The sequence below is a fragment of the Sulfitobacter sp. W027 genome (assembly GCF_025143985.1).
In the GTDB taxonomy this organism is placed as follows: Bacteria; Pseudomonadota; Alphaproteobacteria; order Rhodobacterales; family Rhodobacteraceae; genus Sulfitobacter.
The window spans coordinates 2023123-2080793 of the sequence record NZ_CP083564.1 but is presented as its reverse complement, the minus strand read 5'-3'; the positions used below and the strand labels follow the sequence as shown (position 1 = coordinate 2080793).

General features: G+C 56.1%; 53 protein-coding genes, 1 tRNA gene and 2 pseudogenes (2 of these 56 only partly in view). 37 read left to right on the top strand and 19 right to left on the bottom strand.

Going from position 1 to position 57671, the window contains the following annotated elements; genetic code table 11:
• The 4 genes in view from K3759_RS10180 to K3759_RS10165 are tightly spaced (at most 52 nt apart) and all read right to left on the bottom strand, a layout consistent with a single transcriptional unit that may run on beyond the window.
• Positions 1–501: the 5' portion of a DNA polymerase III subunit delta' gene (locus tag K3759_RS10180; protein WP_259981574.1), read on the bottom strand. The gene continues 612 nt to the left of window position 1, outside the view; 501 of the gene's 1113 nt are visible here — the first part of the coding sequence; the start codon lies at positions 499–501; its stop codon lies off the left edge, out of view.
• A 52-nt stretch (positions 502–553) separates the two neighbouring features.
• On the bottom strand, positions 554–1198 hold the full coding sequence (gene tmk / locus K3759_RS10175) for a dTMP kinase (protein WP_259981572.1): 645 nt from the start codon (positions 1196–1198) through the stop codon (positions 554–556).
• Positions 1195–2385: a D-alanyl-D-alanine carboxypeptidase family protein gene (locus K3759_RS10170; protein ID WP_259981571.1), complete on the bottom strand. Its 1191-nt coding sequence runs from the start codon at positions 2383–2385 to the stop codon at positions 1195–1197. Before K3759_RS10170 ends, tmk begins: the two co-directional genes overlap by 4 nt.
• Before the next feature lie 22 nt (positions 2386–2407).
• Positions 2408–3385: an SPOR domain-containing protein gene (locus K3759_RS10165; RefSeq protein ID WP_259981569.1), complete on the bottom strand. Its 978-nt coding sequence runs from the start codon at positions 3383–3385 to the stop codon at positions 2408–2410.
• A gap of 168 nt (positions 3386–3553) precedes the next feature.
• Between K3759_RS10165 and K3759_RS10160 the strand changes: the two genes are divergently transcribed.
• The 20 genes and pseudogenes from K3759_RS10160 to K3759_RS10065 all read left to right on the top strand — a co-directional run.
• Positions 3554–3643, top strand: a tRNA-Ser gene (locus K3759_RS10160).
• 151 nt (positions 3644–3794) lie between these two features.
• Positions 3795–4979: a site-specific integrase gene (locus K3759_RS10155; RefSeq protein WP_259981567.1), complete on the top strand. Its 1185-nt coding sequence runs from the start codon at positions 3795–3797 to the stop codon at positions 4977–4979.
• Between the two features lie 2 nt (positions 4980–4981).
• The gene (locus tag K3759_RS10150; protein ID WP_259981565.1) at positions 4982–5680 is read left to right on the top strand and encodes a hypothetical protein; all 699 of its coding nucleotides are present in this window, start codon (positions 4982–4984) and stop codon (positions 5678–5680) included.
• Between the two features lie 39 nt (positions 5681–5719).
• On the top strand, positions 5720–5929 hold the full coding sequence (locus K3759_RS10145; RefSeq protein WP_259981564.1) for a helix-turn-helix domain-containing protein: 210 nt from the start codon (positions 5720–5722) through the stop codon (positions 5927–5929).
• 9 nt (positions 5930–5938) lie between these two features.
• On the top strand, positions 5939–6349 hold the full coding sequence (locus tag K3759_RS10140; protein WP_259981563.1) for an AlpA family transcriptional regulator: 411 nt from the start codon (positions 5939–5941) through the stop codon (positions 6347–6349).
• Positions 6346–7959, top strand: coding sequence for a tyrosine-type recombinase/integrase (locus tag K3759_RS10135; protein WP_259981562.1), 1614 nt, complete (start codon positions 6346–6348; stop codon positions 7957–7959). The genes K3759_RS10140 and K3759_RS10135 overlap by 4 nt, the downstream gene beginning before the upstream one ends.
• Positions 7960–8366: 407 nt before the next feature.
• Positions 8367–9752, top strand: coding sequence for an IS1182 family transposase (locus K3759_RS10130; RefSeq protein ID WP_259981560.1), 1386 nt, complete (start codon positions 8367–8369; stop codon positions 9750–9752).
• A 257-nt stretch (positions 9753–10009) separates the two neighbouring features.
• Positions 10010–10357, top strand: a complete 348-nt coding sequence (locus K3759_RS10125; RefSeq protein ID WP_259981559.1) for a hypothetical protein — start codon at positions 10010–10012, stop codon at positions 10355–10357.
• 98 nt (positions 10358–10455) lie between these two features.
• Entirely contained in the window at positions 10456–11403 is a 948-nt protein-coding gene (locus tag K3759_RS10120) for an exo-alpha-sialidase (RefSeq protein ID WP_259981557.1), read from the top strand.
• Positions 11400–11894, top strand: a complete 495-nt coding sequence (locus tag K3759_RS10115; RefSeq protein ID WP_259981554.1) for a DUF411 domain-containing protein — start codon at positions 11400–11402, stop codon at positions 11892–11894. Before K3759_RS10120 ends, K3759_RS10115 begins: the two co-directional genes overlap by 4 nt.
• A gap of 7 nt (positions 11895–11901) precedes the next feature.
• On the top strand, positions 11902–12048 hold the full coding sequence (locus tag K3759_RS10110) for a hypothetical protein (RefSeq protein ID WP_259981553.1): 147 nt from the start codon (positions 11902–11904) through the stop codon (positions 12046–12048).
• Positions 12045–12521, top strand: a complete 477-nt coding sequence (locus K3759_RS10105) for a cytochrome c (protein ID WP_259981551.1) — start codon at positions 12045–12047, stop codon at positions 12519–12521. The genes K3759_RS10110 and K3759_RS10105 overlap by 4 nt, the downstream gene beginning before the upstream one ends.
• The gene (locus tag K3759_RS10100) at positions 12518–13096 is read left to right on the top strand and encodes a DsbE family thiol:disulfide interchange protein (RefSeq protein ID WP_259981549.1); all 579 of its coding nucleotides are present in this window, start codon (positions 12518–12520) and stop codon (positions 13094–13096) included. Before K3759_RS10105 ends, K3759_RS10100 begins: the two co-directional genes overlap by 4 nt.
• Positions 13093–13608, top strand: a complete 516-nt coding sequence (locus tag K3759_RS10095) for a TlpA disulfide reductase family protein (protein WP_259981548.1) — start codon at positions 13093–13095, stop codon at positions 13606–13608. Before K3759_RS10100 ends, K3759_RS10095 begins: the two co-directional genes overlap by 4 nt.
• Before the next feature lie 53 nt (positions 13609–13661).
• Positions 13662–13880 (top strand): hypothetical protein, encoded by a 219-nt coding sequence (locus K3759_RS10090; protein WP_259981547.1) that lies wholly within the window; start codon positions 13662–13664, stop codon positions 13878–13880.
• A gap of 22 nt (positions 13881–13902) precedes the next feature.
• A complete protein-coding gene (locus K3759_RS10085; RefSeq protein ID WP_259981545.1) occupies positions 13903–14193 on the top strand; it encodes a hypothetical protein in 291 nt (96 codons plus the stop codon).
• 56 nt (positions 14194–14249) lie between these two features.
• Complete coding sequence (locus K3759_RS10080) at positions 14250–14897, top strand: SCO family protein (protein ID WP_259981544.1); 648 nt, start codon at positions 14250–14252, stop codon at positions 14895–14897.
• Positions 14894–15541, top strand: a complete 648-nt coding sequence (locus tag K3759_RS10075) for a hypothetical protein (protein ID WP_259981541.1) — start codon at positions 14894–14896, stop codon at positions 15539–15541. Before K3759_RS10080 ends, K3759_RS10075 begins: the two co-directional genes overlap by 4 nt.
• On the top strand, positions 15538–16050 hold the full coding sequence (locus tag K3759_RS10070) for a hypothetical protein (protein WP_259981538.1): 513 nt from the start codon (positions 15538–15540) through the stop codon (positions 16048–16050). The genes K3759_RS10075 and K3759_RS10070 overlap by 4 nt, the downstream gene beginning before the upstream one ends.
• Positions 15996–16319: pseudogene (locus K3759_RS10065) on the top strand (cytochrome c biogenesis CcdA family protein); the annotation flags it as partial. The gene K3759_RS10070 and the pseudogene K3759_RS10065, both read left to right, overlap by 55 nt.
• A 749-nt stretch (positions 16320–17068) precedes the next feature.
• Here the strand turns inward: K3759_RS10065 and K3759_RS10060 are convergent.
• Positions 17069–17620 carry a hypothetical protein gene (locus tag K3759_RS10060; protein ID WP_259981536.1) on the bottom strand — a complete coding sequence of 184 codons (552 nt, stop codon included), beginning with the start codon at positions 17618–17620 and terminating at the stop codon, positions 17069–17071.
• 138 nt (positions 17621–17758) lie between these two features.
• Here K3759_RS10060 and K3759_RS10055 point away from each other — a divergent pair, with 138 nt between their 5' ends.
• Together K3759_RS10055 and K3759_RS10050 are read left to right on the top strand one after the other, a co-directional pair.
• The gene (locus K3759_RS10055) at positions 17759–18103 is read left to right on the top strand and encodes a hypothetical protein (protein ID WP_259981534.1); all 345 of its coding nucleotides are present in this window, start codon (positions 17759–17761) and stop codon (positions 18101–18103) included.
• Between the two features lie 421 nt (positions 18104–18524).
• Positions 18525–19673: a hypothetical protein gene (locus K3759_RS10050; protein ID WP_259981532.1), complete on the top strand. Its 1149-nt coding sequence runs from the start codon at positions 18525–18527 to the stop codon at positions 19671–19673.
• Between the two features lie 266 nt (positions 19674–19939).
• Here the strand turns inward: K3759_RS10050 and K3759_RS10045 are convergent, their stop codons facing one another.
• A complete protein-coding gene (locus tag K3759_RS10045) occupies positions 19940–20482 on the bottom strand; it encodes a recombinase family protein (RefSeq protein ID WP_259981530.1) in 543 nt (180 codons plus the stop codon).
• Between the two features lie 371 nt (positions 20483–20853).
• Here K3759_RS10045 and K3759_RS10040 point away from each other — a divergent pair, with 371 nt between their 5' ends.
• The 9 genes from K3759_RS10040 (at position 20854) to K3759_RS10000 (ending at position 37062) form a co-directional block, all read left to right on the top strand.
• Entirely contained in the window at positions 20854–22398 is a 1545-nt protein-coding gene (locus K3759_RS10040; RefSeq protein WP_259981528.1) for a class I SAM-dependent DNA methyltransferase, read from the top strand.
• Entirely contained in the window at positions 22395–22799 is a 405-nt protein-coding gene (locus K3759_RS10035) for a nucleotidyltransferase substrate binding protein (protein WP_259981526.1), read from the top strand. The genes K3759_RS10040 and K3759_RS10035 overlap by 4 nt, the downstream gene beginning before the upstream one ends.
• Positions 22796–24409 carry a restriction endonuclease subunit S gene (locus K3759_RS10030; RefSeq protein WP_259981523.1) on the top strand — a complete coding sequence of 538 codons (1614 nt, stop codon included), beginning with the start codon at positions 22796–22798 and terminating at the stop codon, positions 24407–24409. Before K3759_RS10035 ends, K3759_RS10030 begins: the two co-directional genes overlap by 4 nt.
• The gene (locus K3759_RS10025; RefSeq protein ID WP_259981521.1) at positions 24406–25329 is read left to right on the top strand and encodes a DUF6615 family protein; all 924 of its coding nucleotides are present in this window, start codon (positions 24406–24408) and stop codon (positions 25327–25329) included. The genes K3759_RS10030 and K3759_RS10025 overlap by 4 nt, the downstream gene beginning before the upstream one ends.
• Positions 25322–26608, top strand: a complete 1287-nt coding sequence (locus K3759_RS10020) for an FRG domain-containing protein (protein ID WP_259981519.1) — start codon at positions 25322–25324, stop codon at positions 26606–26608. Before K3759_RS10025 ends, K3759_RS10020 begins: the two co-directional genes overlap by 8 nt.
• Positions 26608–29745 (top strand): type I restriction endonuclease subunit R, encoded by a 3138-nt coding sequence (locus tag K3759_RS10015; RefSeq protein ID WP_259981517.1) that lies wholly within the window; start codon positions 26608–26610, stop codon positions 29743–29745. Before K3759_RS10020 ends, K3759_RS10015 begins: the two co-directional genes overlap by 1 nt.
• Positions 29746–31461: 1716 nt before the next feature.
• Positions 31462–34395, top strand: a complete 2934-nt coding sequence (locus K3759_RS10010; RefSeq protein ID WP_259981516.1) for an ABC transporter transmembrane domain-containing protein — start codon at positions 31462–31464, stop codon at positions 34393–34395.
• Positions 34396–34654: 259 nt separating this feature from the next.
• Positions 34655–35155, top strand: a complete 501-nt coding sequence (locus K3759_RS10005; protein ID WP_259981514.1) for a GNAT family N-acetyltransferase — start codon at positions 34655–34657, stop codon at positions 35153–35155.
• A 209-nt stretch (positions 35156–35364) separates the two neighbouring features.
• On the top strand, positions 35365–37062 hold the full coding sequence (locus K3759_RS10000; protein ID WP_259981512.1) for an adenylate/guanylate cyclase domain-containing protein: 1698 nt from the start codon (positions 35365–35367) through the stop codon (positions 37060–37062).
• Positions 37063–37093: 31 nt separating this feature from the next.
• On the opposite strand, the gene K3759_RS09995 is transcribed toward K3759_RS10000, so the two are convergent.
• From K3759_RS09995 to K3759_RS09980, 4 genes are all read right to left on the bottom strand, one after another.
• Positions 37094–37582 carry a hypothetical protein gene (locus K3759_RS09995; RefSeq protein WP_259981511.1) on the bottom strand — a complete coding sequence of 163 codons (489 nt, stop codon included), beginning with the start codon at positions 37580–37582 and terminating at the stop codon, positions 37094–37096.
• Positions 37583–37657: 75 nt separating this feature from the next.
• Positions 37658–38914 carry a hypothetical protein gene (locus K3759_RS09990; RefSeq protein WP_259981508.1) on the bottom strand — a complete coding sequence of 419 codons (1257 nt, stop codon included), beginning with the start codon at positions 38912–38914 and terminating at the stop codon, positions 37658–37660.
• Positions 38915–38982: 68 nt separating this feature from the next.
• Positions 38983–39759 carry a TfuA-like protein gene (locus K3759_RS09985; RefSeq protein WP_259981505.1) on the bottom strand — a complete coding sequence of 259 codons (777 nt, stop codon included), beginning with the start codon at positions 39757–39759 and terminating at the stop codon, positions 38983–38985.
• The gene (locus tag K3759_RS09980) at positions 39756–41006 is read right to left on the bottom strand and encodes a YcaO-like family protein (protein WP_259981504.1); all 1251 of its coding nucleotides are present in this window, start codon (positions 41004–41006) and stop codon (positions 39756–39758) included. Before K3759_RS09980 ends, K3759_RS09985 begins: the two co-directional genes overlap by 4 nt.
• 153 nt (positions 41007–41159) lie before the next feature.
• On the opposite strand from K3759_RS09980, the pseudogene K3759_RS09975 reads away from it, so the two are divergent.
• A pseudogene (locus K3759_RS09975) lies at positions 41160–41867 on the top strand (IS6 family transposase).
• Positions 41868–42110: 243 nt separating this feature from the next.
• On the opposite strand, the gene K3759_RS09970 reads toward K3759_RS09975, so the two are convergent.
• From K3759_RS09970 to K3759_RS09940, 7 genes are all read right to left on the bottom strand, one after another.
• Positions 42111–43139 (bottom strand): NAD-dependent epimerase/dehydratase family protein, encoded by a 1029-nt coding sequence (locus K3759_RS09970; protein WP_259981501.1) that lies wholly within the window; start codon positions 43137–43139, stop codon positions 42111–42113.
• 26 nt (positions 43140–43165) lie between these two features.
• Positions 43166–44521: an O-antigen ligase gene (locus tag K3759_RS09965; protein ID WP_259981498.1), complete on the bottom strand. Its 1356-nt coding sequence runs from the start codon at positions 44519–44521 to the stop codon at positions 43166–43168.
• Between the two features lie 70 nt (positions 44522–44591).
• Positions 44592–45599 carry a glycosyltransferase family 2 protein gene (locus K3759_RS09960; protein WP_259981496.1) on the bottom strand — a complete coding sequence of 336 codons (1008 nt, stop codon included), beginning with the start codon at positions 45597–45599 and terminating at the stop codon, positions 44592–44594.
• The gene (locus K3759_RS09955) at positions 45596–46702 is read right to left on the bottom strand and encodes a glycosyltransferase family 1 protein (RefSeq protein ID WP_259981494.1); all 1107 of its coding nucleotides are present in this window, start codon (positions 46700–46702) and stop codon (positions 45596–45598) included. Before K3759_RS09955 ends, K3759_RS09960 begins: the two co-directional genes overlap by 4 nt.
• On the bottom strand, positions 46699–47958 hold the full coding sequence (locus K3759_RS09950; protein WP_259981492.1) for a glycosyltransferase: 1260 nt from the start codon (positions 47956–47958) through the stop codon (positions 46699–46701). Before K3759_RS09950 ends, K3759_RS09955 begins: the two co-directional genes overlap by 4 nt.
• Complete coding sequence (locus K3759_RS09945) at positions 47955–49097, bottom strand: glycosyltransferase family 4 protein (RefSeq protein ID WP_259981490.1); 1143 nt, start codon at positions 49095–49097, stop codon at positions 47955–47957. Before K3759_RS09945 ends, K3759_RS09950 begins: the two co-directional genes overlap by 4 nt.
• Positions 49098–49099: 2 nt before the next feature.
• A complete protein-coding gene (locus tag K3759_RS09940; protein ID WP_259981488.1) occupies positions 49100–49924 on the bottom strand; it encodes a PIG-L deacetylase family protein in 825 nt (274 codons plus the stop codon).
• 222 nt (positions 49925–50146) lie between these two features.
• Between K3759_RS09940 and K3759_RS09935 the strand changes: the two genes are divergently transcribed.
• Together K3759_RS09935 and K3759_RS09930 are read left to right on the top strand one after the other, a co-directional pair.
• Complete coding sequence (locus K3759_RS09935; protein ID WP_259981486.1) at positions 50147–50830, top strand: sugar transferase; 684 nt, start codon at positions 50147–50149, stop codon at positions 50828–50830.
• Positions 50831–50884: 54 nt separating this feature from the next.
• Complete coding sequence (locus K3759_RS09930) at positions 50885–51895, top strand: GNAT family N-acetyltransferase (RefSeq protein ID WP_259981484.1); 1011 nt, start codon at positions 50885–50887, stop codon at positions 51893–51895.
• Positions 51896–51908: 13 nt separating this feature from the next.
• On the opposite strand, the gene K3759_RS09925 is transcribed toward K3759_RS09930, so the two are convergent.
• Positions 51909–53093, bottom strand: coding sequence for a GNAT family N-acetyltransferase (locus tag K3759_RS09925; RefSeq protein ID WP_259985617.1), 1185 nt, complete (start codon positions 53091–53093; stop codon positions 51909–51911).
• 257 nt (positions 53094–53350) lie between these two features.
• Here K3759_RS09925 and K3759_RS09920 point away from each other — a divergent pair, with 257 nt between their 5' ends.
• Genes K3759_RS09920 through K3759_RS09910 form a run of 3 tightly spaced genes read left to right on the top strand, consistent with a single transcriptional unit; the run spans position 53351 to position 57353 of the window.
• On the top strand, positions 53351–55198 hold the full coding sequence (locus tag K3759_RS09920; RefSeq protein ID WP_259981482.1) for an asparagine synthetase B family protein: 1848 nt from the start codon (positions 53351–53353) through the stop codon (positions 55196–55198).
• Positions 55195–56511, top strand: a complete 1317-nt coding sequence (locus K3759_RS09915) for a lipopolysaccharide biosynthesis protein (protein ID WP_259981480.1) — start codon at positions 55195–55197, stop codon at positions 56509–56511. The genes K3759_RS09920 and K3759_RS09915 overlap by 4 nt, the downstream gene beginning before the upstream one ends.
• A complete protein-coding gene (locus K3759_RS09910; RefSeq protein ID WP_259981478.1) occupies positions 56508–57353 on the top strand; it encodes a hypothetical protein in 846 nt (281 codons plus the stop codon). Before K3759_RS09915 ends, K3759_RS09910 begins: the two co-directional genes overlap by 4 nt.
• Positions 57354–57360: 7 nt before the next feature.
• Here the strand turns inward: K3759_RS09910 and K3759_RS09905 are convergent, their stop codons facing one another.
• Positions 57361–57671, bottom strand: the 3' portion of a protein-coding gene (locus K3759_RS09905; protein WP_259981476.1) for a cellulase family glycosylhydrolase. The gene runs 655 nt beyond the window's last position; only the last 311 of its 966 coding nucleotides appear in the window; its start codon lies off the right edge, out of view; it ends in the stop codon at positions 57361–57363.

Below are 57671 nucleotides of genomic sequence, written 5' to 3'. Positions count from 1 at the left end.
CATTTTGAGAAGCGCGTTGGCCGCGTTGGGGTTCATCTCATCCGCGTCGTCAATGATGACCACGCGGCGGCCCCCATCGGCGGCGGACATCTGGAAGAAGCCGTTTAGCGCGCGGATGTCGTCCACCACGATCTGCTTGCGCATCCGCTTGGTGTCGGGGTTGATCGTACGGGTGACGGACTTCAGCCCCGCTTCGGCTCCGGCAGCCACACGCCGCGCGACGGGGTGTTCGGGGTCGATATTAAGGGTGTCAGCTGGGGGAAGATCAAACATCCCGCCATCCGCGTCAGGCGTGGCCAAAAGAAACCGTGCGATACGCCATGCCAGCGTCGCCTTGCCCACACCGCGCGGACCGGTCAGCATCCACGCGTGGTGCAATTTACCGCTGTTGAAGGCGTCTAGAAAAGCCGCCTCGGCGGCCTGTTGGCCGATCAGTTTCGGCGTGTCGCGCGGGTGGCGGGCACCTTCCACGCGGTCTGGCTGGGGGACGTCATCTGTCATGGCATCGGTCTAGCATGTTTCGCCGCAGAGGGAAGCGGGCAGGGCGCGTGGATCAGCCCAATCGCGCCGTAACTCTTGCGGTCACATCGCGTGCCACGCTGTCAATATCGCGGCCACCGTCTATTACATGGAAACGGTCGCTGAATTCCTCGGCAAGGCTGAGAAAACCCGCCCGCATCTTCGCCTGAAGCTCGACGCCGAAATCCTCGAAACGTTCTTCTGCTGTCTGGCGCGACAAGGCGCGTTCGAGACCGTTTGCCGGGTCCATGTCGATCAGGATGGTTAGATCAGGCTCCACACCGATCATCAGCGCATGCAGATCATCTACCATCTGCCGCAAATCACCCCGCGAGAGGCCCTGATACATCCTTGTGCTGTCGGCAAAGCGGTCGCAAATCACGGTCTTGCCTGCCTCCAGCGCGGGGCGAATGGTCCGCTCCAGATGGTCGCGCCGCGCGGCGGTGAACAGCAGAATTTCGGTTTGCGCCGACCAGCGATCGGGATCGCCCTGCAAGACAAGCGCACGGATTTCTTCGGCCCCCGGGCTGCCGCCCGGTTCGCGGGTCAGCACCACATCATGCCCCTGCGCGGACAGATGGTTTGCCAAAAGTCGCGCTTGGGTGGATTTGCCGGATCCGTCGATGCCTTCAAAGGTGACAAACAGACCCGGCGTGCGGGCCTTTTCTATAGTCGTCACGAAGCTTCCGCTTCCACTTCGGGGGCGGCCTGCGGCCCGGCGTTGAGGCGGTTCATTAAATGCATTGCGGCGGCGGTCATCTTGACCATGAAGCCGCCCGGCGCGATGGAGGCGGAAGCCACCAGCGGCACGCGCATGGCTGGCAATTCGCCCCGATCGATTACCAGTTCGCCCAATTCGTCGCCCTTGCTGATTGGCGCTTGGAAAGGGCCCGTATAGATCACCTCTGCCGCGATCTCATCGCCGCCGGTGACCGGCACCAGCATCGACAGATTGTCCTTTAGCTCAAGCCCCACCGATTGGGTCGTGCCAAGGGCCACCGGGGCATCGGCAATGCGGGTGCCCGCTTCGCCCAGATCGCGCTGCGTGAACTGGCGGAAGGCCCAGTTGACCACCGATTCAGCCTCCTGCGCGCGGGCAGCGGCGCTGTCGAGGCCCGAGAGCACAAAGATCACCCGGCGGTCCCCCTGTTTGGCAGAGCCAACAAGGCCATAGCCCGCTTCATTGGTGTGCCCGGTCTTCAGCCCATCAGCGCCGATGCCGAGGCCCAGCAGAGGGTTGCGGTTGCTCTTGTTCTGTGGCGCGCGGCCATCAAAGGCGAACTCGCGCTCGGCAAAGAGCGGGTAGAACTGCGGGTAGTCCGAGATGATCCGGTTCGCCAGCAGACCGAGGTCACGCACCGACATCAGATGCCCCGCCTGTGGCCAGCCGTTGGAATTGGCGAAGGTCGAGTTGGTCATCCCCATCTGCTGCGCGCGCTGTGTCATCAACCGGGCAAAGCCGTATTCCGTGCCATCGGGGCTCAGGGCCTCGGCGATCACGGCGGAGGCGTCGTTGCCTGAGAGCACGATGATGCCCCGGATCAGGTCTTCGACCGAGACGCGGTCGGTGGTGTCGAGGAACATGGTCGAGCCGCCGTAGGACATGGCGTGCTCTGACACGGGCAGTTTCTCGACCAGATCAAGCCCACCGTTCTGCTTGCCACGTTCCACAGCTTCGAACGCCATATAAAGCGTCATCAGCTTGGACATCGAGGCTGGCGGCAGCGGTTCATCTGCGTTCTTGGCCAGCAGCACAGTGCCGGTGGTCTGGTCCAGCACATAGGCGGCGGTGGCGCGGGTGTCGAAGGCGGCGGCGGGCTGGAGCGTCAGCACCAGTGCCACGGTGGCGGCAAAAAGGCGGATCATAGGAAGCATTTCCTCCGGTTTGTCAGTTCGACACGGCGTAGGCGTCGGTAAAGCCCTCAGCTTTGACCTTCTTAAGAAGGGCGTCGAGTTCGGATTGGCTTGTGGCGGGGCCGATCACCACGCGCCAGAAGGGTTTGTTGTTGATCGCGCTTTCCTTGACGGTGGGCACCATGCCAGCGCCGCGCATCTGCTTGGCGGTGCGGGTGGCATTGGCCTCAACGCTGAAGATGCCCAGTTGCACGAAGGGTTTGGACAGTTTGGCACCGCTCGCCGGACGCACTGGTTTCGGAGCCGCAGGGGCGGGCGGTGTCGCCGCCGGGGTGGCACTGGCGGTGACGCTGGCAGCGGTGCTGGCCGAAGCCGTTGCAGCTGGCTCCAGTGCCGTGGCCGTCACCGGGGCGGCAAGGGTGCCTGCGGCATCGCCGGTATTTTCTGTCTCAAAGCTTTCCTCAGAGGCGGCGCCTTCCTCGCGGCGTAGGGCGGTCACATTCAACGGGGCCGGGGCGCCCGCCAGAATGCCAAGTGCCGCGGCGGCGTCTGAAGAGATCTGCAATTTCGGGCCGGGCAGTTCCCGCTCGCGCCGGAACAGCGCGCCGATCACGAATTTGCCATTGGCTTCATTGCGCACGATCACGCGTTCCGGTTCGGTCACGTCCGGATGCGCCACCCAGACCCCGCCAAGCGAGGGGCGACCGTCCCAGAGCCCTTCATCTGTGGCCGAGAATACTTCGGGTGCTTCGACATCGCGCTCAACCAGTTTGGTCGAGGTGCTGCGCGGCGCGCTGGCACCGTCCTTTGCGCCGAAGGGCAGGCTGAAATCGCCGCCCTCACAGCCTGCCAGCAATCCGATTGCCAGAATGCTCACACCCAAGCCCGCTGCGCGGCGTTTCTTGGTGCGCAACGGTTGATTGTCCCTGCTCATGCCTTTGATGTCCTTGCCTGCTGTCGTCGCGCGCCGCGACCCATGTCCCGCGAGAATGTCGCGCCGTTGGATCGGCACGCCCGACCCCCCTCTGAAAGGGGCTTTGGCGCACAGTAGCCCGGCCAGACGGCTGTGAAAAGACCGCGAGAGGCAGATCGGCGAATTTCCCCAAGGCTGGGGGGGGCGTTACGGGCGAAATTGTGCATTTGCCGAATCGATCAGGGCGCTCTAGGAGGAGCGTGCTGCGGAGGAGTGGCAGAGTGGTCGAATGCACCGGTCTTGAAAACCGGCGTGCGTGAGAGCGTACCGTGGGTTCGAATCCCACCTCCTCCGCCAAAATAGCTTTTTGTTTAATCTCGATGGGCTGCTTTCAGCGAATTTTTTCTTTCGCCTGTAACGCTTTAGCAGTTATCTGTGGTTGCCTTGAGTTTCTTTCGGTTGTGCCTATATTCGTTCCTTGAGTGGTATAGAATGTGGTATTTTTGAGATGGCGCTGTCTGGCAAACTGACAAAGAAGTTGGTCGAAAATCTTGGCCCAGGGCGTCATGGCGATGGCAACGGCCTTTATCTAGTGGTCGATCCGTCGGGCGCACGACGCTGGATCGTACGGGTGGTCGTGAAGGGCCAGAAGAATAAGAAGGGCGCTCCGCTGCGCACCGATTTTGGTCTTGGAGGCGCGGATATTGTCACGTTGAACCAAGCGCGCGAACGGGCACTAGAATATCGTCGGATGGCCAAGCAGGGGCTGAACCCGCGCTTCAATGCACGCCAAGAGGTGCCAACGTTCGAACAGGTGGCGCAGCAGGTCCATATTGATAGGATGCCCACATGGAAAAATGCCAAACATGGTCAGCAATGGATAAATACACTGCGCGACTATGCCTTCCCCAAAATCGGGCGCATGCCGATCGATAGCGTTGACCAGCCTGAGGTAATGATTTGCCTTGCGCCCATCTGGACCGAGAAGCACGAAACTGCAAAGCGGTTGGCGCAGAGGATTAAGACAGTACTGGACGTAGCGCGTTCAAAAGGTTTCCGCACAGGGGAGAACCCCGTAACAGCGATTAAGGATGCCGGCTCACTGCCTAAGGTGAAAGCCAAAGTGAAGCATCACAACGCGATGGGTTGGAAGGACGTGCCAAGTTTCTATGCCAAGTTGAAAACCCGGAATGCGATGGCGGCAAAGGCCTTGATGTTTACCTGTTTGACTGGATCAAGAACAGGAGAAGTGTTGGGACTGCGCTGGGAAGAACTTGATTTTGAGCAGCAGCTTTGGACATGTCCTGCAGAGCGAATGAAAACTGGCGTGGCACACCGCGTTCCGCTCACAGATGAAGCGCTCTCGATCATCGAACCTCTACGAGAACTGAAGTCTGATTTTGTGTTTGAAGGTCAAAAGCGCCATAGGCCGTTGTCCAATATGTCGATGCTCATGCTGCTGCGGCGAATGGATGTGGAGGGTGTCACCGTGCACGGCTTTCGATCTACATTCCGGGACTGGGCGTCCGAGGTTGGAAATGTACCGCGTGAGGTTGCCGAGAAAAGTTTGGCGCACTCGGTCGGGTCGGATGTTGAGCGAGCCTACGCACGCTCTGACCTACTTGATAAGCGCCGTGCGCTTATGCGCGATTGGTCCAAATATGTGGCGTCAGATGAACCGAAGGAACTTTAATAGTGCTGACATTCTCGATTAACGAGGTGGAAGGCTTCTATTTGGAGTTGTTCCGAATAGCGTTGAGCGCCGAGACCCACGAAGCCAAGGTTAAAGCTCTGCATTACGTTAAGCATGTAGTGATAGCTGATAGATTGAAAGCCCTCTCGGAAAGCGAAGGCCCCGCTTGGACCGATGAACCTGACAACAAGTCGCTTGTGACTTGGACAGCTCAAACCGCCGCTGTTCGAGAAGATGCCATTTATGAGTTTTCTCGCGTTTCCAGGACCTACGAAGATAGGAACGAGCGCCGGCTCAACATCGCGGAGCATGCAGGGAAATTAGTCTACCTTTCGGTTCTGGAAGGCAAACGACAGGGCGTTCAGACGAAAGACGGCATTCTATACCAACTCACATTAGCTGGAAGGGATCACGGGATTAGAGGTGCGAAGGACAAGGATGTGGTTCGTAAGAGCTGGGGCACCTACCGCGGTATAGTCCATCTCGGGATGGCGATGGATTTCTGCGAAGATCGAAAAGTTTCGGCTGGAGAGGTGCTCTTCGTCGCGGAAGAGATTCGCCGCCTACTTTCAGGTTCATGTCCGAACGGTACCTCCGAACCGTATGTCCCGCGACAGGAGCAAATTTCTTTTACTTACAAATCAGGTATTTGGGGTCCCAGATTTAGAAATCGGGGACTCGGATTCTGCGTCGGAGATTGAGCACCTTCCGCTGACATTCAACGCAGCAGAAGGCATCCAATGTTAACTTATCTCTTCGAAAACGATCGCAACTATCTGCTTGGCGATCCCGAGCTCGAGATCATCGGCGATCGTGATAAACTTGCGCAGTGGCGTCACAAGATGAAAGGCCCGGCGTTCTATCGGCTGGGCCGCAAGATCATCTATCGCGGTTCCGACCTAAACGCATGGGTCGCTGCAAACCGCGTCGATCCGTCTCAGAACGCGTGAGGTGAAAGGATGTCTAAAAAAACACGCGAACCGCACGAAGGCCTCGACCTTTTTTCCGTTGCCGGGCTATCAGAATACACGTCTCGTCGGGGCGACAAGCTGAAGTCTCCCCCTCCGGTGGCCAAACCAAATCGCATGAAGCAGAAGAAGGCCACTTTTGCTGCTTCAGTAGAGGAAGCGCCAAATGAGCGTTACTTGCCGGACACAGCAGTGGCTCACCGTTACGGCATTTGTCGCCAGACCGTGTGGCGCTGGGCGGCGCAGGGGACTTTGCCGGAGGCGGTGAAGCTCTCGGTCGGAGTTACGCGTTGGCGTCTTTCAGACCTGCTTGTGCACGAAGCCTCATTGCCACAGGGAGGCAAGGGGCAGGTAGTTCGCCCGAGCTGCGTGAAGACCGCCAAGCCAGGGGGGAGCTCGTGAGCCGATCTTACCGCAACATCCGGCCGAGCGACACGAAGGTCTATTCGGTCGCGGAGGTGCAGACGCTTTTCAGAGTGTCTCGGAATACCGTTTCGAATTGGGTGGGTGCAGGCTTGGTGCCCTCGGATAAGGCATTGCCGCAACTGTTCCGGGGTGCAGAACTCAAGCGCTTCCATACGGAACGGACGGAACGCACCCGTCACCACCTGCGACCGGGCGAGTTTAAGTGTATCGCGTGCGGTAGCGCTGTTTTCCCAGAACTCGGCACTCTCTCGCTCCAGTGCCGGGATAATCAGGTCACACTCGCTCGTGCGACGTGCTGCGACTGCGGCGCAGCTCTACACAAGCTACTAGGTGCGATGGAGTGCGACAAAGTACAAGAATGTCTCGATACAAACATGCCGCTGGCGCGCATAGACGAAGGCAAAGCGACGCCTCCGGCTGGTATTGGGAAGGATAAGGGGGTTCGGGGTGTGGAATGGTTCACCACCAACGACCGGATCGTCTACGAGTGGCAAGCATTCGCGGGCAAGTACAGCCCGAAAACGGTACAGGCGCATCTGGTTAGCATCCGCGATTTCGAAACGTTTCTGAACGGTGTGCACTTCAACAAAATCAAGCCCAAGCACGCCGGGAAATATCGTGACTACCTGGTTTGCTTGCTGACCCGGTCAAAAGAACAGGGCGGCCTCAGCAGTTCCACGGTTCGCCATCGGGCGTCCCACCTTAAGGCATTCTTCGAATGGCTTCGCGGGCAGGAGGGTTACCGCCGCTTAAGCTCTAGTATCCCGGACTACTTCGCCCTCCCTCGCAGCGCTTCGACGGCGCAATCAAAGGAGCGGCTTAAGGTATACCCTACGCTGGATGAAGCGTGGCGCATGATCGAGTTGATGCCGGAAAAGAGTGTTATCCAGCGCCGTGATCGCGCGATGGTTGCTCTTGCCTTTATCTCAGGCTTTAGGGCAGCTGCTCTTTCCGCGCTTCGCATTAAGCACATTGATTTTGACAGCTGCTCGGTCGTGCAGGACGCAAGGGATGTTCCGGCCAAAAACGGCAAGACTTATCGTGCAAAGTGGTTCCCGCGGACCGAGGCGTTTCAGGAAGTCTTCTTGTCTTGGGTCAAGGAGCTGCAAGACTTTGGATTTGAGCCCCAGGACGCCTTGTTCCCAGACGGCAAGAAGCTTGCGGCCCAGACGCCAAGAGCTACTCCGGTTGAGCCTCTGGCTTCGAGCAAGCCCTTGCAGGACGCCTTTGCCAAGGCGTCAGGGCGGTCTGGCAAAATTTACACGCCGCATTCGGCACGACACACTCTCAAAGCTCTGGGCGCGCAGATGTGCCGTTCACATGAGCAGCGCAAAGCCTGGTCTATGAATCTCGGTCATTCGGATGAACAAATCACCGAGAAGCACTATGCAAAAATGTCCCAATCTCGCAGCGCCGAGCTCATGGAGACCTTGTGCTCCGATTTGGTTTTCACCGAAGAGGAAAATGAAATGATCATCGACTACTACCAGCACCGATTCCTCCGCGGCACACCGGAATATTATGCCGCAAAAAGCCTTGCGGAAAAGCGCGACAAGGCGCAAGGGGACAGCGATGTACTCGATTAGTTTGGAAGCCCCTTAGCCTCGCGAGGGATGGCGGGCGAACAGATTGTGCCTCCCGCACAGCAAGCAGACGACTATTATTGATCTAGCTCGTTTGCAGCGAAGTAAGAAAAAGGATTACCTAAGCCTTCCAGAGGCCGAAGCCCTACTAACTGCGATGCCATCCAGTTCTCTGGTCGACCTGCGTGCTCGCGCAATTTTGGGCTAAGCTGTCGTGGCGAGGGCTGATACTCTGATACCCCTCAGCGTCAGACATCTTTCTAGAGCCAACAAAAGCGCGAGAAAGGCTCAATAGCCGATCTGGCCCGTTCGTGTTGGTGGATACCAACGGCGTATTTTGTTGAAAAACTCTTACTTGATCGCGGCCTGAACTGCTGATTCAATCCCTTTATTCGGGGGGAGTATTGGCGATGATGGGACCACGACAGGAGGCGCAACCGGCGCTGTTCTACGAGTTCTCGCTGGAGGATCATGTTCCCCAAGATCACCTGCTTCGATCCATTGATCGGTTCGTCGACCTGAGCAGCATCCGCGCCCACCTTGCGGATTTCTACAGCCATACCGGCCGCCCGTCGGTCGATCCCGAGCTGCTGATCCGGATGTTGCTGGTCGGCTATTGCTTCGGCATTCGCTCTGAGCGACGGCTCTGCGAAGAGGTGCATCTGAACCTCGCGTATCGCTGGTTCTGCCGCCTCGATCTGAGCGACCGGGTCCCGGATCACTCGACGTTTTCCAAGAACCGGCATGGGCGTTTTCGCGGCAGCGAACTGCTGCGCCACCTATTTGAGACGACTGTCGCGCGCTGCATCGCCGAAGGTCTGGTCAGCGGCCAGCGAATGGCGATTGACGCCAGCCTGATCGAAGCCGATGCGAACAAGCAGAACTCCACGCCGAAGGAAGACTGGGACGCAACGCACATTGATCCGGCTGATGCGCCCCGCGCCGTGCGCGAGTATCTCGACACGCTGGATAAGGCTGCATTTGGCGCGGCCAGCGAGGTGCAGCCCAAGTTCACCTCGCATTCTGATCCCGCCAGCCAATGGACGGCGGCGCGTAAGGGTCCAGCATTCTTCAGCTATTCCGATAACTACCTGATAGACACGGATCACGGTGTCATATTGGACGTTGAAGGCACCCGTTCGATCCGACAAGCCGAGGTTGGATCGACCCAGACCATGCTTACACGGGTGAAAGCCAAGTTCGGCCTGGTCCCCGACTGGATGATCGCCGACACAGCCTATGGTTCAGGCCCCATGCTCGGCTGGCTCGTGGAACGCAAGATCGATCCTTACATCCCTGTGATCGACAAGGCCGGACGCCCCGATGGGACCTGGACACGCACAGATTTTGACTGGGATGCGCAGAACGACCAATACATCTGCCCCGAGGGCCACGCGCTCAAACAGTTCCGCCGGAATTACTGTGATCCAAGCCGGGGGCCGACGGGCAAGGGCACCGCGCGCTATCGCGCCTTGAAAGAAGTCTGCCAGGTCTGCCCGTCCAAGCAAAAATGCTGCCCCAACGCTGAGGCGCGCAAGATCACCCGCGAGGAGCACGAAGACGCGCGTCAGGTTGCCAGAGATTTGGCCAAAACTGAAGAATATCAGATTGCGATGAAGCTCAGGAAAAAGGTCGAAATGCTCTTTGCCCACCTCAAACGCATTCTCGGGCTGGGACGACTGCGATTACGCGGCCCATGCGGTGCAAATGACGAATTCCTCCTCGCCGCCACCGCCCAAAACCTCCGCAAACTGGCTAAGATTTTTCCTGCACCGCAGCAAACGCGCAAAGCCTGATAGGAAAGGCGCTCGCGCGCTCTTCAAAGCGCAGCTTCTGCGAAAGCAACACGCTGTTTTTCCACAGAATCGGCGGAAGGCCGACATTCGCTGCGGGCGCAAGACAAACTCCCGCGACCTCGAAAGCGGACGCTATTTTCAGTCCGCGACGTCCATTTGGGCGCGTGTCTTACCGATCTGGGAACGTGCGACGTTTCGCTCACCCCATTTTTTGACGGGGGATCGACAGCGACGCATCGGGTTCCTATATCTCTGCCATGCGCATCCTGCTTCGCCTTGCCACATTCTGCCTCTCGCTCGCTCTTTTGACGGGCATCTTGGCGCATGACTTGGCGACGGCGAACATGTCTATGCAGATGTCTGGTTTGACCTCATCCGCGACGATGGAAGAGGGCGGAGATTGCACTGCTTGTTTGCAAGAAGATCAGGGCGAGGTGGTGTGTGACATTGATTGCACGGCACCCGTTTTCGTGATGTCGCAGATGCTTCAGTCCCAACCCGAAAGCGTGCAGCGCTTCTCTTTGCCTGTGCCGGGCGATCTTGACCTCACCGGGGTCGATCCCGGGTCTGACCCTTTCCCGCCGCGAACCACCTCCCTAAGTTGACCGGCCGCACCGAAGGGTGACGGCCCGGTCTCGCGATGCTTGCTGCCAGTGCGCAGCAACGCGCTCGACCTTATCCGTCACTTTCGGGAACGACCTTTATGTCTACTCATCCTCCGCACGAGAAGTCGCGCAGGCATGTGCTGTCCGGCGGGCTTGCCGCAGTCGTTGCTACGCTGATCCTACCTCATCCCTCCCTTGCAATCACCAAGGGCACGTCGATCCGCGCCCTTGGTTATGACGGCGATGCACTTGCCGCGGCCTCGAGGGGCGCGCTGTGGCGCGTGTCATCTTCGAACGACATCCAGCATTTGCCGCTGGAGCGATCAATCACCAAAATCGCCAGCCATCCCGAGACGCCGGGCACTTTGTTCGCGGCGGTTGATCCCGTGGGCCTCATACGCAGCCGGGACGGGGGGCGCACTTGGGCTGACGCCAGCGCGGGCCTGCCTGCAACCCGCGTCACCGCGCTCACCCAAGCCGCGCTTGAGCCAGATATGCTTTATGCCGCCCTTGCGGATGACGGGCTATGGCGCAGCCAAGACGCGGGCGAAAGCTGGGAATTCGTCATGGACCGGCCTTATCTTAACGGGGCCGAACGCGAGGTGTTGACGCTCGTCTCAGTGGGCAATCCGACTGGCATGGGCGGCATCTGGCTCTATGCCGGGACCGACGCCGGGCTGACCCGCGTGCCGGATTGCTTTTGCCGCTGGCAAGATGTGACCGCGGGCGACGCAATGGATGCGCTGGCTGCGGGCAAAACGCCGCCGCCTGCCAAACCCTTGCCTGAGGGACAGCCTGTCCGCCATCTCGCGCTGTCGCCCAAAGCGTCTGAACGGCTCTATGCCGGGCTGGAAAGCGGCCTTTGGACGTCGACAGATGCTGGCGTGAATTGGACGCGCGCAGCGGCGGGAAAGATCGACGCGCTGGCTGTCGATCCTGTCGACCCTCAGCACCTTGCTGCCGTCCGCAACAGCATTCTTTGCGTCAGCCGCGATGGCGGCATGACCTTTGAACCTCTTAACATCCTTCAAGGAGATCAGACATGAACAGGAAATACACCTTCGGCGCGGCCGCAGCCGTAGCCGCTGCCGGTATCATCGGCTTTGCCACCTTCGGCATGGCTGAAAGCGACAAAACGCCTCTCGCGGAAACCACAGCAATCACCGTCCCGGCAGATCGCCAAATGACCATCTGGCGCGATCCGTCCTGTGGCTGCTGCGACGCCTATGCCGACTATGCCGAAGAGAACGGCTATCACGTGACCCGCATCGACGACCGGGATTTCGACAAACGCTCGGTCGAGGTCGGCGTGCCGGAACAGGGGCTGGGGTGCCACCTTGCCGAGGTCGATGGCTACTACGTCAGCGGTCTGGTGCCCGTTGAGATCATTCAGCGTCTAACATCCGAGCGCCCCGAGATCACCGGCATCACCCTGCCGGGTATGCCCCAGAACGCGCCCGGCATGGCAGGCAAGAGCGGCACGCTCAAGACCTATGCTTTCGGCAAGGACGGCGTGGCCGTGTATTCAAATGAATGAGGATAGAATGATGGGCATGATGAACGGAACTATGATGAACGGGCCGATGTCCGTCGCAATGATGATTGGCTGTGGCTTGTTGTTCCTCTTGGTGCTGGCGGTGCTGGTGCTGGGTGTGCTGGCCTTAATCAAATACCTGCGGCGGCCCGCATGAACCGGATGGTTATGAGCGCCGCTATCGGCATTGCAGGGGCGGCGACAGTCGCTGTCTGGGCTGGGGGAAAGGAAGAAAGTCCCCCGGCGCTGGCCGTGCTTGGCATGCCTGTGGATGCGGAGATGATAGACCAGGGCGCTGAACTCTATGCGGAGAACTGCGCCTCCTGCCACGGCACAGACCTCGAGGGCCAACCGGACTGGCGCAGGCGGCTCGACAATGGCCGCATGCCCGCACCGCCGCATGATGAAACGGGTCATACATGGCACCACGCGGATCAGCAGCTTTTCGACATTACCAAGAACGGGCTGGCCTCGGTTGTGCCCGGTTATGAAAGCGACATGCCGGTGTTTGATGGCATTTTGAGCGATGGCGAAATTACGTCGATCCTCGGCTATATCAAGAGCACTTGGCCCGAGCGGGAACGCGACTATCAAGCCGAGATCACCTCCAGAAGCGAGGAGGGATCATGAGTGGCATAGAGCGAAATCTCCACAAGCCGCGATGGTCGGTGCTAATCGCCGCACTTCCTGCGACAGTCTTCGCGGCAATTGCAATGGCCTTCCTGTGGGGGCTGTTCAACAATGAAGGCAGCCTTCCCAGCACAATGATTGGCCGGGACATCCCGGAGTTTGATCTGCCACCCATCGACGGACGCGAGAACGGTTTGTCTGCGGCAGATCTGCGCGGCGAAGTTTCACTGGTGAATGTCTGGGCTTCCTGGTGTGTGCCGTGCCGGGTCGAAATGCCGCTGTTGGTGGAGCTGGCTCAAACGAAAAGCGTGCCGATCCACGGTATCAACCTCAAGGACAAGCCCGCTGCCGCCCGAAGATTCCTCGCTGAGCTTGGCGACCCCTATCACCGGATCGGCGCCGATAGCTCTGGGCGGACCTCGATCGACTGGGGCGTCTATGGCGTGCCTGAAACCTTTGTTGTCGATGCCGAAGGGCGCATCGCTTACAAACATGTCGGTCCATTTGACCGGCAGTCTTTGGAGAACGACATTCTTCCGGTGGTGCGTCGTCTGCAACAGGAGCAGGGGGCGTGAGGCGGCGCGGTTTTCTGGGCGGCGCACTGGCGTTTGGGGCCACGCCTGCCTCGGCGCGGACCTTGATGGCGGAGCATCAAGAGCCTTTACCTATGCTGTCGCCGCCCATCACGGATGGGGCTGGCCGGAGCCTGACCTTGGCGGACTTTCGTGGTCGGACGCTTTTGCTCAACATCTGGGCGACATGGTGCCCGCCCTGCCGGGAGGAAATGCCCACCCTCGACAGGTTGCAAGCGCAGTTGGGCGGGGCGGAGTTCCACGTTCTCGCACTCTCAATCGACAAGGGCGGGTTCGACATTGTGCGCGATTTTTATGCCGAGATCGGCATCACGCATCTCGACCTTTATCTGGCAGACCAGTTGCGGGGGATGATGGCCTTTGGCGTCGTCGGCCTGCCCACCACATTGCTGGTCAACCCCGAAGGCCGCGAGGTCGCCCGCAAGGTCGGCCCCGCCGCGTGGGACAGCCCGGCGGCCATTTCTCAAATCCAACGCGTCATCACAAAAGGATAAACCTAACAGTGTCCCAATTCTCAAAAGCAAACCGGCCTTCATTTGCGATCCCTATGCCCGCGCGGCGACAAACCCTCATGCTGACGGGCTTTGCCGCCATCGGCGGCGGTGCCGCGCTGAATTGGGAGTGGCTGTCTGCCATGGGGGCTGCGCCCTTGCTTCTTAGCCTCGCCCCTTGTGCCGCCATGTGCGCCTTGGGGCTGTGCATGCGCGGCGGCTCAAGCTGCGCCAAAAACGATCCGGTGACAAAACCGGACACCTCGACAGACTGAACCTCAATCAAAAGGAACTGACATGACTTATACAGTGAAACTTACCACCACAGCCCTGACAGGCTTTATGTTTGCCGCCTCTCTCGCGCAGGCGCAGGAGGCAAAATCCGAGGCGGGCGATATGCCAATGACCGACAGCCAGCATATGAGAGGCGACATGGCTGACATGAAGGGCATGGAGGGCATGGAAGGTATGATGCCCATGATGAAGATGATGGCTGAGATGGGGCCGATGATGGAGAACTGCAACAAGATGATGCAGTCCATGAACGAGCATATGGAAACACATCATCCCGAAGATCAAAAAGGCTGACGCTCTTGGTTCGCCCGTCCAAAGGGCGGGCGGATCACCCCATTGAAAGACAGACTATGACAAAGATCACCCCGACCCACCGTCGGCTTCGCGTGGCCCTTTGGACCGCCGCGATTGCCGCCGCCGTTGTCCTTGCAGGTTTCGCCATGATGCGCCCCGGCCATATCCCTTCGCATCAGGTCGTCTATCGCGGCGACGCAGATATTCGTTCCGAGTTCACGTTGATCAACCACGACGGCCAGACCGTCACGCAGGACGATTACAAAGGTCGTTGGCAGCTTGTATTCTTCGGCTTCACCCATTGCCCCGACATCTGCCCAACCACTCTGGCCTATATGGGTAGCGTGCTGGACAAGCTTGGATCTGAAGCAGATCAGGTCGCCCCGCTGTTTGTGACCGTGGACCCAGAGCGCGACACACCTGAGGTTCTCAAGGACTATGTTGCAAATTTCCATCCGCAATTGATCGGGTTGACGGGCAGCACAGCGCAGGTTGCCGCGGCAGCGGATGCCTTCAAGGTCTACCATGAGAAACTCTCGAACGAGACCGCGCCGGACGGCTACATGATGGCCCATGCGGGTCACATTTACCTGATGGCCCCTGACGGTCGGTTTGATGCTGTCTTTCTCGAAAGCGCGCAGCCGGTCGAAGAAATGGCTGAACAAATTTCTATGCGCATCGCGAAAGAGAAGAGAAACCATTGACACAGAATTTACTGTTACCACCCCGCTTCGGGTTGCGGGCTGCGCGCATTTGCGCCGCGATGCTGTTCACCGTGACGCCTGCCTTTGCGGACCACCCAGGGGAGAACCTGAACCAAGCGATGGTGGGTAAAGAGGCCGCGTTTGAACCCATTGCGGCGCGAGAGGTGCCAGAGGTGAAATGGACGGCACCAGATGGCGACACGGGCTCTCTGGACGCAATGAGGGGCAAGATCACGGTGCTTAGTTTTGCTCCTGATGCTTGCGGCAGCCCCTGTGACGCGCAGCAGGAACAACTCAGCAAAACGCTTGCCGCGCTAAATGCCAGTGCCATGCGCGAAATGGTCGTCTTTGTCACCCTGCGCGATAAGGCACCTGCGGTCCCGGCCGAGCAGAACTGGACGGCTGCGCAACTGTCCGACGTTGATCGCCTTGGTGACACGGTGAATGCCTTCGCCTCTGTGAGCGCTCGGAAAGATAGAGCCCCGATGGTGCATTTGCTCAACCGTGAGGGCGCGCAGGTTGGCATATTCCACGGGTCAGACTTTGAGCCGATAAACCTCGTGCTTTACATCAACGGGCTGACGCACCAGCGGCCCCATGCCGAACCCGGTTTTTGGCAACGCATAACGGGGTGGTTTCAATGACAAGCCAAAGTCTGGTCAGGCCGCACTGGCTCACCGCCCTGCGCCGTTTTCCCTTGCTAACGCTGCTGGGGCACCTTCTTTGGGAGGTTGCCCATATTCCGCTCTATACAATCTGGGATGAGGGGACATGGGGCGAGATCATCTTTGCCGTGGTCCATTGCACCGGAGGCGATCTGCTAATCGCCATGAGCAGCCTTCTGCTTGCGTTGTTCATCTTTAGCACAGGCGCATGGCGACGGGCGCGGGTCTATCCCGTATTCACCGCGATGATAGCGATCGGGTTTGGATACACGATTTTTAGCGAATGGCTCAATATTGAGGTCCGCGAAGCTTGGGCCTACCGCGAGATCATGCCAGTCATCCCGCTCATCGACGCAGGACTGACACCGATGTTGCAATGGCTCGTCGTGCCGTCTGCGGCTTACTTCGGTGCGATCTGGCGCTTATCAGAGGGGCCTTCGGCTTTGGTTGGACCCCCTGTATCGGACCGATCCTCGGTGCGATCCTGACGGCCAGCGCGGCAAGCGCCACGATATCAGAAGGCGTCTCGCTGTTGGGGATCTATTCGGCAGGTCTTGGCGTGCCGTTTCTGATAGTGTCTGCTTTTACCGATCAGGTTGCAGCACGCTTGCGAGCAATTGGTGCGGTCGGGCGGCGTCTGCATCAAGTGGCGGGCGCGGTCATGGTCCTCATGGGAATCGGGATGATGACGGGTCAGCTTAGCGCCTTTTCTTGGTGGCTATTGGAAACATTCCCGCTACTGGGGGCTATCGGTTGAAACTACGTTGGAACCTTCCAGCGGAGGAGGTTGGTTGAGTCTGTATAACCTCGTTTCGGAGGGGCTCAGTAAGGAGAAAAGCGATGATGAACGGTGATATGATGGGCGGCGGCATGATGTTTGGCATGGGGGTCGGCTGGCTTCTGGTTATCGTGCTTTTGGTTTTGGTGATCGCGGCGCTGGTTAAATATCTGCGTAAGTAATACGAGAGGTGGGGCATGGAGGGGTTTGATGGTGCGGCAAACACTCGAAGATTGCCCGGAACGGATTCCGAAGGATTAAAACGTTCGTCACCCGCGGTGGAATGTCGGCTTTCTGCATGCTGTTGCGCAGCAAGTTTCTAAGACCCAGACGGCAGCTACGGTCCGCTCGCGTCGCTCAGGTAGGGAGGGCGGAAAGCGGGCGGTCACTGCTTTTGCGAGGCCGCAGCGAGCCATTTGTGAAAGCCCACATTCATATAACCACAGACAGTGAGTTTAGGTGGCCGTGCTGGGGCGGCTCAGAACACGTTCAAGTCGAAAAAAACCTATACAGTGCAGTTCATGCTTCGGCGGATACACGGACGACGGTGTGTTGGGATACGATCTCAAACGTGGCATTGCCAAGATCACGGATCATGAGACCGAGTTCTTGCTGAGATGTGTTTTTGCGACCCACCCATGCAGGTGTAATTCGGTCAAACCAGTCATCTCGACATGCGAAAAACAAGCATCCCCGCTCCGCCACTTGGGAACGGGGCTCCGTCCGGCCTATTTGCCTGGTAGATGATCGGTGGTGAATAGCATGTCGTCTCCGGCACCTGAGTGACAAGCGATGCAGCCCGCGTCCATGCCCTTGGCTACCCGGCCTGCGAGACGCATGCCCTTCAAATTTTTGTCCAACGTGCCATCGGGTAGATATTTCACCCAGAACCAATCTGAATTCTCGGGGTCAAAACCGGCTTCGCGCCGGAACATGACCGTGACCGCAGCAAGGTGCTTGTCCGGATCGCTGAGCACTTCATCGGCACTCACGCCTTCTGGACCATAATTCCGCTTGATAACAAGGTCGCCCGAATGGTCGTCGACGCTGGCCGTGGTATAAAAGGTCTCGAGCATCATGCCATGCGGGGCGACCCCCTCGTAGGGAAAGCTGCGGAGCATACCGTCACCGGCAAGATTCATCTCCTCCATCGTAGCCCAGAGACGGGCAGCGTAATCTGCATCTGTGTCGGTGCCAAAAGTGGCATCCTGAGCCTGTGCCAGTCCGGCCCCCATGGCCAAGGCCCCGAGGCCGACAAGGAATTTTTGAAGGCGTTTCATGTCAATTCTCCCCTATGCTGATCCTTTATCGTAGCGTAGGTTCAACTTCTTTCAGCATCACGATAGCTTGATGCGTTCGAGAGGAGATCGGCGACACTCGGGTTTGACGGGCGACATGGCTATCGCCAGAGTGTCATCATGCGCCTAATGACCCTGACCCTATCCGTCTTTGCAGTGCTGCCCGCTCTTAGCCTCAACGCTGCGCAAGGAGATGCTGAGACCCTTTGTGTGCGCAATGACAGCGGGCGGTCGTATCTCTTCGCCGTTGACGCCCCGGATGCCGAGCGCCTTGTGCAGGACGTCCCTGCCGGAGAAAGCCTCTGTGTGATTGGCGCGACGGCTGGGGCCACGGGCGTCGTGTCGGTTTTTGAGGATATCGATGCGCTTGAAGGCTGTTCCCGTCTGGTCCCCGTGGGCCAGACCGAGGCAATGATACAGTATGTCGATTTCGATAGGTGCTTTTGGGAGTCGAACAGTAACTGACACGCCGGCTGGGTCTCGTCCGAGGCTGATAATCAATCTGCCGAGCATGGAATTCGAAGAGCCACTGAAAAACGCATATGCAGCGCTTCAGCTGAAAACCAAGTAATTCCGTGTCTGCTCGATCACCTATCGGAAGGGCGCCGTTCCCAAGACAAACTTTGAAATCACCAGATCGCTACGTCGTGCAGGAATGGCTGGTTTGAGGACGCTGCTCTGTAGCGTTTAAGGTCGCGTTAATTGCCGCTTAGGGCCGCTTGACCTTCTTCAATTGTCATCGGATAGTATGGTTGGCCTAACGCGTAGGCCGGTGTGCCCGCCATGCGAAGCAAAGCAACGCGAATTTGATTTTTTTGGATACCATGCCATTGGCAGGGTCCGATGAGCAGCGGGCACCTTTTCGGATCCAGTTCGGATATGGATCATGAAACCGACATATTTACTGAAGAAGCTGAAAGAACTGTCAAAGCGCTACGCACGAGCGCAACAGATTCCTCTACACGAAGCACGCGACTTTGTTGCCGGGAGGCTAGGGTTCCCACATTGGAATGACGTCACGAAGGCGCACAGAACAGGTTGGACCCCAACGCAGACGCAACTGTCGAGTATAGAAAGCCTACTCATAGACACGCTCCCTGGAAATGAGGCTGGCCGACCTGAACATGGGGCATACATCGAAGCTTCGATGCTCGAAGAGGATGTTCAACACGGCAGGCTCGACGGACACGAATATGATATCTCGGTATCTTTGGGCGATGTTCATATGTGTGGGACGGGTTGGCACCTTCATGTGCCAGAAGCACCAAATAGGGCACCGCGTCTTGAAATCGCCAAGCAAATTGAACAAGAGGCTCCCGTTTACGATGCGCAATTTCAACAACAGGCGCTGAAAATTGCACTCAAACATGCGGAACAGGTTCGTGCTGGTATCGCATCAGATTGGCCGAGACGGTCTACCAAGCCAAACAAAGAAGGTGTCGTTCGTCATCCGATAAGCGGTGCTGAGTCGAATAAATGGTACTGCTTGCATTGTGACTCATCGACGACCGGCAAACAGATTGCAAAGAGCCTTTGGCATTGCCCAAGTTGTGACGCGTCTCCCCTCGCTATCCACGAGAATGCTGGGTGGCTTGAAGATGGAGATTCTGGAACCAAGCCACTTGCGGACATAGGCATTCAAGGGAGACCTGGCTTGGTGGTTGATGTTGCAGATACACGGCTACAATTGGAGCTCGATCCCGAAAAGATAACGCTGTTGATCCGAAGCGCGCTTGTAGAAGACGCTTCAAACGCAAGCGAGCGTTTGGGTGCCCTTTTTGCTGACATCAACGTTCACGACGACAACGATGTCTGGATCACCTTTGATGAAGACCTTTGGCCGGAGCACAAGGAACCAGTGTCCGCTCTGGCAGTAGCGGCTCTTCTCGGAATAGGGGTCGAGCAAGAACTTTGTTTACGGGACTTGCCCTTTGCTTGGCCAGGGTTGGGTGAGCACACCCTCAGTACTGTTGAGTACACGGAAATGATGCTCAATGCCTACGCCAACCAGCGGGCAGGCAAATCTGTCGAATAACCAACGACAAGCAGAATGAAAGTTGCGGGGAATGCCTTCGCAACCTTCGCCTCGAATCACTATTTCCTCGCTCAGCCCGACCAATTCTTACAAGGGGTTGGCATGTGCGCGGCGAATGTCTGCAAAGCGGGCTGCAACCGCAGCATCAAGAATCAAACATGGGCGGCAGCTATGGGCCGAGCCCTGTCTTTGGATCGGGGTCTACAGTTTAACACCATTTAGTAACACAGTTTCCACCTCCCTAAACAAAGTCAGGGTTTGCGCTTTTAAGACCTCAAACACTTGTAGACCGTGGCACGCCCGATCCCAAGCTTCTTCGCAATTGCAGTCGCACCCATGCCCGATTGGCGCAATTCTTTGACCTTTGCGTCATCAACAACTTTTGGGCGACCCTTATAAAGCCCCTTTGCTTTCGCTTTAGCGATCCCCTCCGCCTGGCGCTTACGGATAATGTTTCGCTCAAATTCAGCGAACGCTCCCATCATCTGCAGTTGAAGCGTAGCAAAGGCATCATCCGACTTCGCAGAGAACGTCAGCCCTTCAGTTTTGAAAGTGATCGATGCCCCTTTGTCGTTCAGTTTCTGTATGATTGATTGTAGGTCGCGTAGGTCCCTGGCCAATCGATCGATACTATACACCACGACAGTGTCTCCCTCACGCACCCATTCCAGCAGGGAGTTGAGCGCTGGGCGATCTTTAGCGCTTTTGCCAGATAGCTTTTCTTCAAAGAGCTTATCAACTGGCCCCAAATCCTGCCTGTCAAAATTTTGCTCTAGAGTACTGACGCGACGATAGCCAACAACAGACATAATCGTTTCCTATGATACTAGACCTTTATAGAATATTGTCTATAAATCTGCATTCAAGTCTAAATGTACACTTCTAGCTGTAATTCATGCCGTCTCTCTAGGGTAGACCTTTTTGGACAGTGTAAACTTAAAGGACTTGTGGCAATGAAGATCTGATTTGGGTGAAGTTCACTCAATCGTACGCACACGATCGGCATATCGAATTGCATCAATTGCCTATTTTTCGATGCCTCACCAGAATGGCTTCCTAGAGGCAGACTGAAGCAATAGCGTGCCTAAGCACAAGATTTTGTTAACGATTGGACTTCCCACTCACGGCAGCAGATTCTAGGGTGCGTTGAACGAAGATCTACAAGCAAAGCGGGTATATAGTGGCGGGTGCGAAAAAAAGCGATCTGGACTTTGAGGCCGAGCTATTTAAGGCCGCGGATAGGCTGCGCGGTAACCTAGAGCCGTCCGAATACAAGCACGTCGTCCTTGGCCTCGTCTTTCTGAAATACATCTCCGAGGCATTCGAAAGCTATCATGCTAAGCTGGCCGAAGACGAGTACGCTGATCCGGAGGATCCCGAAGAATACCTCGCCGAAAACATCTTCTGGGTTCCGACAGAGGCCCGCTGGTCCGACCTTCGAAACAAGGCGCGTGATCCTAACATCGGCAAGATCATCGACGACGCGATGGAAGCGATCGAGCGCGTCCCGGCCAACGAAAAGCTCAAAGGCGTCTTGCCCAAGAACTACGCGCGCCCCACGCTTAACAAAGAGATGTTGGGAGACCTGATCGACCTTTTCTCCAAGATTGACATGCGTGGCAACGCGACCGAGGCCCGCGACCTGCTGGGCCGCGTCTATGAGTACTTCCTCTCGGGTTTTGCGTCCTCCGAAGGCAAGCGCGGCGGCGAATTTTTCACGCCCCGTTCGGTCGTCAAAACCCTGGTCGCCATGCTGGAACCGAAAAAGGGCCGCGTATATGATCCCTGCTGCGGCTCGGGCGGCATGTTTATTCAGTCCGAGAACTTCATCGAAGACCACGGTGGCCGCCGCAACGACATTTCGGTCTACGGGCAGGAAATCAACCACACTACATGGCGGCTGGCGATGATGAACCTCGCCGTGCAAGGCATTGACGCCGAGATCAAGTGGAACAACGAAGGCTCCTTCATCCGCGATGAACTGCCCGACCTACGCGCCGATTACATCCTCGCCAACCCGCCCTTCAATATCTCGGACTGGGGCGGCGAGCGGCTGACGGATGACGGGCGCTGGAAATACGGCACTCCGCCCAAGGGCAACGCCAACTATGGTTGGCTGCAACATATTCTGCACCATCTGGCTCCCCGGGGCACGGCGGGTGTGGTGTTGGCCAATGGCTCCATGTCCTCCCAGCAATCGGGCGAGGGCGACATTCGCCGCGCCATGATCGAGGCGGACAAGGTCGATTGCATGGTCGCCCTGCCGGGGCAACTCTTCTATTCCACCCAGATCCCCGCCTGCCTGTGGATCTTAGCCAATGACAAATCCGCCAATGGCCACCGCGACCGCAAGGGCGAGGTGCTGTTCATCGACGCGCGCCAGATGGGGCACATGGTCGACCGCGTGCGCCGCGACTTTGACGATGCCGAAATCGACAGGATCGCCGACACCTACCACCGCTGGCGGGACAAGGCACCTGAGCAGCCCTACAAGGACGAACCGGGGTTCTGCGCCAGCGCCAAGCTCGACGCGATCCGTAAGCATGACTACGTCCTGACCCCGGGCCGCTATGTCGGCGCAGCGGACGAGGAGGACGACGGCGTCCCGTTCGAGGAAAAATTCGCCACCCTCGCCACCCAGCTTGACGCGCAACTGACGGAAAGCGCCCGCATGGCCGATCTGATCCGCCAAACCCTTGGGCGCATCCCGGGAGGGCCGCAATGAAGCTGGAGCTGTCATCGTTTGAGAAAGCCCTTGCCTCGCTGGACGAGGCGCTGGCGGAGTTCGACCGCACCCAAAGCCAGTTCGTCAAGGACGCCTGCATCCAGCGTTTTGAATACACCTACGAACTGGCCCACAAGCTGCTGAAACGGCAGTTGGAGGCGATGTCGGCCAACCCGTCCGAGATCGACCAGATGAGCTTTCCCGACATGATCCGGTCTGGCGCGGAACGCGGGCTGCTGGCCAATGGCTGGGATGAATGGCGGCGCTTCCGCGATGCCCGCAACGCGACCAGCCATGCCTATAACGAGAAAAAGGCGAACGAGGTCTTCGAACGCATCCCCGCCTTTCGGGATGAGGCGGCGGTGCTGCTGGCGCGTCTGCAAGAGCGAAACGCGGAATGACGGGCAAGATCGACATCAGCCCCGAACAACTGGCCATCGTGCAGGGGATACTGAAGGACCACCTGCCCAAGGGCACGCTGGCCTGGGCCTTTGGCAGCCGCGTGACATGGACGGCGAAACCCTTTTCCGATCTGGACATCGCACTGGAAGGTGCCGAACCCGTGCCGCCAGATGTGCTGATCGATCTGGAAGAGGCGTTCGAGGCCTCGGACCTGCCATGGAAGGTGGACGTGATCGACCTGAACGCCGTGTCGCCGGAGTTCCGGGCGATTGTAGAGTGGCAGAGGGTGCCTGCGGATTGGGCTGAGGTCTCCTTGGACGATGTCGCTGATCTTTCAGGCGGATTTGCCTTCAAAAGTTCTCAATATACCGAACATGGCAGATTTGTACTCCGAACGGTTAACATTGACGATGACTACTCAATAACTCGAGAAAACGCGAACTTCATCAGCGAGGAAGACGCACGAAATTTTGAGCGTTTTGCTTTGACAGAACATGACACTCTCTTCGTTATGGTCGCCGCGACTCTCGGCAAGATTGGATATGTTCGACAAAGAGACCTTCCTGCTCTCCTGAATCAGAATATGTGGGTCATCCGAGCGAAAAAGGGAAAGATTGACCCGATATTCCTGCACTATTTGTTCCGTGAGATTTCAAAAATTCCGTTGTCCTGGGTTGGCGGGAGCGCTCGTAGTTTTCTGCGGCGAGATGACGTTAGAAATCTTGAGTTTCAGTTACCAACTGAGGCCGAACAAATTCGAATTGGGGGGCTTCTGAAAGGCCTCGACGACAAGATCGAGTTGAACCGGCGGATGAATGAGACGTTGGAGGCGATGGCGCGGGCGGTGTTTCGGGATTGGTTCGTCGATTTCGGCCCCACCCGCCGCAAGGCCGCAGGCGCAGCCGACCCCGCCGCCATCCTCGGCGGCCTCCTCCCCGACCCCGAAAAAGCCAGCCGCCTCGCAGCCCTCTTCCCCGACAGCTTCGGAGACAGCGGCCTGCCGAAGGGGTGGGAAGAGCGCCCCTTCGTCGGGTTTCTGGACATCATCGGAGGGGGCACACCGAAGACCCAGGTTCCCGAGTATTGGGGCGGAAATGTGCCGTGGTTCTCTGTGGTGGACACCCCGCCCAAGGGCGGCGTCTTCGTCTGGAACACCAAGAAGACCATCACCGAGCGCGGGGTTGCCGAAAGCTCTGTCCGGATGATCGACGCCGGAACAACGATCATCTCGGCGCGCGGCACAGTCGGCAACATCGCAATGGCCGCACGTCCAATGACGTTCAACCAGTCCTGCTACGCTCTGCGTGCCGTTCGACCCGCCGGGGACGTCTTCGTCTATCTTGCGACGGAACGCATGGTCGAAAGGCTTAAGGCAATGGCGCATGGTTCCGTCTTCTCGACAATCACCCGCGCGACGTTTGAAAACTTGAACTTTGCATGGGCGGGCGAGGATGTGTTTGCGGCCTTTGAGGGTTTGATCGAGCCGATGTTCGATCTGATCAAGTCGAACGGCCAAGAAAACCAAACCCTCGCCGCCACCCGAGACCTCCTCCTCCCCAAACTCATGTCCGGCGAAATCCGCCTGACCGGCGCGGAGGGTGTGGTTTGAAAACGCTTCCCAACTATTGCCGCTCGTTCCGGCAAGAGGCCCATCAAGTCTGGCGCGACATGTCCGAGGCCGAGGGTTTTGACCTGCCCCGTAACGAGGAAACAACGACCGAAGATCTGCTCCTGAATCTTGCCCGCAAGCACAAGGGGCGCGGGCTGGACATCAAGGCATATACCAAGCCCCAGGAAGGCAAAACAGGCGCGGATTGGGCGTTCTGGTTCACTAATGGCTCTTGGAAGGGCATCGGGGCGCGCATACAGGCCAAGAGATTGTTCAATGAAAACGGCAATCCACGCTACAAATCGCTCTACCATCGAAGCGACAGCCAACAGAAAGCCAGCGAGTTGGCCGGGAGTCCCACGCCCAACCAGTGCGAAACTCTTCTGAATTATCGAGACCCACTGGACCCGCATAACAAGATGGTTCCGCTTTACGTCTTCTACAATTCCGATGGATTGAAGCTACATTCTGCGCTTTCTTCCCATACACAGTTGTCATGGTGGAACCTTTGCGGCTTTCCTTTTTTCTCGCCAGACTGGGGGATCAGCGCCGCCAGTGCCCTTGCTATCAAGAAGGCCGACTGGGGCAGAGATAACAAGCCTGGCCAGTTTCCGATGATCCCTTGGCATTGCCTCGTATGCGGTTGCTGCTGGGGTGATCGGCCTGCCGATTCATCGCTTCCTTCATTGGTGGGGCATGGGTTGCGGCAGCTTTACAGCTACAGCATCGGTGACGACGACCGGGACCTGTCTGCGTTTGCCGAGTTGGATTTTTCATTCGAGCCAACCAAGAACACACCAAAATGGGTCGGGCTGCTGCGGGAAGGCAGCGACACAGAGGGTCGTTTGGACGAAGAAATGGACCGTCTGAATCTCAAGGGCATTGCTATCATTGAGGAAACGGAAGCCCGCGATGAGTGACGCGAAACTCTCTCCCGAAGAACTGCGCGCAAAGCTGGAGTCGTTGCCGATCTGGCCAGACTTCCGAGAAGGCGATCCAGCAGTCGACGGGCTAATCCCAACCTGCCGCGTTGAGAGCTGGGAGAAGTTCCTAGAGGCGATGCGTGATCCTCAGCACAACCGCGCAGCCAGCGAATGGGTCTATCGCGGGCAACGCGGAGGCGACTGGCCTCTTGCCTCGACCCTCGGGCGCAAATTCGACGGGGGCAGCATTCCCGCAGATAAGCGCCAGCAGCTCTTGTCGCAATTCGAGCTCGCCATGCGCGGTCGCGGATATGACCTGAGCGCCTTTAACGGCGATGATGCTGAGATCGAGAAATGGGCGATCGGCCAACACAACGGTTTGCTTACGCCCCTGTTGGACTGGACGCGATCGCCCTTCATAGCCCTGTTCTTTGCCTTCAACACTGCCGATGATGCAGAGAAGAACCCGTCTCGTGCTGTTTATTGCGTGAACATGTCGGCGCTACGGAATGCGCTGGGCGATCAGACCCTTTTCCGTGACCCGATGGGACATAACAACAGCCGCCTGGTTAATCAGGCGGGCCTTTTCACCATGATTCCCGATGACGACGACAATTTCGCCAGCTACGTCATCAATACACTGCAGGAAGAGGGTGTTGTCAGCGCTGAACCGGTTACTCAAACGGCGACTGTCGAAAGCCCTGATTCACAGGAATCCGTCGTTGAGTATACGGTCACGGACAATCTGTCAGATCAACTGAAACTGTACATCCAGAAGATTCATATTCCCAACGCTGGTCGTATGGATTGCCTCGCCACGCTTCGCAAGATGAACATTCACAACGGCACCTTGTTCCCTGACGCGCAAGGGGCCTCGCTTTATTGCAACGACTGGCTCGAACGCATCCTGCGCGAAGAAAAAGCGGAGCGTGAAAAAGCTGCCGAGCGGGCAACCCGCTCAACTTCGTCGGCAACGACGAGAGAAGTCATTGAGGCTGCACCTGACGCATTGGGGGCCGTTAAGGCCGTTCTTGGACAGATTCTTGGCGACGATTACTCGCCCGAAGACAAAGATGACTTCGCCACTCGCCTCTATGAGCGCTTTCAAAAAGATCAATCGTTTGAGTGGTATCTTGCAGATAGCAAAACCGCCAAGGTCAAGACCGGGCAACGTCGTTTGGCTGCGGCCTTCGGCTTTTCCGAAAGCCTCCGCGATCAAGTGGTCGATGAGTTGGTTCAGTTCTACAAAGCGACGGCGAGTGGAGATGCTGAGTAATGATTAACGAAGACCTCGTCGAACGAGCTGCGCTGGCCATTTTGCAGGATCAGGGTATTCCCTATCTAGGGGCAGATGTGATCTCGCCCGATGGCACAGGCCCAGAGCGCGGGTCCTATGGCGAGGTACTGTTGATTGGGCGACTGGAAGAGGCCGTGGCGCGGCTGAACCCCCGCATCCCCGAAGATGCCCGCCGGGACGCGCTACGCCAAATCACCGGCGCTGCTTCGAAAAGCCTGACCGAGGAGAACCGGCGCATCCATAAGCTGCTGGTCAACGGCGTGGACGTGGAGTTCAAGGCGGATGACGGTACGATCCGGGGCGACAAGGTCTGGCTAGTCGATTTCGAGAACCCGCAGGCCAACGACTGGCTGGTGACAAACCAGTTCACCGTGATCGAGGGCAAGCACAATCGCCGCCCGGATGTGGTCGTGTTCTTGAACGGTCTGCCTGTCGCGGTGATCGAACTGAAAAACGCTGCCAGCGAGGCCGCCACCATCGAGGATGCCTTCGCCCAGCTACAGACCTACAAGCTGCAAATTCCATCCCTGTTCCGCACGAACGCGGTGCTGATCAGTTCGGACGGGTTGCTAGCCCGGATCGGGTCGCTGACTGCGAATGAAGAGCGGTTCATGCCTTGGCGCTCTGTCACCGGCGGGGCGGGGGATTTCACACCCGAGGGGCCGCAGGAAATGGCGACGCTGCTAAAGGGCGTGTTCGACAAGGGGCGGTTTCTGGAGCTGCTACGCGATTTCACGGTGTTCGGCGATATGGGCGAGGGTCCGTTCAAGATCATCGCAGGCTATCACCAGTTTTTCGGCGCGCGAAAGGCATTGGCCAGCGCCATCGAAGCGACCCAGCCGGAGGGCGACCGCAGGATCGGTGTGATTTGGCACACCCAAGGGTCTGGCAAGTCGTTGCTCATGGCGTTCTTCGCGGGTTTGCTGGTGCGCAGTTCGGCGATGGAGAATCCGACGCTTATCGTCCTAACCGACCGGAATGATCTGGACGATCAGCTCTTCCAGACCTTCGCCATGACGAAGGACCTGATCCGGCAGACGCCCGAGCACGCGGAAAGCCGGGAAGAGCTGCGCGATTTGCTGGCCCGGCAATCCGGCGGCGTGATATTCACGACCATGCAAAAATTTACCCCGGAGAAGGGCGAAGAGCATTTCCCGACCTTGACCGACCGTCGGAACGTGATCGTAATCGCCGATGAGGCGCATCGTAGCCAATACGGGCTGGATGCAAAGGTGAACACAAAGACCGGTGAGCGGAAATACGGCTATGCACACTACGTGCGTCAGGCGCTTCCCTATGCCTCGTTTGTCGGTTTCACCGGCACGCCGATTGAGACCGCGGACGCAAACACCCCAGCGGTTTTTGGCGACTATGTCGACATTTACGACATTACCCGGGCGGTCGAAGACAAGGCCACGGTGCCGATTTACTATGAGAGCCGGTTGGCCCGTATTGAACTGGACGAAGATGAGAAGCCGAAGATCGACGACGAGATTGCGGCGATCCTGGAAGACGAGACGCAGTCCGAACAGGAGAAGACCAAGGCCAAGTGGAGCACCGTTGAGGCACTGGTTGGTGCAGAAAAGCGGCTGAAACTGGTTGCAGCCGATCTTGTAAAGCACCTGGACGCGCGGACTTCTGCCCTTGGTGGAAAAGCCATGGCGGTCTGTATGAGCCGCCGGATCTGCGTGGCGCTCTACAATGAGATTGTCGCGCTTCGCCCAGACTGGCATTCGGACGACGACGCATATGGCGCGGTCAAGATCGTCATGACGGGCTCAGCATCGGACCCGCTCGAATGGCAAAACCATATCGGAAACAAGAAACGGCGTGATGGCCTTGCGAAAAGGGCGCGCGACTCTGATGACCCACTGAAGCTAGTCATCGTTCGGGACATGTGGCTGACCGGCTTCGACGCCCCCTGCATGCACACAATGTATGTCGACAAGCCCATGCGCGGACATGGGCTGATGCAGGCCATCGCCCGGGTCAACCGCGTCTTTCGGGACAAGCCTGGCGGATTGGTGGTCGATTATATCGGTATTGCCCAGAACCTGAAGAATGCTTTGTCACAGTATTCCGACGCCGACCGCGAACGCACCGGTATCGACGAGGAACAAGCAGTGGCGCTGCTGGCTGAAAAGCTCGACGTGGTCCGCCACATGTTCACTGGGTATGACTACAGCGCAGGCCTTCATGGCGCAGCTCAGGCTCGCTTGCAGGCGCTCGGTGATGCGGTCGATTGGATCGTAGGACAGCAAGCTCAGGCCGCACGCCATAAGCCGTCCGACGTCGACAAGAAGAAAGAGCTTTCGCGGTTTCAGGACGCAGCTCTGGAACTGTCACGCGCCTTTGCCCTGGCGTCGTCCAGCGATTTGGCCAAGGAGGTCAAGGACGAGGTCGGCTTCCTTCAGGCTGTACGAGCGGCGATGACCAAAACCTCGGTCAGGGGCAAACTCTCTTCGCGGGCGAAGCAATTTGCCATCGAGCAGTTGGTCAACAAGGCGGTTGCCGATGCGGAAATCGTGGACATCCTTCATGCCGCGGGCATTAAGACACCTGACATTTCCATTCTGTCCGATGAATTTCTTTTCGAAATTAAGTCTATGGAGCGCAAGAACCTTGCGCTGGAGGCGCTTAAGAAGCTCCTGAACGGAGAGATCAAAAGCAAAGCCAAACGAAACATCGTCGAAAGCCGCGCCTTCAGTCAGCGTCTCGAAGAAGCCGTCGCCCGCTATCACGCAAACGCCATTTCCACGGTCGAGATGATCCAGACCTTAATCGACCTCGCCAAAGACGTGAAAGCTTCTGCGGCCCGTGGTGAAGCCGAAGGCTTGTCTGATGAAGAGTTGGCCTTTTACGACGCCCTGGCAAAAAACGAAAGCGCCGTTGAAGCCATGGGCAACGAACAGTTGCGCCTGATCGCGCATGAATTACTCGATCAGGTTCGCAAGAATGCAACCGTTGACTGGCACAAGAAAGAAAGTGCTCGGGCCCGGATGCGCATTCTTGTAAAGCGGATACTTAAAAAATACGGCTATCCACCTGATTTGTCTACAGAAGCTGCCCAGATCGTTCTTGAACAAGCTGAAACGTTGCTAAAGGAGGTTTTTTAAAACTGCTTATGTCAAAAGCATTTTACTAAGCGATAAAGCCCTATCGAAGCAAAGGTTCTGACCTCAGGAGGCAGCCTTGGGCCTTTCAAGGGTTCAATTCGCAGCAAGCGACGCCCACGCCTAAGCAGAATTTATCAAGGAGTGATATAGGCTAAGCCATTACTTACGTGGTGCAAAATGTGGTATCTTTTTTTGATATTGTTAAAAATTTAACATAATCAGCGTATTGGCGGTTGAGTTATGCGGACACCTCCTCCGCCACTTGCCCTAGTCTCTCCTATGTGCTTCGCATTCGAGCTGAATTTAGTGCGTAATTATCGGCGCTTGCGCTGCGATTTGCGATGCGGAGACGCACCGTCGCCGCGCCTTTGCGCCCGGATTTCCAGCCTGTCTCTGTCGCCCCGCGGCCTCGGTTCGCTTTGCCTTGCGGGACTCGATTTGCAGCGCGCGTTTTCCATTTACAGGGAATTTACAGGGAACGCCTTTCATTTTGGACGAGCGATCGGCGTTCACAAGGGGAGATAGGCCCGCGTTCGTAAGACCTTAGCGTAAAATTCCCTGTTATTTATAGCAGGGAATTTCGAACACCCGATCAGGTAAACAAAGGGCGCCTATCTGGGATTCAAATGCCGTGGAACACAACATGGGTTACGCCGTTCCACTCGCGCAGATAGCGCCCGCCAGACTTGAGGACCGGCTTGGCAGCGCAGGTCCTCCCAGCCGCAAGTTTGGGGAGTTGGGATTTGGCTGTTTGTGGCACGGACCTTTGGTACAAGCCTACAGGTCAAACGCGATGAATCTCAATCTTCACATGAATTGTAAAATTTACACCCCCATTGCCCGTTGCTATCTGGAAATGACAAATTTGGGATGGTGAAATACTGAGCTAAGAAATGTCTATCTGGTGGCTCCCAGATTATCCCAGCAGCGACCAGCGAGGCTACAGAAATTAGCAGACCCGACAGTAAATTAGTCAAAGTTGAAGCGGTCATGTCCTCAGCTCCTTGTTAGATTTAAGGTCAATCAGTATCGAATGAGCTAGGCAGCCTAGCGCGGCCCTTGAGATAGCCAGACGTCATGCGGCTCCCCATTCAGGTGAGCCGGGAACATCCTATTAATCTCGATAAATTTCGAAGCTGTAAGGTAAGCAGGGGCGACGTTTCTTATCTGCTTTGAGTAGCATTATGCTCAAAATTTGGCCTTTTTTGCAAGGATCGTCTGATTCCCTTGGAGCTAAGCAGAATCCTTAATTCCAATACTATCGTACGCGGGAGACAATGGTTAGAGCGCCAGCCTAATGCTTACGGCAGATTATCGTCAACATTTAGAAGGGTAATTGGCTTCGCTCCGCCATCCAGAAATTCGATTAGATACGACCGGTTAAAAGCCCAGATAGGCTGATCATGAACCAGATGGCGGCTCAGCTGTAACACAATGCAAGACCAGACCGATTATGTCGATGGTGTGCTGTCAACGATGCAGCGAGCGCAGGCAGTAGGCTGTTGCGGCATCCGCCGCAGCGTTTGCTTTGCCGCACAGTGCCGGCTCGGCTTGAGGGGTGTCCGACATAGGCACGCTGGCGCATTTTCTTGGAATACAACGAGGGGTGCCGTAGAGTGAAACCTACGCTTGTTCAGAACTTCTTAGGAAGGATAGAGTATCGAACGCTCACTCTTTGCTTTCATCTGGAAGTTCTCGAAGCGCGAACAGCTAATCTTGCTTACGGCAACGCTGGTCCTCTTTCCTTTGCTGTATCTGACCCTCGAACTACCCAAGCGCATTATTAACGATGCCATCGGTGCGGAGGGCGGAACCGTTACGGTTCAGGGCGTTGAGTTCGGTCAGATCACGTTTTTAATGATGTTGTGTGGCCTGTTTTTAGCGTCGGTGCTGGTCCACGGCGCGATGAAAATGCGGATCAACACAATGACCGGTGTGCTTTCCGAACGCATGCTACGGCGGCTGCGCTATACGCTTATTGCGCGGATCTTGCGGTTTCCTTCCCCCTACTTTGAGCGCACCAGTCAGGGTGAGTTAGTCAGTATGGTCACATCGGAGGTTGAACCGATGGGCGGGCTCATGGGGAACGCGGTTTCCCAGCCTATCCTTCAGGCGGGGCAGATGCTCACGATTTTGGGCTTTCTATTTGTCCAGAGCTTTGCCTTTGGCATCGCCGCCTGCGCCATGATCCCTTTACAGGCATGGATTATTCCAAGGATGCAGCGCCAGATCAATGTGCTGAATAAGGCCCGCGTCATTGAAGTGCGCGCGCTCGCCAGCGAAATTGGGGAGAGTGCGGCAGGTGCCCTGACACTGCGTCTGAACCGCGGCTGGCGCCACCGTCTGGCGATGATTTCAGCCCGTCTGGGGCGCCTCTATCACATTCGTTTCCAGATCTATCGAAAAAAGTATTTCATGAAGTTCGTGAACAACTTCATCGGTCAACTCACGCCATTCCTTTTCTATACGATTGGCGGCTTTCTGGCGATTAGGGGCGAAATTACGGTGGGCGCTTTGGTGGCCGCCCTGGCAGCGTACAAAGATCTCTCTAGCCCTTGGAGAGAGCTTCTAATCTACTACAACCAATCGCAGGATATGGCGATGCGATGGGAAACGATTGTTGAGCGTTTCGCGCCGGAGCAGATGATAGATACATCACTATTTGAGGGCGCAGCGTTGGACAATCCGCAGTTGGTTGGTGACATCGAATTGCGTGGCGTTAGCGTAGTAGATGCGGAAGGGGCAACCGTTCTAAACGATCTGAATGCCACTTTCCCAGCTGCCAGCTCTATCGCCATCACCGTGCCGGACGAGCAAGACCGTCGCGCTTTGTCGATGTTACTAACACGCGAACTTCTGCCATCGCACGGCCAGGTGCACATCGCGGGCCAGAACCTCAGCGCGCTCCATCAAATAACAATCGCTAGCCGGATCGGCTACGTCGGCACTACACCCGTCCTGTTTGAGGGCCTGTTGGGCGACAACTTCAATATGGCGCTGCTCACCAGGCCACAGGTTCCGCCAACTGATATGGCAGTTATTGTGGAGAGTGAGCGCACTGGTAACAGCACCGATCCGCTGGATGTGCCATGGCTTGACGCTGCTGCCGCGAAAGTAACCGACATCGAAGCCTTGCAAGATTGGTGGATCGAACTGATCACCAGTATCGGATTGAATGATTTCTTGTTAGATCGTGCCATTGAGCAAAAGTTGCTCCCAAAGCGGCATCCCGAACTTGCTCGCAAACTCACCGATCTGCGCGCGGAAATTGCCACAGAAGTGCGCGATGCCGGACTGGCGGATCAGGTCGCCTTTTTCGACGAAACGACATACAACCCTGCATTGCCGGTGGCAGAAAACCTGATTTTTGCGATGCCGTTGGTCCCCGTCACAGCGCAGGTCCTGATTGACCACCCATCCTTTGCGTTGCTTTTGAACAAGCTGGACCTAGAGGAGGATCTACTTCAGCTGGCCGCAGATATCGTTGATCTCTTGGATAAAATCTTTGGAGTAGACGGAACCGATCACCCTTTGTTTCGCAAGCTCGGCCTGCAACCATCGTCTTTTAGAGCGGCGCTGGAACTCTTGCCCGTCTACCGCCGGGGCGCCCCTCTGTCACTAAGTCAAAAAGCACAGTTGCTTGCTGTTTCTCTGGTAATCCCCGCGGAGAAAATCGGCCCGGCATTTCCTGCTGATATTATGACGCGGGTCATGCAAATGCGTCGCGCACATTCCGCCACCCTACAGGAAACAACCCACGACATATTTGTACCGCTGAGCACAAATGCACCGGTTGAAGGGCTCTCCATTCTTGAGAACGCCTTGTTCGGCAAAATCAAAGATGGCGTAAACGCCAAAGCTCTCCTGTCGCTCGTCGGGAAACGGCTGCGCTCTGCTGGGCTGCAGGGGGCTATTCTAGGACAATTATTCTATCTCCCAGTCACCTTGGGGGGGAGGAATTTGTCAGCAATGCTTTCCGAAACGGTCGCTCTGGGCCGGGCGACTGTCAAGCGGCCAGATGTTTTGATACTGGACCAACCGCTTGCGAGTTTTGATGCGGAAATTAGCAAAAACTTGCACGTTCAGCTCCGCAATCTTTTACCCCAAACCATAATCATCTGTTTAGGCTCTGATATTGCGCTACCCGAAAGATTCGACCATCATTTCCTCATGCAGCAAGGGCGGTTGTCTGGCATGGTCAGCGATGGGGAGGGGGAGAAACATCAGACGTTCAGCGCAGATATGGCGCGGAAACTGCGCGCGCTGCAACGTGCCGAATTGCTTTCAGGTCTCGCGCGCAAACAGTTGCAACTGCTTGCATTTGGGGCACGCTGGTATCATGCCGCTGCCGGCGACTACGTCTTTCGTCAAGGCGACGACCCGTCGATTGGCGCATTTCTGATATTGGAAGGGACTGCGGAGTTGCTGGACCCCCGACAAGATGGCGACAACCAAATTGTCACTGTTTCGTCACCGGGCGATCTCGTGGGGGAACTTGGTTTAATTCGCGGCGTGCCACGGGCCCTCGATATGCGCGCAACAACCGATCTAACATGCCTGCGCATCAGCGCGGAAGATTTCTTTGCGGTGGTCAAAAACGACGCGCCTACCGCCTACAAGCTTTTGCAGGTCGTAGCTGGCTACGTCTAGCCGCGGTACCGTGGGATGCAGTCGTACATCTCACTAGGCCATTCGTGAGGCCGGGGCTCAGGTCGCCCAAAAACCGATCCTTTGCGTTCGAGCCGCGGTCGACAGGCGATGAAAGTTGGCATCAGGACGCAAAAACAGGTACAGTTGGAGTTACATCAGAAAACTGTGTTAGTGAGTGCCACGCGGGTGTCATACCAAACTTTTCCGACTGCTTGATTGGTTTCCCTTCGATTGGCCGGAAAGACAAGGGCGAAACCGTATGGCTGCGAAACCAAGTGTTGATTGCTTTACATTCCGCCCGATGTCTTTGGACGATATATCGACGTTTTCCGAATGGTTTTGGGACTTCAAAGATGTAGCGCTGTTTGAGCGAAGCAATCCCATCCCAACAAATCTGGACGCTATGAAAGGCAGCTGGAAAAAGTCGTTGGAGTACGCGACCAACCCGACAGCCTTTTGGTTCATCGCGATCAGCGCCGATGGGCGGCCGGCGGGCATCGCGGGACTGGAGGCCATCAATTACATCCACGGTGATGCCATCGTTCCCGCATTCGTGGGGCGGCAGTTTCGCCGGAAAGGCCTTGCGACGGCCATGTCGATCAGCCTGCTGGAACTCGCGTTCAGGCAGCTTCGGCTATACCGGTTGTCGACCTATTACAGAGAAGACAATTCAGCGACCCGGTCCGCTCTCACCTCGCTAGGATTTCAGGAAGAGGGGCGGTTTCGGGGGGGGGTGGTTCTCGGACGGCAAAAGGCGTGATGTCATTATTGCCGGGCTGCTTTGTTCTGAGTGGGAGCAAACACGGAAGTCGGTTTTTGAAGCTTTAACGCAGAATTCCCAGGTCGTGTTCAAGCCCACATGCTGGACGAACGCAGGTGAGTAAGCTCAAAGCATCAGCGCGTTCGACCTCCAGAAAGAAGAGGAGGCTGGTTGCAATAGTATTCGCAGACGTTGCGAACTTTAGCCGAATGATGAGCTTCGACGAAGAGGGAACCGCAGACGCAGTGCGAGAGCGGCTAGATATTTTTCGGAGCGGGATCGCTGCGTTCTCTGGGGAATTTAAGGGGTCGGCGGGTGACAACGCGTTCATGATTTTTGAAAGCGCCGTTGATGCCGTCACCTTCGCTGTCGAGATGCAGAAGATCTGCAGCGAGATGAACCAGAGCCTGTCCGCAGACGAACAGATATGGTTTCGCTTCGGCATCAATCTCGGCGAAGTTCTTGTTCAGGGAGACGATATTTCGGGTGAAAGCATCAATATCGCTGCCCGGATTGAGGCGTTTTCAAATCCCGGACGAATTTGCATTTCGGGCGCGACCTACGATCATGTCAGCAACAACCTTCAATATGGGTACGAATATCTTGGCGGCCAGGATTTCAAAAATATCGGCAAAACAGTCGATGTCTTTCAGGTTCATGAAAACCCGGCCTCCGCGGCAATGACGCCGGGATTGAGGCGCGATATCAACAAGTCTGTCGACTACCGGGAAAGGGCTATTCCAAATCAGTCCATTGTTGTGCTGCCCTTCGAGTTTCAGGGCAACAGCGAGGACGACAGATGGTTTGCTGAGGGCCTGACGGAGGACGTAACCACCAGCCTGTCGCGCTTCCACAATCTCTTCGTTATCTCTCGCGATTCCGCTTACATGTACCGCGACCGCCTCAAAGCGCCAAAGCAAGTGGCAAGCGAACTGAGGGTGCGCTACGTTGTAGAGGGGTCCGTCCGAAAATCCGGAGCCCGGTTGAGGATTACCATCCAGCTACTGGACGCGCTGCTGAACCGCACGATTTGGGGCGAGCAATACAATCGCAATATCGAAGACCTCTTTGATTTGCAGGACGAAATCAATCAAGTCATCGTGTCGGCGACGGCGGCCCAAATCGAGGTTACTGAACAAGAACGAACGCGCCTGCTGCCGCCCGCAAATTTGCTGGCCTATGAGATAGTGCTCAGGGGTGAAAGGTATTTGTCACGGTACACGCAAAAAGACGTGCAAAACGCCCGCTCGCTGTTTGAGGCCGCTTTGAAGAGTGACAATTCGTACTCACGAGCTTACGCCGCAAGTTCGCGGACGTCCAATTTAATCTGGCGCTACGACTGGTCTGAGGACACCGCGACCTCGCTTGACGAAGCCCTAGTATTTGCGCAGCGCGCCATTGAAATGGATGGAAGCGATGCGCGCGGGTTCGGCGAGTTGGGCTTTGCGCACCTTTACCGGAAGGAGCATGACGCGGCGCTCAATGCCTATGACCGTGCTCTGAAATTGAACCCCAACGATGCCAATGTGATGTCCGACATGGCTGACGCATTAGCTCATTCAGGTCGGTCAGAAGAGTCCATCGATCTTTTACAGAAAGCTATGCGGCTCAACCCATTTTATCCGGATCAATATGTCTGGCACCTCGGGGGGGCATATTTCAACCTTAAGCGCTATGATGACGCGATCAAAACCATCCAAAAGATGCAAAATCCGACCGAAGGAAGACGTATATTAGCTGCCTCCTATGCGTACCTTGGGCGAAAAGACGAAGCCCAGTCCGAAGCGGATCGGGTGCGCAGAGCGCATCCGGACTTTGCGGCCGAACGTTGGGCCGATGTTCAACCGGACAAATATCCAGAAGACGTTGCGCACTTTCTGGAAGGCTTAAAACGTGCTGGACTATAAAGAATAGTATGGCCAGCAAACGCTAATTGGATCAGTCGCTGGCATCTCCGCGTGCACCGCTGATCCGAGCACCCGAGACCCGCGCACCCGATACCCGAGCGCCTGATACGCGCGCTCCTGAAACCCGAGCGCCTGATACGCGCGCACCCGACACGCCAGCCCCGCCATCGCCGCCGGTATCGGGCAGAAGGGTTTCGAACCTACCAGAATCTACATCCAATCGGATCGTCTCATCCGTGCGCTTGACCGTCCAAGCGCGCAGGTTTTCATAGAACTTCTTATCGCGCGGATTAGGACCCGGAAGCTCGATATCGTCCGCCTCTTCGCCATTTCCATCTACAAGAAAGAGTACAGGAGACGTCAGTTCGAGATACGTGCCGTCAAAAGTAAAGCCATAGGCCCGCGCAAATTTCGGGTCTCTCTTTGCCTTTTTATCTTCCGCAGAACTGCTCACCTGCAAATCATCAACCACACGACCAAATATAACGATCGTTGCTGAGGAGTGGATTGACTCTTTCATAGCGACATTCCTTAAATGAGAATTCTGGAAGGAAATTCAACCTAAAGTATTGAAATTGTAGCGCAGTATTCCGTTTTAGTCCATCGGCACCATAGTCCGCACGGAGTTTGCGTGACTGCCCTTGTCGAGCGGCTGGAGTTGTGGCCCGACTTTCACATAGCCGATGTCACGCATATCAAAGTTGCCGCGGATCAGCCGTGCAAATCGGCCTCCCGTATGTCGGCGGTCAATTTCCACGAATAAATCAGCCACTTCGACAAAATCGAGTTGAACATTTTTCAACTCCTTCCAGGTGTCCGCCAGATAGGTCCCCAAGATGTCACGCGCATCAACCAGGGCCAGTTTAAACGCTGTCGGATTGGCGGCAAACGCTTCGTCGAACATAGCCTGCATGACAGTCGCATATTCAGGCGTGGCCAACAATTTGTCGGACAACTCTTCAAGCTCAGGTGAAATCGCACCGTAGTCGAGCAGCATCTCATGAAAGATATCAACGAAAATATCGAAGAATGCACCGGTAAGCGGCTGGGCTAGATGGTGTTCCTTGACCCAGCCCTTAGCAAAATCACTCAGCCGCGAGTCGTTGGCGGCGACTCGGATCTGCTTGTTTTCGGACAGTTCGGCGATCCGACTTGCCGCGTTAAGCGTGTACAGATTACCGCGCGTTTGTTCGAGCAGTTTATCTACCAGCGAGTTAAAGTGTAGCGACGAGAGGAGCGCAACAAGATCGGCAGCGCTTTCGTGAAACCCGAAATACTCCCCGGTCACGTTTTCTGGATCGGGGACGCCGACTTCAGAATAGATTATCGCGTGACCCAATTCATGGGCAATAACATCAAAGTTGAGACTGAAGGGTGTATATCCCCCATCGCTACGGTCGCCGCCCATCTCAAGAAATCCAAAGCCGGAATAGGCGTTTTCAAGCGAGGGCAGGATGGTCAGTTCGACGCGGTCATAAGTGCCATCGCTCTGCCAAGGAATCTCCCGTCCGAAATATCCCTCCCAAATATCCATCACAAATCGAACAGTTCCGAAAAGGTGCGCAGTTTCGAATTGTGGAGTGCCAGGTTCGAGGTAGTCGAAATTGCCGTATTCGTCAGGATAAGCAGGATCCTCAACCTGTCCCTGCCATGCAGGTGTCAAAACCGCAGAACCGTCAGGCGCAATACCATAGGGGTCGGTCTTACCAATGGGAAATATTGCATACATGCGATCATCCGAGGGGCCCGGCCCGAGGCTCCCTGCGACGGATGAGACAAGAACAATTTCTGGCTTTGCAAAATCTTTCAGAAATTGGGGTTGAGGGAACAGTCGGAACCGCGTGCCCTGCATGGATTTGCTTCCCTCTCGCTGCGTGCGCCTTAATTTCTGAGACGCAGCTTACCACAGGCCGACTGAAATTAGCTGAGAAAGTTGGTATTCCCCAATAGGTTGTAAGTGCCGCTGTCCTCATTATTGCTCTTCGATTGGCGACTTTTCCAAGTCCGGGTGGCGTGGACCCAAAGATCGGTACGCTCAAAATGAAAGTCGATGTCAGGTGTTTCCAACCCAACCGTGATCATGCGCTCCAGAAGAAATCCGGCATCAATGCGTTTCTGATCCACCTCGTTCGCTGCAATCCAAGCCTTTAGGTATTCGCGGTCGTTTAGCTCCGTATCAGTTTCAGACAGAACGCTCTCCCATGTTCTGTCTTTAAAAAAGATATTCTTGGCCCGGACAGCTAACTCACCGGCTTCGGGCCGGGAAAGTACGTTTGCGAGAACCGCTGCCTTGAGAGTTGCCCGGACGTTAACCATTGCAACGCTTAACCGCGTGAAACCAAGTTCAGCCGGTCCGTGTGCTAGTGCGACTTCATCATCGCCTTCCAATATTCCGTCGCGGTAGTCGACATAGATCGCCCCAACACCAATCATGCCAAATGTATCAAGCTCAGCAGCGCGCAAGGCACCCATGCTGGACGCGCCAAGCACTGTAATGCCTTGTGACATCGCCCATAGGATTTCCTTATGCCAGACTGAGGGAGTTCCGTCGAAATACCCATCGATAATGCCGATCGCCTTCGGTTTTTCGAGCGTTGCCAAATAGACATCGCCCTGACGCACGGGGGGCCGGATTTCAAGTGCGGAACCCTGCAAGAAGTCGGTATCGCAAAGAGATGGCCCGGCAAAGACGATCACCCCATAGTTCCTTCTCCACTCAGACGGCGGGCGCGGGCGCCCGCGACATACCCTTCATCGTCATGTGGAGCTTCAAGCCCCGGCACGATCACCCGTACAACTGAAATTTGGAATTCTTCACGCCCAAGACCGACAACAGCAACCTCTTTGATTCCAGCACTCCACAAGCACTTCTTGAGAAACTCAAGATCACCTTCCAGATCAATGTTGAAGGATGAAGGGACATCGCAGAATTTCAGTAAAGGCATCGGTCCGCTAAGAGCAACCGCAAATTCCGTCGCTTTTTGCGCTCGGCCGGACGCGCTGTATTCTTCAAATGACAGGTCCTCTCGGGCACCGGAGATATAGTTCAACCGCGTCTGCGCCGCTTCGTTTAGCGCTCTTTGCAGCGCGACCGAGCGGTCCGGATGGGTTCCTGATCCTAGCCCGAGATGGTCCGTTTCTGACTGGCAGTCAAAGATCACGCACATAAAGGTGGCCACTGCGACATCGGACGTCACATTCCATACATAACACTCCAGACCAGCTTCCGCGAATTTCCGTAATGCCTCCAAACAAATTGGATCATCGACGGTGCTTAGGTTAAGCTGGGACGACTTCTGCGCGTCGGGAGAGCCATGATGCCACAAAGCCAAAGCATCACGTTCGATCACCTCGCATATCGCATGGCATGTCGCCTCAAGCTCACTGTTCCCCGAGGCCAGACCGTTGGTACTTGAGGGAAAACAACCTGTGCCGGGAAAGAGCGGGTGGGTGTAATCAGCTTGCACCATTTCTACGGGAACCAGCACCTTTCTACCGCTCATCAATTCCTGTGCGTAGACCCAGTGTAGGCGTTCTGCGCTGTCGCGGGTCCGCCCACGAACTTCCGGCAGTCGTGTCAGGTCAATAAAATCATGTTGCTCAGACAGATCGTCAAAACGCCCAAAGAAAACTGGTCGGTCAAAATGCTCCGCATGCCAGATTTCGATCGCCTCCATTAAAGCGGAGACCTTGGCAAGCACAAGCGTCGAACCTTTTCCCTGAGATACCGAAATGGAGCGTGCATTGGGTCTGATGGCCAATACAACCGGTAACCCGACACGATCCAAACCTGTAACATTCGCAATGCGGGTAATCCCAAATTTATGCTTGATCGGCAGAATTCGATCGAGGGTTTGCTGGGCCGTGCAAATGCGGTGCAGCCCGTCTCTGAGCAGCTTTTTTGTGCCGCCAGAGATACCGAAATCCATTTGTTTACCGCCCATTTGCGCATTCTCCAGAAGAGAATTCTATCATCCTTTCGATCCAATAGAAAAATAATTGAAATGTCTGCCACGAAACGATCCGGTATTGGTGGCATCGGCGCTGTCGAAAGAAAACTTGTTGAGGCGTGCAGGGCCAGCATTCAGCGTCGTGGGATGACCAAACGCTGCCCATTTCGCTACTTTAAGACGAACCCCGAGATCATCCGCTTGGCCGTGATGATGTATGTTCGGTTTCCACTTTCGCTCCTGAACGTAGAGGACCTTCTGAACGAACGCGGCATCGACATCAGCTATGAGACGGTTCGAGTTTGGTGGAACAGATTTGGCCATTTGTTTTTCGCAGAGATCCGCAAGAAAAGGGTCAGCCAGATGCGCGCATATTCAAATTGGCAGTGGGACTTGGACGAGGTTTTCGTGAGGATCAACGGCGAGACGCACTACCTTTGGCGGGCTGCGGATCACGAGGGGGAAGTCTTGGAAAGCTTTGTCACAACGCGCCGAGATCGAAAGGCAGCAGGGAAATTCTTGCGAAGAACAATGAAACGTCCTGGTCGACCACATATCTTCGTCGCCGATTAGCTACGTTCCTAAGGCGCGGCGATCAACGTCGTGGGCAATGTTGACAAACAGGAAACCGGCCGATGGCTCAATAATCGCGCTGAGAATTCACACCAACCATTTAGGCGAAGAGAGCGGGCCATGCTTCGATTTAGGCGCATGCGAACTTTACAGAAATTCGCCGCCGTTCATGGCTCAGTCCACAACCATTTCAACGCGGAGCGCCACCTTTACAGCCGATCAAATTTCAAACTGAACCGCGCTGCTGCTCTCACCGACTGGCGCGGTCTCTGCGCAGCCTAACAGATTGAGGTTGCTGGATAACAGAGACTAGTTCGCATTGGTCTGACAGAACCGACACTGGCCATTCCATCCATGCGATAGATCAGCGGTTGCCGTTTTAAGGAAGCAATTCTCCTTCCGTTCAACGAGCGTTTATCCGTGGTCGGCAGGTTTGGCAGTTGTTGGTTCATTTTGGCCTTCTAACATCAACCTGGGAACGTGGGGCCATGTTTAAGAGATGGCTTGTATGTATCGGATCACCTCCTAAACGCCGTAATAGTCTCGGTACCAGTTCACAAAGTTGAAAACGCCGGTTGTTATATGAGTCTGAGGAGCATAGCCGGTCAAACTTTTTAACAGAGATGCATCAGCCCATGTTGCTGGCACGTCGCCCGGTTGCTTTGGCATGAGATTCCATTCGGCTACTTTGCCGGTAGCGCTTTCGATTGCCGCGATGAATTCGGCAAGATAAATTGGACCTGAGTTTCCGATGTTTACTACGCGGAAAGGAGCGACAGGTGAGAGACTGTCGGTCTCAACGGGGTTTTGGTTTGGGTGCTCCGGTGTCACGTCGACCAAAAGCCGAATTGCATGGACAAGATCTTCGATATAAGTGAAATCCCGCTGCATTCTGCCGTTGTTGTACACATCGATCGGAACGCCTTCTAGTATTGCCTGAGTAAACTTAAATAGCGCCATATCGGGCCTCCCCCAAGGACCATATACGGTAAAAAATCGGAAAATTGTGATTGGTATGTCGAACAGATGTGAATAGCTGTGTGCCATACTTTCTGTAGATTTCTTCGATGCCGCATAGAAGGACATTTGATGATCGGATCTGTCCGTCTCGCGGTAAGGCATCTTGTCATTAGCACCGTAGGTCGATGAGGTTGACGCTAATAGTGTATGGCGTGGGGGGTAGGCGCGCGCAGCCTCCAGCAGTTCGAAAGTTCCAACGATATTGCTGTCCAAAAAAGCTCGCGGATTTGTGATGGAGTAGCGTACTCCGGCTTGCGCCGCGAGGTGAATTACGACGTCAGGTTTCTCTTCTTTAAAAAGCCGCAGCAACAACCCAGAGGTTTCGACCTTTTCATGAACAGAGCGATAATGTTCGAAATTAGTTAGGCTCTTCTCTCGTTGTTCCTTCAAGGCGACGTCGTAATAGTCCGACATACAATCAAGGCCAACTACTCTCCATCCCTCTTTCAGCAGGGTGGTGCAAACGAACGAACCGATAAAACCGGCAGAGCCTGTGACGATTGCAGTGGGCCTGGTGAAGTCATCAATTGGCATTAGACAGCCTCCTTGTGACAATTTTGTTAACAAATGTTCTTTGTGGTCTGTGATCGGCTTTCGGGTTGGCGATTGGATAGGATCGTGGCTTGGGTGAGCGCCAGCAGCAGCCACAGATTACTTTGATCCAAATTGGGTTCTGACTGAGCCAGCAACAGCGCAGCTAAAACCGCCAAGAACGCGCAGCGGCTTAAGCCGGATGGATCGGCTGAAAACATGTGGTCGGACAGGTAGACCATCGGTACGGTGAACAGCGCAATCATCGTGCCTAAACCCAGCACCCCCAATTCAGTAGCGGCTTGGGCGAAGGCGTTGTGGACAGGTCGACCCCAGAAATTACCATCAACGGTATCAAAGCCTGCCAAGCCAGTACCGACAAACGGATTAGCAGCGATTTCATCGATACCTAATGCAAAGAGTGTTTTACGTTGGTCGATCCCTTTGGATACGCCTGAATCGCCAAAGGTCACATCATAGATTAATTGAAGGAAACCCGAAAAATACGCAATCGACAGTCCCGCTGTGAGTACGACTGCCAATACCGCAGTCCGTTCGGGCCAACGAAAAAACGGGAAAGCGAGCATCACGAGAGCCGCGGCAAAGATCGCGCCAGTGTTCCAAGAAACAACTACCCCCGCCAGCAGCGCGACGGCCGCCGCAGTTGCGGTCAAGCTTGGCCGGGTGGTTAGCCTCCACAGCGCGAAGGGCAGGGCGTAGACGAGAAAGGAGGAAAAATGCTGCGCTGTGATGCACAGGGCGGAAGCGCGCATTACAAAACCAATCGGCGTAGGTTTGAATGCAGATTCGGGTGGGTTGATGAAAGTGAATACCCAGATACCGGTCAGCGCGAGGAAAAACTGCGCAATGCCTATGATAGCGCTGACGACGGCCACGATAATGAATAGATTGATCGCGCGGCGCAAGCTCGCCTGGTCACGGCACAGATCGACGACCAAAAGTGCTATCAACGAGATCCGTATCACGCCGATCATGCCGATAATCCATGCGCGCGGCCGCATCACCGGCAAATGTGCTAGTGCCAGCACACCGATCAGAAGCGCCATAGACAGCAGGAATCCAAATCGGATGGGGCGCGTGGGGTCAAGCGCGAGGGTCGCGGCCCAGCTGAGAAAGGCACCAAACAGCGCAAAATCGAATGTATCCAGCGGGCCGAAGCCTATGCCATTGAGTTGCGAGGCTGCGAGTAGGCAGAACATCGCTACTGTCGCAAAGCTTGCAACTCTGCCAATGAACCGCATAGCAAGCATCGTTAGAATGGTAATAAGCATCAGCATCGGCAGCAGCGGCAGGGGGGGGCTTTCGGGGCCGAACGGTCGCTGCACTAGGGAGGGTAAGCCATTCCCGAAGAGCGGTTCAATCATTGCTGCGGTCGCAGCCAAGAGGGGTACGAACACCCAGACAAGAGGTCTGAGAAGACGGTTTTGAGCGAGCTTAGGCATTGGTGCGTCGCGGCATCACCCGGCGCAGCTTGTGGGTGATCACGCCAGCAATGATGACGACAGCGCGTGCCAGGACGAACCCGATACCGATCACATGGCCTACCGGCCATTGCACCAGACCGCGCATGTGCACCGCCGTCGTCTTAACCTGCGGCCAACCGAGGATAACTGCTACCCCGCCAAGCGCACACGCGATCATGACCCAGAACAGCGACCACATTAACAACGCAAGCGCCAGTGCTATTCCCGCCAAACCAATTGCACCGACCTGGACCTTGAACTGCAATGGCGTCCAGTCGTCTGCGCGACGCTTATCTGGGTAGCGGTTGAGGACTTCAATGCGGCCCATGGCACGGCGATATTTGACGCACATGAATTGCTGCCACGTCGTCTGGTGGTGATGTGCAACGGGGGCGGATTGCACGAATGCAATACGCCCACCACCCTGTGAGATACGATAGCCCATTTCCACATCCTCGGCTTGGCGAAGCGTTTCGTCAAACCCACCCAGTCTTTCGCGCAGCGCGCGTGTGGTGCCGCAGGACGGTGCGGCGATGAAATCAACTCCGTCGAAGGCATGGGCCATCGTGCGGTAGCGATCAGCGACTTCGGATTGGATTAAGCGAGGCACGACCCCATCGTTCGCCGGGCAAATCGTGCCAACGACTGCGTCAAAACCGCCGGTCAGCATTTGCGCGCTCATATCGTCCAACCAATTTCTTGGCGGCACACAATCGGCATCAAGGTAGAGAATTATCGAACCTCGCGCTCGGTCGGCACCAGCATTGCGCGCCGCCGCCGGGCCTGCGTTAGCCTGCGACAGCAGGGTGACACCAGCAGCCTTCGCAATTTCCGGGCCGCTGTCCATCGATCCGTCATCGACAACGATAATTTCGAAGGCAATGGCGCTTTCCTGCGCATTCAGTGCATTCAGTACTACCGCGATGGATGAGGCATCTTGATAGAGCGGAATAACTACGCTTACGTTTGGGGGGCTCATTGCATAAACTCCTGCAACACTTGCGATGTCTCGCGCCCTGCCTTTTCCCAAGCGAAACAGGCAAGTCGTGCACGCCCTTTGTCATGTAAATCGTCACAGAGCGCATCATCAAACGCCAGCCTTTCCATAGCGAGGCGCAGTCGCGTGCTATCATTTGGCGGAACCAAAAGCCCCGCATCGCCCAGCACCTCAGGCAAGGAGGTTGCATTAGCGGCGATCACTGGAGCACCGCGCGCCATCGCTTCGAGTAGGACAAGCCCAAACCCTTCGGAGACGGATGGAAAGACGAAGGCCCGCGATGTCAGGTATAGGTGTTCAAGCGTGGTTTCTGGCACGAATCCCGGTAGGTCAATACGCGCGCGGTCGACAGGATCAAGTGCGTTCAGACGGGCGGCGATATCGCTGGATGCATTGCCAGGTGGTCCGACTATGACTAGCCCATAGCCGGCCTGCGCAAGCCTTTCGCTGGCTATGAACGCGTCAATCAAGGTGTTGATGCCTTTGCTGCGTTCGACTTTGCCCACGAATAGGAACCGACGTTCGACAGCAGCTTTATCGCGGGGGCGTGGATCGGGCCCGCCTTCAAGCACAACGCGCAGTTTGTCGCGTGGCACGGCGGCAAAGGTTTCAGCGTCAGATGCGGTAAATTGAGATACGGCGATGACACGGGAAGCCCGAGCCAGTGCGAGCCGGATCACCCGACGCAGAATGGCCGCTTTGACGGTTCCAAACTTTTCCGGCGTACGAAAGTGTAACAAATCATGCGCAGTTATGACGCTGGGTATCCGTAGGCGAGGTGTCCAGATTAAATTAGGCAAGAACACCACATCGGCGGCGTGGCTATGCGCGATGCCGGCAAAGCAGGTGGCGTGCCAAATCAGCCGTCCGAGCGGCTTGCGTGGAGTGGGGGTTTCAACTGTGGTCAATCGGTCTATCGCGGTTAGAGCAGAAAAAGCCCGTTGCCATGGCGCATAGAGCAGGGTGATCCGCGTGGATGGATCGACGGATAGCAGATGCGGGAGCAATTCCAGCAGGTACCGATCCGGCCCTCGCGGATCTGCGTTGTCGTTAATGGCATCAATGAGAATATGGGTATCCGTCATCCTGTCCCGCGCCCATTCTGATAGAGGCTGTCGATAAGCGCGAATTCGTCTCGCATGACTTTGGCCCAGTCCCGGGCGGCAGCAGCGGGGGGGCCAGCAAGTGAAAATGCAATGTATCCCGCGCTGTCACCCAACAGTCGCAGCACACCATCCATAATCCCGGCTTGGGTGCAGGCACAGACTAGCCCAATTCCGGCACCCGTAACGATATCGCCTGCTTCGGATCCCTCAAGCGCCAATACAGGAAGGCCGGCCGCCATGTATTCCAACACCTTAAGCGGTGCCGCATGGATGCGCAGTGGATGGGGTTGAAAGACAGCAAGCCCGATCCCGGCCTGGTCAAGTTCTTGAAATACCTCGCTGCGATCGCGACTGCCCATTATAAAGATACGATCCCGAACACCCGCCACATCTGCAAGATGTTCGAGGTAGGCACGATATCCATCCTGCACCGGTCCTATCACCCGCAGAACTGCGTCCGCTTGATGTGTCGCGATGGCGGGCAGTGCGGCAATAGCTTCTTCAATCCCGCTATAGGGAGCAACTTCACCGACGAACAGTAGCTTAGCGCAAGGGGTTTTGCGGCTGCGCTGCGGAATAGAGCCCGAATCAACGCCTGTAGGGGACAGTTTGATAGTGGACCCCCGAATGTTCTCAAAGCGCCCCGCCAGCCGACGTCCGATGCATAACGTCAAGTCAGCTTGCCGAACAGCGCGCCGCTCCTGTGCCATCGCCCAAGCCCTGCGTAGGGGCGACGTCATGAACCCTGGTTCATAGTCGCGGTCGACATAAACGTAGGGCCCGATATGCCCGGAACTTCTTAATCTTTCCGCGGCTCTGGCAGCCCAAGGACCAAGGGCCATAGTCACCAGCGGAGCACTGTCGGTCACTGACAGCCCGGCATCATGTAGTGCACGGATCGTCATCTTGTCGCGCAAGATTGCTGCACTATCCATCGCGTGACCTACTGCCCTTCGCAGGTGTCCTCCGTTCTTATCTTCCGATTGAGTCCTAGCGCGCACTGCACCGTCCGGCGGGTTGAGCAAGGGGTTGATACCGATATAGGTCACATTGCCTTTTATTTCGGCCATCCGGTCGGTTGTCATCATCGCGCCAAATCTTCGATCTGCCGCGCCGCGTTTGCGAAACACGACGGTGACCTGATCAAACCTCTGGCGGGCCGCCGCAATTACGTGGTGTTCGCGGTTGTTGCGGCGGCCCAGTACATCGAGAGTGGTGAGCATAAGGAAGTTCATGAGACCAGAACCTTGTCTCTCGCCAGAGCGGTATGGTACAATCTAATCAGCGCTTCTTGCACCGTATCGGGCGAACAGAGAGCAGCGGCCCTTGCGGCTCCCGCGGTGCCTAGCCTTGCACCGAAGCCAAAATCTCTTAACAGGACCTCCACAGCCCCGGCCAGTGCATCTGCGTTGGCAGGTTCTGCGACCAAGCCGGTGACGTCGTTGGTCAACCAGTCAACAGTGGCTCCCTTGCCAAAGCCAGCGACGGGACGCCCAAGCATCATAGCCTCAAGTATGGTTAGCCCGAAGCCTTCCGGAATAAGTGAAGGATGCACCACCACGCGAGCTCGCCCCATCCATGCCAGCACCTCTGCATGGTCGATACGCCCAGTCAGGGTAACACGTTCTTCCAAATCAAGTTGCGCGAGGCTACGGGCGATTGTGTTGGCCAACGGGCCGTCCCCGCAAATTGCCAGCCTAGTGTCACTTGGCAGTGCGCACAGGCAGGGCAGCAGCAAATGAGCGCCCTTTTGTGTAGAGAGTAGGCCGGCGTAAACCACCAGTGGTGGGCAATCGGCAAGCTCAGGAGGCCTCGTTTGCGGGAGAGGGACGCTATGCGGCACGATTATCAGCCGGGCGCTTGGTGCGCCGGCCTGCTGCGCGAGATCGGCAAGATAACGGCTCGGCGCGTGGATGATCGTCGCGTTATCGCAGACAGCCTGCCAAACCGCGCGTCGGGCGGGGCGGTGCCGCCAGCGCGCTAACCGTTTTGCCAGGGTTTGAGGAGGGGGGGGGGGCTCTGAAGGAATTTCGAACGGTGCAATGTCGTGCAGGCTGACCACCAAAGGCGCAATGTCTGCAGCCAGTTGGATTAGGTCTGGCGTGACCGCCGTTAGCCCCAGATGCAAATGGATAATGTCGGCATGGCGTGCGGCTTGCTTCAGCGTGGTCAGACTGACCGCCTGTACCCGCGCATGCTGGCCGAAGGGGACGGGGGCGGTCTCTTCGTGCGGATCGCGGGACTGCGCGGCAGTTAGCAACAGCCGTGTGACAACCCACCCCTTTTCAGACAACAAAGTAGCGTGATCCTCAACCACGCGACGGATGCCGCCACTGCCGGGGCCCTTGTCGGTGATCTGGAGGACGCGACCCATGGTCAAACGCTTCGTTGTCGGGCAAGCGCGCCGTAGCTTTGAACGGTCATGACCCGGTAGGCTTCGGCAATGCTGTTAGGCCCAATCCCCGCAGTAACCGCTCTATAGGTGCCTAAACCCTTAACAGCGGCGAGGTAGTCAGTTGTCTCCAATTGAGAACGGTGACAACTAATTGCCTCCCATTTGCGTGATGCTACTTCGGTAATATTGAGTACAGCCGACGCAGTGGTTGGGCTCCAGACCTCATAGCCCCAGACAGGCGTTTGCTCGGGCAAATCGGCGTTTTTTGCGGCAAGAGCTACAATGCGGGCGGCGACCGCGTGGTCGGCATGCCGGTCTAAGGGGCAAGGGGCGGCAATTAGATCGGGCGGACACTGGCACCATAGCGCGCCAAGGGCCAGTGCAATATCCCCTTCGCTCTCATGGAGGCGCCCATCGGGACCGCGTAGCCAATGTGCCGTAGTGTCAGCAAAGTTGCCCAAAGCAGTTTCAGCCTCCCCTCGCCGGCGGACGGCAATGTCGCGCTGCGCGGCCGTGCGGTCTATGGCTGTGGCATTGCTATCGCGTGATTCCACCGACCCCATCTCGCCATCGGTCAAGAAAGCTACATTCGTTTGCCGATCTGCCTGAGACCATAGCGCCATCAGCCCGCCGCAGCCAATGACGTCATCATCGGGGTGCGGAGCCACCACGCTAAGCCAGTGCCCCGCGGGAAGGGTCAGTAAACGCATCGGAGCAAAAGTCTCGTACCCGGCTTTCGCAACACTTAACGCGCTACGTACCCAATGCGGTCTAATCCGCCTAATGATCGGGTCGATGAGGGCCATTCCAAATATAGTTCCTGAAGCAAGCCAAAGCAGGAAGAACGATGAACGAATACCGGAAGCAACCGACCTTAATAATTGTCGGCGTTAGCATTTGTACGAACTTAGCAAAAATAAGCTTAGCTGACTAGCTTCATGGCATTAGACGCTTGGTCAGTCAGTGCGCTTCGCGATTCCAGTATTTTTGTGCTAAGGTGCGGAATAATTTGTACGGGGGGTGGGGTGATGGAAGTTAAATACACCAAAACCGACAATGAGATAATTCTGGACGACCAATTTCCAAGTCAGTCATCTCGAAGAGCTGTGATACCGTTGTTCGCTAAAGAGGTCGTCGAGCGCAGCTGTTGCCTTGCAGGACTTATAATTTTAGGGCTACCGCTGGCACTCATCGCCATCGCAGTTCGGATCAACAGCCCAGGGCCGGTCATTTTTGTCCAGCCACGTTTTGGTAAGGACGGCAAACCGTTCGGTACTTTTAAGTTCCGGACCATGCGTAATGATACGACGGACATCAGCGGCGGGCGTCAGACCGAAGATTGCGATCCGCGTATTACGCGCGTGGGCGCATTTCTGCGCCGCACATCGGTAGATGAATTGCCCCAATTGGCGAATGTATTGCTGGGTCACATGGCATTAGTTGGGCCGCGCGCGCATCCCTGCGGCATGCGGGTGGACGGAACATTATGCGCTGAGTTGATCGACGACTACCACCTACGCCATAGCGTGAAACCGGGGATCACCGGTTTGGCGCAGATCAGTGGTTCCCGCGGCGCGGTCGACAGCAAAGCCGCGCTGCAGCGCCGGCTTGATTTGGATCTTGAGTATATTCGTAATCACTCTCTGCGGCTGGACGCATGGATCGTATGGCGCACAATTGTCGATTTAGTGTCGGGCAAGGCAGCGGGTTAAACTGGAATGATATCTTATGGTTCAACTGAAACAATTACAGCCCGCAGGATTTCTTTGTCGGATGATACTCTTGAATCGCCGTGGCACGATCTGGTGGCAGCAGACCCTTTTGCGACAGTGTATTCCACCCTGTCGTTCCAGCGCGCCCTGTTTGAAGCTTTTGGTCCGGCAGAGCCACAGGTAATTGCACTTGAAGCCGGGGGACGCATCGTTGGCCTGATGCCTATTGCCGCGCTCACGATGCAGCGCGGCAAAGCTACTCTGCGCGAAACCGGGTTTTTGCGCTGCGCTCATACACTGCGCAACACGCTGCTGATACCGGAAGGCGCGGCTTCCAGTGGCGTGCTGCTGGAAGCGCTCCTGCGCGCCATGCCAAGCGACAGTTTGTTGTTTCAGAACCTACCAAGCGACAGTGGTAAGATCGCGCAGATGCAAGCGGCTGCCGCTAGGGCGGGACTTCACGCTGACATGCCGCAGGAGGGGCGGTTGTTAATGCATTCTGACTTTAATGGCGGCTATGACGCATTTTGGGCGAGTCTGTCTGGGCAGCAGCGGCGGCACTTTCGAAAGCGCCGCCGCAACTTAGAAGCGATAGGAGAACTGCGACTCGTACGCCTGACTGGGGGTCTAATCACTAATTCAATGCAAGTGTGGCGCGATATTGTTGCGACCAGTTGGCAGGGCCATGATGCCCATGCGGTTGGGAACAAGCCGCAAGATTGGGATTTTCACCGCCGTCTGGTGGATAACGGGGCGCTCTTCCTATTGTTTCTCGATGATCGGCCCATTGCTAGCTTGCGGTATTTAGAACACGATAATGTCGCCTATTTGCACACTATGAACTATAACTATTCCCTACGTGAAATGTCTCCGGGCTTGGTTCTCTTTGATTTTGCGGTGCGCGATATTGCTACGCGCGGTTTCCGGCGGCTCGATTTCAATGGGAAGACGGAAATCTATAAGCGCTGTGCTTCGGGTGAGACAAGCCATCAGACGCTGCGGATCTACCGCCCCACGCTGCGCGGTCATGCCGCGCGTTATTTGCGCCGAGTACTTGCGCACTGAATGGGCTTCCGGCCTAATCGTGCGCCAGACGTTTGGCCAATTCGTGCCGCCATCGTCCAGCAAGCGAAGGAGCGGTAAATATCATGTTGCTACGCTTCGATACCCGGTCTGAATAGGGGATTGTCCATGAAGCATTAGAATTATAGTCTATTTCGTCGACGCCTTCTGCATGCGCGAAATCTATCGCTGTATGGAGCGTCAACCGTCCGATGCCCAGTCGCGCGTGCTCTACGTCCGAGTAAATTAGGAATGTCAGCAAGCGGTTACAATGCAGCGACATTAGCATCGCGGAAATCATCACCCCGTCGATGCGCGCCGCGACCATCACGGGTTCGGCCTCGTCCAATTGTATCAAACTTATGAAGAACTGATTTTGACGGGCGTTGAATGGAATCAACACTTCTTCACTGACCGCGCGACCCCCATTTTTGATGTTTTTCCAGCTACGCCGGGCCAGATCGTCTAATTCAATCATAGCGGGCAGTACATCTTCAGCGCCGCGAATTATTTCGAATGTTGCCCCCGCATTCTTTGAGAACTTAACTGAACGGCGGACATTCTGACGAAATTTCTGGTTCTGTAGCGCAACAAAGGCGTCGGCGGGCTGAACTTTCGACACGAATTTTAGATTGCGGTCCAGCGGCCTTTTCAGGGTCCGTAACGGGCCTTGTGCAAAAGCTGAACAATCATCGTCGTCCAATACGAAAACACCGAGGTTCCAGCCATTCAAATCTGCGATCGCAGCAGGAATTGCTTTCACAATAGTTTGATACATTTCGGGCGCGGCCAGAATTTCTGACCTAAGCGCAGTAGGTTCCAACCCCAGTGGCGTTGAAAGCTGGGCGGCGGGCAGGGAGAGCTTTGGGGGAGGGGCCTGCAGAAGGTCGTAGTCCGCATCTTGATAGCTATAGCGCGTATTGAACGAAGGCCCGCGCCGTACCCTGTTCCGCATCAACGGCACCAGTCCACACATTCTGTTTTCGGTATCGTAAAAGCACAGGATTGATATAGAGGTACGGTCAGAGAAGACTGAAGCAAACGTGCGTACAAACATTGGAGATGCGAAAAACGCACCGGACCCGCTTTGCTGCGTAAGGTCGCGCCAGTCTACTAATTGAGCATCGGATAGCGTACTCACATCCAGTTCTCGCGCAGTTAACTGCGGAGCAAGGGTGGGGCGATGAAGTTCGGCAGACACGGTCAATCGGGTCCCTCCGGGGCGGGCGCGAAATGTGACGCGCACAGGCAGTCAAATGCAGATTGCAATAGGAATAATGTCTTCACAGTATGCGAATAACATCATCCTGACTATTAAATTCCGGAGGGTGCATAGCGACCGTCGCAACAAAAGCTTCCTCAAAGGGCGGTATGCGGTTACCATCCCGAGAACCCGTTTAACGATACTCACTGTTATCTTTGTTGTGTTTTCTCACGGCTGTTACTTCGGAGTTTACTATGACCGCATTTTCTCTTTGGGTACCTTTCGACTTTAACACTAAACCACCACTCGAATATGCGGACCGGTTTCTTGATACACTATCACTTGCCTTCGACCCGATCCGGATTGCTGATGTCCGACCTGGTCTTGCGTGGGCCTTTGCTGGACGGAAGGGGGCCGAGGATCAGCATCCCGGACAGGCTCTAGATGAAGAACGCGGCGCAGCACTGACGGTTTTCGGTCCAGTGTTCGAAGTGTCAGGACAATCAACTGCCGGCCAGTCTCGCGATCAGATCGCTGTACAAATCCTAGCGTTATACGATGGCAAGTCGGACCAGTGGCTGCAATCATTGCGCAGCCATGCAGTGTTTGTGCTAATTGATCGCAAATGCGGCCATGCAATCGTGGCGCGGGATCAAATGGGTTCTCAGCCACTTTATTGGCGGGCCGGCAAGGGCGGGGTTGGCTTGGGGAACACTGCACGTTCCCTGATCACGATGGACGGTCAACGCAGCGGTGCGAACAGAGGTCGGATCGCACAGTTTTTGGTAGAGGACGTGTCGGTGTCTGATGCGTGCGGCACTACAGAAACCTATTTTAACGACGTTTCCAGAGTTCTGCCCGGCCATTTGCTGCAGATTACCGAAAATTCCGTTGAACAACGTGCCTATTTTGACATTGCCACCTATTTCGCGGAAGATAAGTTCACTAATCCGGACCCGGCGGCGTATCGCGCCTTGCTAGCTGAAGTCATCGCAACCCAATCTACCAACCCCGATACCACCGGTGTCACCTTATCGGGCGGGCTGGATTCACCCGCTATCGCCTTACTGCTGTCGCAGCATGTGGGTCCGGATACCGCTCTGAACACAATTTCGCTGGGGAATTTAGGGCAGGGTGCGGACGAAAGTGAAAACGTTCGATCGGTATTGGATGACATAAGGGCAAACCCACGTTGGGTAATCCCTGACGAGAAGGCCATTTTTGACGTCATGCGTAAGACTCATTCGCAGCTTGAAGCGCCGTTATTCAGCCCGTCACCTGCGGTGTTTATGTTGCTGAAGCAATCCGTCGCGGATGCCGGAATGCATCAGGTGTTCGGCGGCCTTGGCGCGGATGAAGCGCTCGGGGGCTTAAACATGGGCTTTCTGCGTGACCTTTTGGTGCGCGGGCAATTGGCTACGTTCTGGTCAGAGGTTACTGCCGCCAGCAAGGTCAATGCGATGCGACAGGACTTGTCGCGTTTCGGCGTGTTCCGCGAACATGTTCACGACCCATTCCGTAGTATGCGGCCGCCACCGAAACCACCTGCTTGGGTTGATCCCGGCTTGGCACAGGAATTTAATTTGCGTGGAGGTCGCCCCGTGCGACCACGGATCGCGAGACTGGATTGCTTCGATGGGCGGAATGCCGCGATATTGATCCGGACCTTCACCCAGTCGTTTTTGCATTACGAGGCGCAGTTGGGAATTGCCTGGGGGGTGGAAAATCGGTTCCCCTATCTGGACCCGCGTATCATTTCCTATGCGGCCCGTTTGCCTTGGCACGAAAAGTTTTCACAAGGGCTATATAAGCATCATCATCGTAAGGCGTTTGACGGGCTGTTCCCCGAAAAGATAGCAATGCAGCAAAAGAAAAGCCTCATTCCGGCAGTGCACGACCACTGGCTGCGCGTCGCCGCACAAGAGCCGGTGCGCGATATCGTCGAATCCGGCGGAGCATGGACCAATTATTTGGATGCTAAAACCGTGCGCCAAGAGTACCGAACTTATGTTGCTAGCACCGATGAAATCGAGCGGAACCGTCTGCGCCGGTCCACTTGGCGCGCCGTCACTATTGAGCTTTTTCATCAGTCGATGCAATGACCCTGACGAGAGCCATGCGGCGCCAGAAAAGCGGTCGTCTCCGCAAATTGGTCGCCTCGGGATTTCCAGTTTACTTCGCAGGAAATCTGCTTAGCGCGGGTATTGGCCTCGGGCTGCTTTTGGTGCTGGTTCGCAAGCTCGGTCCAGATGGATTTGGCAGAGTGGCCAGCTTGGTCAACTTCCTTGATATCGGTTTTTTTCTTGTAGACATGGCGCTCTTCTCCGGTGTGGTGCATCTAGCGTCGAAGTATGCAGAAAGCGATCCGGAACGATCTAAAGAAGTCTTGCGCGTGGCGTTTTATGCCCGCGTGACTTTGGCGACAATATTTGCTTTTGGAGGCATCTTATTTGCACCGGTCCTTGCCCAATATCTGTTTGGGTCGGTAGAATATGTGGCTACTTTACGCATTGTCTTTGGCGCGGTCGTTGCTGGCGCTATATATTCGCAGGCGATTTCGACATTGCTGTCCCGTAAGCAGTTCGGTCGTCTCGCGGCCACGGTTTTATTAAAGAACGGAATGCGTGCGTTGGTTGTCGCAGGCTTACTAGCTACTGGGGCCGCCACGATGGGGTCGGTCGCGGTAGGCTATGGCGTTGCCGCAGTGTTAGCCGCGGGTGCCAGTCTGATGCTGTGCAGGTTCGATTTCCTTTCAGTCCGCGGCAACGGTGGTGAGATTGCGCGCGAGCTCTTTGATATCAACAAATGGGCGATTGTCGCTGCGGTTGGTATGCTCGGCGTCCGGATCGACGTCATCATGCTTGAACGAATAAGCGGCTCAACCGATGTTGGATTCTACGCAGCCGCTGCCCAGCTCGTAATCGTCGTTTCATTGTTCAGCCAATCGCTTGCAAACTATATCTTCCCGAGCGTTGCTGCGCTGAAAGATCTGGTGGCGATGCGTATGCATGTTGAACGTGTCAGACGGCTTGTTCCATTCGCCTTTTTGCCGCTCGTCTTCATTGTGCCGCTCGCATGGTGGGGTTTCCCATTTTTGCTGGGCGAAGGCTATGCGGACGCACGGGGGACTTTCGTTGTTCTTATGATATCGGCGGCAGTCACACTGGTACTGAATCCTCTCATTCTATTATTTTTCCCTTTGGAACGTGTAGACGTTTTGGCCAAGGCTGCGATCGGGATGGTGGCGCTGCGCATTGGGTTGAACATATTGCTGATTCCAAGTTTTGGGGCTTTTGGTGCTGCGATGTCAGACCTTACGACCAAGCTCATCGTAAACGGTGCTACACTGGCGTTTCTATACCGGTTGCTCTGGCCTTCAGGTGCTGGGACCATCGGGGGTAAGGTGCGCAGATGATCGCAGGCTTGCTTATAATGGCGGACAGGGGGTGCCGAGTTTTGCAGCGGCAGTTTGATCGCTGGTGGATACCGCGTGACAATCGCCGACTTGCAACGCGAACAATCTCTATCGGCCAGTTAAATGTTGCGATCGACCGCGCGATCAATTGGTTTGCTGTCTTACCCGGGTTGGAGTTCGGGACGATCACACTGCTAAAACCAGAGTTGGACGCCGGGATGGAACCCAAACTCGCCTTCGTTAACCATTTTTTGGGGTGCTACGCCAGTCGTTTCGACAATCCCGAACTACGCCTCTTTGACGTGAAATACAAAACCGGGGCGGAAGAGCATAGAAATAAGCAGCGTATAGGTTCCAATCACGCCATTAACGACGTCATGTTCGCCTGCGTCAATGCGACATCCGAAACGAAAATGGGTCCTCTGTTTGACCAACTGCGGGCGCTGGAAGATCGCGGGATGTATGGGACTACCCACATCATTTGGGGGGCACTGGTTCTACGGCATATTGGAGCTGCATCTAAAGCGGACACTAAAAGCCTGATTCAACGGGCGACCCCAGTGATGATCGCTCGGCAAGAGTGGGATCGATGTTGTGATCATTTCGCCGAACGAATTCTGTTTCTTCAATGGACTGGTCAGCACGAAAAGATCGATCCAGCGTGGATACATCGTTTGCTTGAGGGGCAACGTGAAGACGGCGGTTGGCAACGCCACCCGACACTTCTACCGACACGCTCTATCCAACACACAACCGCACTTGCTCTTGCCGTACTGATTATTATGCGGGCGCATATCCGCGATGGTTTTGACGGCGCGTTTTGGGCCGGGGACCCGGCTTGAAAACAGCCTACTCGTTCACCAGCCGTCGGAAGGTTTCGAAACTCGGGCGCCGATTTAGGTTGAAATCAGCCAGCCCGAATTTTGGGGCGCGCCGTCGATTGCTGTAATCCTTTGCTGCGAACCAAAACAGCGCGTCGGCGGCGCCGCGCTGGGAAAAGACTGCCATCATTGGGTTGGTGTCTTTCGTATTGTTGACGTTCAATGCCATCTCGTTTTGCCCGGTCCAGCCGTATTCATTAAACCAGACCGGTTTTTCTCCCGCGCCACCGGCGGCAAGAATCCGGTCAACCCGCTGGCGCGCTTCTGGAAAGCGATTTT

Excerpts from the sequence above, each read along its gene's own strand:
- K3759_RS10170 (WP_259981571.1), bottom strand. The coding sequence starts at position 2,385 with ATGATCCGCCTTTTTGCCGCCACCGTGGCACTGGTGCTGACGCTCCAG.
- K3759_RS10155 (WP_259981567.1), top strand. The coding sequence starts at position 3,795 with ATGGCGCTGTCTGGCAAACTGACAAAGAAGTTGGTCGAAAATCTTGGC.
- K3759_RS10145 (WP_259981564.1), top strand. The coding sequence starts at position 5,720 with ATGTTAACTTATCTCTTCGAAAACGATCGCAACTATCTGCTTGGCGAT.
- K3759_RS10140 (WP_259981563.1), top strand. The coding sequence starts at position 5,939 with ATGTCTAAAAAAACACGCGAACCGCACGAAGGCCTCGACCTTTTTTCC.
- K3759_RS10130 (WP_259981560.1), top strand. The coding sequence starts at position 8,367 with ATGATGGGACCACGACAGGAGGCGCAACCGGCGCTGTTCTACGAGTTC.
- K3759_RS10125 (WP_259981559.1), top strand. The coding sequence starts at position 10,010 with ATGCGCATCCTGCTTCGCCTTGCCACATTCTGCCTCTCGCTCGCTCTT.
- K3759_RS10120 (WP_259981557.1), top strand. The coding sequence starts at position 10,456 with ATGTCTACTCATCCTCCGCACGAGAAGTCGCGCAGGCATGTGCTGTCC.
- K3759_RS10115 (WP_259981554.1), top strand. The coding sequence starts at position 11,400 with ATGAACAGGAAATACACCTTCGGCGCGGCCGCAGCCGTAGCCGCTGCC.
- K3759_RS10110 (WP_259981553.1), top strand. The coding sequence starts at position 11,902 with ATGATGGGCATGATGAACGGAACTATGATGAACGGGCCGATGTCCGTC.
- K3759_RS10105 (WP_259981551.1), top strand. The coding sequence starts at position 12,045 with ATGAACCGGATGGTTATGAGCGCCGCTATCGGCATTGCAGGGGCGGCG.
- K3759_RS10100 (WP_259981549.1), top strand. The coding sequence starts at position 12,518 with ATGAGTGGCATAGAGCGAAATCTCCACAAGCCGCGATGGTCGGTGCTA.
- K3759_RS10090 (WP_259981547.1), top strand. The coding sequence starts at position 13,662 with ATGCCCGCGCGGCGACAAACCCTCATGCTGACGGGCTTTGCCGCCATC.
- K3759_RS10085 (WP_259981545.1), top strand. The coding sequence starts at position 13,903 with ATGACTTATACAGTGAAACTTACCACCACAGCCCTGACAGGCTTTATG.
- K3759_RS10080 (WP_259981544.1), top strand. The coding sequence starts at position 14,250 with ATGACAAAGATCACCCCGACCCACCGTCGGCTTCGCGTGGCCCTTTGG.
- K3759_RS10070 (WP_259981538.1), top strand. The coding sequence starts at position 15,538 with ATGACAAGCCAAAGTCTGGTCAGGCCGCACTGGCTCACCGCCCTGCGC.
- K3759_RS10060 (WP_259981536.1), bottom strand. The coding sequence starts at position 17,620 with ATGAAACGCCTTCAAAAATTCCTTGTCGGCCTCGGGGCCTTGGCCATG.
- K3759_RS10055 (WP_259981534.1), top strand. The coding sequence starts at position 17,759 with ATGCGCCTAATGACCCTGACCCTATCCGTCTTTGCAGTGCTGCCCGCT.
- K3759_RS10050 (WP_259981532.1), top strand. The coding sequence starts at position 18,525 with ATGAAACCGACATATTTACTGAAGAAGCTGAAAGAACTGTCAAAGCGC.
- K3759_RS10045 (WP_259981530.1), bottom strand. The coding sequence starts at position 20,482 with ATGTCTGTTGTTGGCTATCGTCGCGTCAGTACTCTAGAGCAAAATTTT.
- K3759_RS10035 (WP_259981526.1), top strand. The coding sequence starts at position 22,395 with ATGAAGCTGGAGCTGTCATCGTTTGAGAAAGCCCTTGCCTCGCTGGAC.
- K3759_RS10030 (WP_259981523.1), top strand. The coding sequence starts at position 22,796 with ATGACGGGCAAGATCGACATCAGCCCCGAACAACTGGCCATCGTGCAG.
- K3759_RS10020 (WP_259981519.1), top strand. The coding sequence starts at position 25,322 with ATGAGTGACGCGAAACTCTCTCCCGAAGAACTGCGCGCAAAGCTGGAG.
- K3759_RS10015 (WP_259981517.1), top strand. The coding sequence starts at position 26,608 with ATGATTAACGAAGACCTCGTCGAACGAGCTGCGCTGGCCATTTTGCAG.
- K3759_RS10005 (WP_259981514.1), top strand. The coding sequence starts at position 34,655 with ATGGCTGCGAAACCAAGTGTTGATTGCTTTACATTCCGCCCGATGTCT.
- K3759_RS10000 (WP_259981512.1), top strand. The coding sequence starts at position 35,365 with ATGATGAGCTTCGACGAAGAGGGAACCGCAGACGCAGTGCGAGAGCGG.
- K3759_RS09995 (WP_259981511.1), bottom strand. The coding sequence starts at position 37,582 with ATGAAAGAGTCAATCCACTCCTCAGCAACGATCGTTATATTTGGTCGT.
- K3759_RS09990 (WP_259981508.1), bottom strand. The coding sequence starts at position 38,914 with ATGCAGGGCACGCGGTTCCGACTGTTCCCTCAACCCCAATTTCTGAAA.
- K3759_RS09980 (WP_259981504.1), bottom strand. The coding sequence starts at position 41,006 with ATGGGCGGTAAACAAATGGATTTCGGTATCTCTGGCGGCACAAAAAAG.
- K3759_RS09970 (WP_259981501.1), bottom strand. The coding sequence starts at position 43,139 with ATGCCAATTGATGACTTCACCAGGCCCACTGCAATCGTCACAGGCTCT.
- K3759_RS09965 (WP_259981498.1), bottom strand. The coding sequence starts at position 44,521 with ATGATTGAACCGCTCTTCGGGAATGGCTTACCCTCCCTAGTGCAGCGA.
- K3759_RS09960 (WP_259981496.1), bottom strand. The coding sequence starts at position 45,599 with ATGAGCCCCCCAAACGTAAGCGTAGTTATTCCGCTCTATCAAGATGCC.
- K3759_RS09955 (WP_259981494.1), bottom strand. The coding sequence starts at position 46,702 with ATGACGGATACCCATATTCTCATTGATGCCATTAACGACAACGCAGAT.
- K3759_RS09950 (WP_259981492.1), bottom strand. The coding sequence starts at position 47,958 with ATGAACTTCCTTATGCTCACCACTCTCGATGTACTGGGCCGCCGCAAC.
- K3759_RS09945 (WP_259981490.1), bottom strand. The coding sequence starts at position 49,097 with ATGGGTCGCGTCCTCCAGATCACCGACAAGGGCCCCGGCAGTGGCGGC.
- K3759_RS09940 (WP_259981488.1), bottom strand. The coding sequence starts at position 49,924 with ATGGCCCTCATCGACCCGATCATTAGGCGGATTAGACCGCATTGGGTA.
- K3759_RS09935 (WP_259981486.1), top strand. The coding sequence starts at position 50,147 with ATGGAAGTTAAATACACCAAAACCGACAATGAGATAATTCTGGACGAC.
- K3759_RS09920 (WP_259981482.1), top strand. The coding sequence starts at position 53,351 with ATGACCGCATTTTCTCTTTGGGTACCTTTCGACTTTAACACTAAACCA.
- K3759_RS09915 (WP_259981480.1), top strand. The coding sequence starts at position 55,195 with ATGACCCTGACGAGAGCCATGCGGCGCCAGAAAAGCGGTCGTCTCCGC.
- K3759_RS09910 (WP_259981478.1), top strand. The coding sequence starts at position 56,508 with ATGATCGCAGGCTTGCTTATAATGGCGGACAGGGGGTGCCGAGTTTTG.